The following is a 57538-nucleotide window of genomic DNA, read 5'->3' on the forward strand; positions in this document are numbered from 1 at the left end:
TCAAATTCATCGATCTCTTCTGTCATTGCGATCGCCCGCAGTCTCTATTACTTCATACTACCAGGTATCGCTTTTTATTGACACAGTAAGACTAGCAGCTTGTTGAAAAACTTCGTGCCACCGTCATTCGAGCACGAGCGGTGAGGGGGACATCATGCGTTCGGTACTGTCGTGACTTGCAGTCATTTCTGAGCGTCATACCCTCCGATTTTCGGCGATCTTCGCGAAGGTATCGAATGACTGAAACTGGGCCGCGTGCTGCCTAATGCATGAGGTATCGTTTCCGTGCCGCGCAATGCGGCGACCGACAGCGGGCGACGGCAGATTCAACCGCCGTTCAGACTACCTTCTTCGAAACGACTGTTTTCAAGCAGCAACTGCGGCTCGTCCCAGATTGATATGCGCGATCAAAGGTCGTGCGTGCTCGGGATGACAACCGCTTGGCCGTGCAGTTGACCGTTCGTGTCGAGAAGCTGCCACAGCGTGGCTTCCTCGATCATGAAGCGCTGGCCCGACTTGGTGATACGCACACCCTTGTAGCCCGCCTCGTAGCCGAGCCGCTGTACGCGTGCGAGAAATTGCTGCCGCTCCTCGCGATTCGGAGCCTCGGCCGAGAGTCGGGACGGCAGTCGGGTGATTTCATCCCAGCTATATCCAAAGCGGCGTTGCGCGGCCTTGTTGCCGTATATAAAGAGCGGGTCGGGATCGGTGTTGTGCGCGAGTACCGCGAACGGGGCATGCTCATAGAGCCATTCGGTAGCTTCGGCCAGGGGCATGGCCTGTTGCACCAGGGGCCGACCAAGTAGCCGGGCATAGCTGTCGGCAAGGAGCTGATAGAAAGCTAGATCGCGGTGGAGTGGGATCATCTGGGGCATTTCGACGGAGATCGTGGGGTCTGTGCGACGGCGGTGGCGCTCACGATACAGCATTGGCGGCGAAGGTTTCCAGCTTCCCGGCGTACTGCGGCGGCATAGGGCGGTGATTGATCAATCGCCGGAAAATTGTGACGGACACTCCACGGTCCGATGCGCGCGCGACCGAGGATCGCTGCTGGCCGCGTCTGCCTAACGCATGAGGCATCGTTTCCCGTGGTGCGCGATGCAGCGACCGGCAGCACGCGACCGAGGGTGTGTGGAAACTCGATTTTCGCGGCTGAGGGCGAGGTTCGCGGTCGGGTCAATCAAGTTAGATACGTCGAGCTTGCGCTATTCGAGCAATGCGAGCGCAAGAAGCCCTTCAGGGCCTCAGCTTCCAGCCATCCTCATTGCCTTCATTGTCCTCGCAACCCCAAGTATATTCATGACTCGCTTGAGGTTGTATGCCAGTACCTGAAGGCTCATTTCGGTGCTCACCCGCCCGAGCGTCCGGGTCTGGAAGTGTGTGGCACCCATCCAGTGCTTGAGCGTGCCGAAGACGTGTTCAACGATGCTTCTTCGGATGGTCATCGCATCAGGCTTCCGGTCAAGCCGACGCTGCAACTGCTTCAACTCGAACGGACTAGCGTGCCATGACAGGCCACCCCGTGTGGCCGGTCACGCTGGAATATTTGTTCCTGCCAGCCGTTTACTGCGCACGGACGATCCCATTCCGTTATGCCTGAACCAGGCCTCGATTGCCACGCACCCGCCGGCAAGGGTCTGCGCTTGCCTGTTTGCAGGATTCGCCCCGCCGTTGCCGACGCTGCGCGACGCGCGTTCGAGTTGCAGGACAGCGGTGCTGGTTGCCGTCTCGTGGGCACGGGCGAAATTCGCTAGCGGCGGCCGGCACGCACTGCGCGCAGCGACAACAACGCGCCCGCCCCGCGGCCTTCTTGGAGATGCCAGTCATGAACCCCGTCATAAACGGCTTCAATCCGACAATCGACCAGCAACCCTGCCAGCGCGGTGTCCGTGCAAAAGACCGCACGCTGAAACACCTGCTGCTGGCTGCCCTATACGGCGCCAGTCTCGCGCTTTCGGCAGCGGGCTCCGCCCTCGCCGACGAGCTCACGCCGCTGCTCCCGCCGTCGTTCGTCACCTCGACGACGATACCGGCCAACGGTGATGTCAATCCGTACGGCGTCGCCTTCGTGCCCGACGGATTTCCCCGCTTCGGCACCATCGCCGCAGGCGACCTGCTGATCTCGAACTTCAACAACGCGCAGAACGCCCAGGGCACTGGCACGACGATCGTCAAGATCGTGCCGAACAACCAGCCGGCCACGACGTTCTTCCAGGGCGCCCCGGGGCTTGGCCTGAGCACCGCGCTCGGTGTTCTCAAGGGCGGCTTCGTGCTGGTCGGCAGCGTACCGACCACGGATGGCACCTTCAATACGATCCAGCCCGGCGTGCTGCTGGTGCTGAACCGAACCGGCAACATCGTCGCGCAATGGACGCCTGCGATGGCGAAGATCGACGGACCCTGGGATCTGACGATCTTCGATCAAGGCGACCGTGCAAAGGTGTTCGTATCGAACGTGCTCAACGGGACGGTTGTGCGCCTCGATGTGAGCGTCGACGACAACGGCGTTCATCTCAACCACGCGACGCAGATCGCCTCGGTTTACCCGCATCGCAGCGATTCCGCGGCACTGGTCGTAGGCCCGACCGGACTCGCCTACGACCCACAGCGCGACGTACTCTATGTCGCGTCCACCGTCGATAACGCGATCTTCGCGGTATTCGATGCGGGCAAATCGCAGCACGACGGTGGCAAAGGCGTGGTGATCTATGCGGACAACGCACATCTCCACGGCCCGCTCGGGCTAACCCTCGGACCGGACGGCCATCTGTTCGTCGCGAACGGCGATGCGATCAATAGCGATCCGAAGCAGCCGAGCGAAATCGTCGAATTTACGCCGCAAGGCCGCTTCGTCGCGCAGCTTGCCGTCGACCCGGCCCAAGCCGGTGCCTTCGGACTGGCGTTCTCGCAGCCGCGTCATGAGTTCGTGCGCTTTGCGGCGGTCGACGACAACACAAACAGCGTGACGGTCTGGAACGTGCCTTTCGAGAATGGTGGGCAATAACGGGCGTTGGAATGACGTGCAAAGCGCTCGGAAGCGACTTCATGAAATCAGGTCTTTCGCCGGTGGCTGGCATGCGACTGCCAGCCACTGCGCGCCTCGGCGCGTCGATTCCATTACCCGCAATCCGACGCCGGCCGACGCTTAAAAAAAATAATTTGTAAAGTACGCTACACACATGTAGTTTACTTTACATGACTACCTTGACCACGTGGGCCGTACTGGTCCTGACCTTTCCGACTGAGAACGCTACCGCGCGGATGCGGGCATGGCGGGCGCTGAAAGCGAAGGGGGGCGCCGTCCTGCGTGACGGCATCTACCTGTTGCCGCACACCGCGGAGCGCGAAGACATGCTGCGCGAACTCACCGGCAGCATTGACGAAGCCGGTGGCACTGCGCATCTGCTGCGGGCGCAAAGTCTGGACTCGTCGCAGGAAGCGGACTTTCGCGCACTGTTCGACCGGAACGACGATTACAGGACCTTTGTCGCGTCACTGGGCGCCGCGCGGAAGACGCTCGGAGGCCAGGCACCAGCGGAAGTCACCCGCCTGATGCGTCGCCTGCGCAAGGACTATGACGCGATCCGGACGGTCGACTATTTCCCGGGCGCCGCTTTGACCGACGCTGAAATCGCCTGGGAAGACTTTGTAGCGCTCGCGGATACGGTCCTGTCGCCAGGTGAGCCGCATGCGGCCGAGCGGGCCATCCGGCGGTTACGGCGCGACGAGTACCAGGCCCGCACGTGGGCAACCCGGCAACGGCTATGGGTCGATCGCGTCGCGAGCGCATGGCTGATCCGTCGCTTCATCGATCCGCAGGCACGCTTCCTTTGGCTCGTGTCGCCGGAAGCCTGCCCGTCGGATGCACTCGGCTTCGACTTCGACGGCGCGGCCTTCACACACGTGGGCGAGCGCGTGACGTTTGAGGTGTTGGTTGTGAGTTTCGGCCTCGACGAAGACGCGGCGCTTCTTCGGCTCGGTGAACTGGTGCATGCGCTCGACGTGGGCGGCGCACCGGTACCAGAAGCAATCGGCTTCGAAGCGGTGATGGCCGGCGCGCGGCTACGCGCATTGGACGACGATCAACTGCTCGACGAGATGAGTCGCGTGCTGGATTCGATCTACGCGCACTTCACGGCAAGCACAAAAAACACCGACGCAGGGGGCCGGTCATGAACACCACGGCGGCGACCGCGCCGGGCTACACCCTCTGGCAGTTGCTCTTTTACATGCTTCGCCTCGGCACCTTCGGTTTTGGCGGGCCGGTGGCGCTGGTCGGCTACATGCACCGTGACCTGGTCGAACGTCGGTGCTGGATCAGCGAGCAGGACTACAAGGAGGGGTTGGCGCTGGCTCAAATGATGCCAGGCCCTCTTGCGGCACAACTCGGCATTTATCTCGGATACGTGCATTACCGGGTCCTCGGTGCAACGGTGGCCGGTATCGCTTTCGTCCTGCCTTCGTTCCTGATGGTTGTGGCGCTCGGCTGGGCCTACGCTCAGTATGGCGGCCTCTCCTGGATGCAGGCAGTCTTCTACGGCGTGGGGGCCGCCGTGGTCGGAATCATCGCGATGAGCGCGTACAAGCTGACCAGGAAGACCATCGGCAAAGACAGACTGCTGTGGGCGATATTCCTGACGCTCGCGGTCGTCACCGTGGTCACCCAATCCGAGATCGCATGGCTGTTTATCGCGGGTGGCCTGATCAACTGGTTCTGGCGTGCGCCGCCGAAGTGGTTTGGCAAAGGCGGACTGAATGCGCTTGCCGTTGCGCAGGCGCCCGGTATGAGCGGCGTCCTCAGTGGTCTTGATCTGCCACTGCTCGGCCAGATCGGCCTTTTCTTCGCCAAGGCCGGTGCGTTCGTGTTCGGCTCGGGACTCGCAATCGTGCCTTTCCTCTACGGCGGCGTCGTGACCGAACATCACTGGCTCAACGACAAGCAGTTTGTCGATGCGGTGGCCGTCGCAATGATCACGCCGGGGCCGGTCGTCATCACGGTCGGTTTCATCGGTTATCTCGTCGCCGGATTTTCGGGCGCCTGCGTCGCCGCACTCGGGACTTTCCTGCCTTGCTATCTGTTCACGGTGCTGCCGGCGCCGTACTTCAAGAAATACGGCAAGTTACCGGCCGTCAAGGCGTTCGTCGATGGCATTACTGCGGCGGCCGTGGGCGCAATCACGGGCTCAGTCATTGTCATCGCGCGGCGCTCGATCGTTGACTGGCCGACTGTCATGCTTGCTCTTGTGACGCTCGTGTTGCTCTGGCGATTCAAGAAGCTGCAGGAGCCGGTAATTGTCGTTGCGGCTGCCCTGTTTGGCCTCGCTGTCTATCCGCTTATCCATTCGCACGCCATCTGATCGCCCGCGCGTGCGCGCATTCTACGAGGATCGTATTCATGGCCACACGTCGTACCTTCCTGCAAGACACCGCCGCGGTCGGCGCTGGAATCATGCTGGCCCAGGCACAATCGGCACGTGCCGCAGAAGAGCTCGGTTACACCGACAAGCTCACAGACGCGGACGGCAAGTATGCCGCTGCACCGCTGCCATTCGCCTACGATGCGCTTGAACCGGTTATCGATGCGCGCACCGTCGAACTGCACTACAACTTTCACCACAAGCCCGCGGTGGCTGCCGCGAACAAGGCTGAAGACAGCTTGGCGAAAGCCCGGGACTCAAACGACTTCGCGCTGGTGAAGTTCTATGAGAAAGAACTGGCCTTCCAGCTATCGAGTCACATCCTGCACACCATTTACTGGACCAGCATCTCGGGTACAGGCGGTGAACCGAAGGGCGATCTGGCAAAAGCAATCGACAGGAATTTCGGCTCCTATGCGAAGTTCAAGGCGCAACTGCTTGCCGCGACGATTGCTGTAGAAGCATCCGGCTGGGGGGTTGTTGGCTACCATCCCGCGACGGGCAAGCTCATGATCCTCCAGTGCGAGAACCATCAGAAGCTGACCGCCTGGGGTATCCAGCCCATCCTCATCCTCGACGTTTTCGAGCACGCGTACTACCTGAAGTACCAGAACCGGCGTAACGAATACGTCAACCAGCTGTTTAGCCTCATCAACTGGGACAACGCCGCCATGCGGATGCAGGCAACGTTGCCTGGGCGGAGGCTGACGTGAACTGGATGATGCGTGAGGCTGGCGAAGACGACGATTGAACGAGCGCCGCTTGCGGATCGTCGTTGCACGGTGAACACACTGATGAAACTCGCATCATGAATGCACTTTGGACTCGGCCTGCTGCTCGTTGGCTGCTTTCTGCCGCGTGCGCTATTGTTGCCGCGTTGGGGGTCGTGATGTTCTCCGCGTCAGGTGCGGATGACGGTCTTGAAATGGGCGACCTGCCGTTGAAACAGATCGCCGACATTCCGCTGGGCGGACGACCGACCCGACTCGATTACGCAAGCCTTGACCCGCACCGTCATCTGCTATTCATTGCCCATCTGGGCGAAGGCGAGGTGGTCGCGTTTGACACGCGCGCAGCGCGCGTAATCGCCCGGATTCCAGACGTGGCCTCAGTGCATGGCGTGCTGGCGCTTCCGGAATTGTCACGCGTGTATGCGTCGGCCACCGGTTCAAATGAGATCGTCGCGATTGACGAAGCCACACTAAAGATCACCGCGCGCATGCCGGGCGGCAGGTACCCGGACGGAATTGCCTACGCGCCCGATGCGCACAAGCTCTATGTGTCCGACGAAACGGGCGAAACCGAGACTGTGATCGACGTTCGCTCGAACACGCGGATTGCAACGATCCCGCTCGACGGTGAAGTCGGCAATACCCAGTACGATCCGGTCTCCCGGCACATCTTTGTGAATGTGCAATCCCGGCAGCAACTGGTCGAAATCGACCCGGCCAACGACCGGATCGTAGCGCGCATCGATCTGCCGGGCGCGCGGGGCAATCACGGACTGCTGATCGAACCGCAGCAACGGCTTGCTTTCATCGCGTGCGAAGGCAATGACAAACTGCTGGCGCTCGACATGCGGACGATGCGCGTCAAGTCGTCCTTCGATGTCGGTCGGGATCCGGATGTCCTGGCCTTCGATCGGCAACTGCATCTGCTCTACGTCGCCGGTGAGACTGGCATCGTCTCGATGTTCAAAGCCGACGCGGGCAACGTGTCGAAGATTGGTGACGGCCGCATTGGCCCCAATGCGCACGTCGTCGCGGTGGATGACTCGACGCATCGCGCTTACTTCCCGCTCAGGAACGTTCAGGGGCAGGCGACGTTGCGCATCATGGCGCCTCAAGGCTGAGGCCGTGGCGAGTGCGGAGGATGAGATGAGTCAAACTGAACCGGCCAAGGTGGCCGTACTGTGGCGCGGCGATCATGAGGCGCGTAAAAGTGCGACACCGGCGAATAATCGCTTTTATCGCATCTTCGAAGAACTGACGGCGATCGGCATCGCGGCTCAACCCGCCGTCTATTCCGACGAGATGGTGGACGAAGTGCGTGAACAACTCCTGAATGTCGATGGCGTACTGGTATGGGTCGACCCGATTCACGATGGGCAGACCCGAGTCGCTCTCGACGCGATGTTGCGGGAGGTGGCGTCGCGCGGACCCTGGGTCAGCGCCCACCCTGACGTTATCTTGAAGATGGGCGTCAAGGAGGTTCTACATCGCACCAGGCATCTCGGCTGGGGCACGGATACCCATGTCTATCGCAACAAACCTGCGTTCCAGTCCGAGTTCCCGTCCCGGCTTGAATCGGCAGGACCGCGCGTGCTCAAACAAAATAGGGGCAATGGAGGTCAGGGGGTCTGGAAGGTCGAGCAAATCTCGCCGCCGGGCAGCGATACCGTATTGGTTCGAGTTCTGCATGCACGCCGAGGGAGTGTGCCGCAAGAGATAGCGCTTCACGAATTCATGGCGCGTTGCGAGGCATACCTCAGGCCCGACGGCTGCATTGTCGACCAACCCTTTCAGTCACGCCTGCCCGACGGCATGATTCGCTGCTACATGGGAAGAGAGAAGGTTGTTGGATTTGGACACCAGTTGATCAAGGCGCTGATACCGCCACCACCGGAAGGACCCGACTCTGACGCTGCGCAGCCCGGGCCACGTATCATGCACCCCGCCTCGGCTGAGCCGTTCCAGGCCTTGAGAGCGAAAATGGAACTCGAATGGACGCCGCAAATGATGAACGTCCTGAACATCGACAGCGCTTCGCTGCCGATTATCTGGGATGCTGACTTTCTTTATGGGCCGCGCACCGAATCGGGCAAGGATACCTACGTACTCTGCGAGATCAACGTCAGCTCGGTTTTCGCCATACCAGACCAGGCACCGGCAGCCATTGCTCGCCTGGTGAACGAACGTCTGCGAAAAAAATAGACCTCGATCTGAGGTTCCGGCGAAGTACGAGCAGCATGATTTGCATTGCGTCGGGCGGAGGTGGGATCGGTTAGCGACCGACACGAAAATAGTTCTCGGACACGGGAATAAGCCCGCGGCGCCGGCCGTTTTATTTCTGTAGTGTTGATACGCGCGGTATTCGTAGAGGAAAACGTCATGTTCTCAAGCTCACGCACCGCAGTCTTCCTTGGCGTGGCCGCACTCGGCCTCGTTTGCAGCCCCAGTTACGCAGAGCAGACCATAAAAGCCACGCTGCTCACGAACACGATCCAGCTCAATGCAAGTGACGTTAAGGCAGGCAAAGTCACGTTCGAGGTAAGCAACGCGCCGGACACCGGTATGACGCATGAGTTCGTCGTTCTTAAAACAGACCTGGCCGCCGATAGGCTGCCAGTTAAAAATGGACAGGTGTCGGAGAGTCAGTTCAAAAAAATGGGAGAGGTGGAGGACATCGACCCCGGCAAGAGCAAGCGTTTGACGCTCAAGTTGGCACCCGGCCGCTACGTAGTAATCTGCAACCGGCCAGGCCACTACTCGATGGGCCTGCATACGTCTTTGCTCGTCACGCCCTGACCGGCTTGGGTCATGCGTTTTTTGACGCACCACGTTTCACTGACCCAGATGAGCTTGGCGACCTCGTTTTGTCACGCGCGGTAACGAATTTCCGCTGCACGCTCCCCGGACAAGCGTGCCTCGCCGTGGTCTAAATCTTTAGCGGAGTCGTTCCGCCACATTAGATGAGGTCTTACCGTGCAGCACATGATTTTGCCCCATTTGACAGGGGTATTTGCAGCCGCATTGCTGGGCGGCTGTGCCGTGGCGCCTTACGACACATCGATGAATTCCTGTGATCAGGAGTACATGATGACCAATCCTGCGGGCGCTGAATATTACTGCGGTCCCGCCTATGGGTACCCCCTGTACGAACGAGGTTTTTTCGGCTTTGTCGATATTGACAACTTTCATCGTCACCACCACGACCACGACCACGACCACGACCACGACTTCGATTTTCATCGCGGCCATGACCATGATCGTGACTTTCATCACGGCGGCGCAATGGTTGGCCGCGGCCACGGCGAAGCGCACGCCGAAGGCCACGGCGGCGGGCACGGCGGCGGGCACGACTCAAGTGGTTTCGGCAGCGACTTTCAGCCGTCGGGAGCGAGCGGATCGCACGGGGGTGGTCCGCGTAAGTAACCGGAATCACGCAACGGACCGCACCTCCACAATCTTCCGCTCGAACGACTCCGATCCCGGTCTACGTTTTGTCGGACCACCGCTTTTTAGCGGCACGCTCTGGTCTTTCTAGAGATCTCGCGTGGGTGGATCGCAGTAATACCAGGAGGCGCTGTACTGGCCCGGGCCGGCTGAGGGCTACCCTTGTTCGACGTAGTTCGCCGGCGCGGCGTGAGCGGTCACGTTGGACGATCCCATATGAGCGTTGCGAGAGGCGCACATAGGAAAAGTTGGACTAGCGCCGATGCATTCCGCCGGACCCATTCATACCGCCGAATCCATGCATTCCGCCGGACCCATGCATGCCGCCGGACCCATGCATGCCGCCGAATCCCCTCGTACCACCGAAGTTATGCATACCACCGCCCGGGAACGGGCCGCGGTGAAAACCCGTTCCGTTTGGTGCAAAGCGAACGTGACCCATCTGATGAAAGTGGTCAAAGTGATGGAAGTGATGGAAACGGTCGACAAAGATAAAGCTCACGCCCGCGCCAATGAATACGGGCGGCCCCCACCACCAGGGGTCGGAATAGGGATAGGCCGCGGCGGGGTACCACAGCACGCTGCCATCCTGGCTTTGAACAATCTGCCAGGTCCCATCACTTTGCAGGCACGCACGTCCGACGACCTGCTGCATCGTCCCATCGATTTCCGCCTGCCCGACAACAGCTCGGCAATTCGTGCTGTCCATGCTGTCGGCCGGCACCGGTTGCTCGTCATACGTTTGCGCGAGTGCAGGCGCAGCGAAGCCGAGACAGACGAGCAATGTCCCGAAACGAAGCAGTTTGTTCATGATGTATGGCCACATGAATCCCCGACGTTTTCGACGTCGTGTCGTCGGCGTCACCCAGCACATCGGTGTGCTTGCGCAAATTCACGTCGCAGGCATGGCCGCGATAGGGGCCTGCCGCTCGGGACGTGGTTGCCTGACGAGTAAACGATGGAACATGCCGGCTTATTCCAGCAATACTTGTTCTCTGGCGCTTTTGAATTCCGTCATTCGAGTGCGCAGCCAGGGCAATGGTGACGATCTGCCGGATGGATCTAACAATCGCGCGTGTGGTGAATACGATGTGAGGAATCGCTGGCAGCAGCCGACTTATCAGTCAATTGCATCGATGGCTAACCATCGGAAGACGGCTGCCGCTCCGCTCCCGTCGCGCTTTCAATCATGGTCGTCATTTGACCGCCTGTCCGACGAACTCTTCAGCTCTTTATCCCCTGATTTCTTCGTTCGATGCAGCGAGTTTCCGATCTGTCCGGTGACATCCTGGATAGATGAGCGCATGTACCAAGGCCACCAGGCCAGATGCCAGAACCACAGGCATGCTCCGCGGTATCCCCGGAGCAACACACGGTTTATGCCAGTCGCAGGAAAGCTTTCAAGGCTGCGATGGCCGAGCGCCATCACACCAATCGTCATCCAGACAACCGCGATGACGAGGGTCGGAAGCGACAGAACGCATGCGGCGACAAATATCGCAAGCGGCAAACAGATAGTGAGTGGCGAGCGGGTTTTCATTTTGCTTTCGCCCCTATATAACGGATCTTATTATTCTAGATTAGTGTATTTCGGAGGTATTAACCGCCAGGGTTTTGTACCATCGCTGAACCCTAACGCCGACCGTCAAATCGCAGAATAGTCTGCGGTTTGAACACCCAAAGTGTGATTCATAGTCAGGCTCTAACCCACGAAGTGCCAATGCTTACGTGGAAAGCATGAAGTTTTGCATGCACGAAAATCGCCCCGAAACGCCGCCGGCGGTCATAGCCAAGCTAAAGACATGTGAAAACATGACACCGATTTATGTTGAAGCGACGAGCTAACCGCAATGAACAATGATGTGCTCGCTGCCTTTGCCACGGGCGAATTATGCAATGTGAATCACAGTGAAAGTAATTCGTTGGCAAATTCACATGCCAGCGACTTTTTTTTGTCCCCGTATTGTCATTCCCTCCCTATAATTTCTTCCCGTCGTAACGCTTTGTAATGGAGGCAGCGTCCCCACGCAGGGAGCTGCCCGTCGTCGCCACACGCCACATTACCGCTTGCTCGTCCGAGTAACGTCATGGAGGCGTTCGTGAAAAAAATTGCCAATGTAATTAGTACACCAATATTTAAAAACGGCTTGCTTTGCGGCGCCGTTTCCGTCGCGCTTGCCGCGGCTATCTGGCCGACCGTCGCGCAAAGCCAGCAGCAGGCCGCGATAGCGGCTGCGACAGTGAACACCGCGTCGCCGATCAAGCATGTCATCGTGGTGGTCGGCGAGAACCGCACGTTCGATCACGTATTCGGTGCTTACACGCCACGCCAGGGGCAGACAGTGGCGAACCTGCTGTCGAAGGGCATCATCACGGCCGACGGCCGCCCGGGTCCGAACTTCGCGCTGGCCGCGCAATACACGGCTAGTGCCACGGACCCGAAGCGCTTCGAGATGGCGCCTGGCGGCAAGCAGCCGTATACAGTGCTGCCGGCGCCGAATACCGGCTCTACGGCAAGCACGCCGAGCGATACCAGTCCGCCGCCGTTCGCCACGCTCACCGCGGCGCAGACCGCCGAAGGCGCGATGATGGAGCCTTGGGATGTCGTGCATTTGACCACCGGCGCGAGCGGCTTGCCGACGCATAGCGTCGATACGCGCTTCGGCTCGAACACGTATAACCTGCCGAACGGACCGTATCAGATCTCGCGCGTCGGTCCCGACTATGACCAGTACATCAACAGCCCGGTGCACCGCTTCTACCAGAATTGGCAAGAGGCCGATTGCAGTCTCGATCACGCCACGCTCGATAATCCGAGCGGTTGTCAGATGGATCTGTTTGCGTGGGTGGAGACATCGGTGGGCGCCGGTTCGAACGGCAAGCCGCGGCCCGCGAACTTCAACGATGAGACGACCGGCGAAGGAGCGACCGCGCTCGGCTATTACAACGTGAATACCGGCGACATGCCGTACTTCACGCATCTCGCGCGCCAATTCACGATCAGCGACAACTATCACCAGCCGGTGATGGGCGGCACGGGCGCTAACAGCATCATGATCGGCACCGCCGATGCGCTCTACTACACGGACGGCAACGGCAATGCCACGAAGCCGCCGGCGGATCAGATCGAGAATCCGCTACCGCAGGCAAACACCAACAACTATTACACGCAGGACGGCTATTCGGGCGGCACGTACAGCAACTGCTCGGACAGTCATCAGCCCGGCGCCGGCGCGCTGCGGCAGTACCTGAACCGCCTGCCGTACAAGCCGGACGCGAAGTGCGCGCCGAACACGTATTACCTGCTGAACAACTACAACCCAGGCTACAACGGGGACGGCACGGTCAATACGAGTACGTTCACGATCCCGCCGTCGCCGGTGCGGACGATCGCCGATACGCTGATCGAAAAGAACATCTCGTGGAAGTACTACGGCGAAGGCTGGAATACGTTTGTGACGACGCCGGCCACGAGTGTCTACTGCAATATCTGCAACCCGTTCCTGTATGAAACCGCGATCATGACGAACCCCGCGCTCGTCAAAGCGCACCTGCAGGACACGACCGATCTGTACGCGGACATCGCGAACGGCACGCTGCCCGCGGTTTCGTTCGTGAAGCCGGGCGGTCTGCTCGACGGGCATCCGGAGTCGTCGAAGTTCGGACTCTTTGAATCGTTCGTGCACAAGCTGGTCGACACGGTGCAGCGTGACCCGAGCCTGTGGGCTTCGACAGCGATTCTTGTCACGACCGACGAAGGCGGCGGCTACTACGACTCAGGCTACATCCAGCCGCTCGACTTCTTTGGCGACGGCCCGCGCATTCCGATGATCGTCGTGTCGCCATACTCTCGCGGTGGCCGCGTCGTGCACCAGTACGGTGATCACGCGTCGATCGTGAAGTTCATCGACCGCAACTGGCATTTGAAGCCGATCACGGAAAGAAGCCGTGACAATCTGCCGAATCCGATCCAGTTGCAGACGCATCCGTATGTGCCGGTCAATGCGCCTGCAATCGACGACCTGTTCGACGCGTTCGAGTTTCCGCGCACGCCGTAACGGTGTGACATGGACGGCAGAGCCGGACCGGCTCTGCCGATCTCAAGGATCGAGTCTTTCTGACACCCTCAAAAAATCCGAGAAAATAGTTTTCTCGGATTAAACAGAAATCGCCCTTTATAAAGTCAAATTAAACACGAAACAAAAATCCGACTTTAGAAAAACTAAACACGGAACTCAAATCAAATCGTTTGTGTGTCACCCCCACCGACGCTACTCTGCCCTGCAATGATCTCCGGCAAACATCACGCTTTGAAGCGGATTTTGCCTCCCACTTCATTTCATGCATTCGGCAGAGGAAATTCAGAATGAGTCTGGCGCACATCGAATCTCGACCCAGCAAGATATCCGAAGTTCAGCTCGGGGAATCCGATATTTCAATCGAGCAATTCATTGCCGTAGCCCGACATGGCGCACAGATAAAGTTTTCGCCCGTCTATCGCGAGCGCGTGTTGAACTCGCGCCGCCTGGTCGATCTCTTTCTGAGCCAGAACCGGCTTGTCTATGGGGTGACGTCTGGCTTTGGCGCAAATTCGACACGCGTCATCAGCCCGGACGACGCCGAGCAGCTTCAGCGAAATATCGTGCGCTCCCATGCCGTCTCGGTCGGCGAACCGCTGCCGCGTGAAGTGGTCCGAGCCACCCTTTTGATGATGCTGATCAGCCTCGGCAAGGGTTATTCCGGCGTAAGCCTCGAATTGCTGCAGCAAATCGCCGGACTGCTGAACAACGACATCACGCCGTTCGCGCCGGGCGACGGATCGGTCGGTTATCTCGCGCCCGAGGCACATATGGCGCTTGTGCTGATCGGCGAAGGAGAAGCTTTCTATCGCGGTGAACGCGTGAGTGGCGCCGAAGCATTGGAGCGAGCGGGGCTGAAGCCGCACTCGTTGCGCTGCAAGGAGGGGCTTTCGCTCACCAACGGCACTACCTCAGTGACCGCGATCGGGATGCTCGCGCTTTACAACGCGCTCGAGCTTTCGAAGGTTGCGGACATCGCCGCATCAATGTCCCTGCAGCCGCTCAAGGCCACCACGCGCTCGCTGGATGCCCGGTATCACTCCGTCAAGAAACACGTCGATCAGAGGAACACGGCCGACAACATCCGGCGGCTCCTCGCCGGAAGTGCGCTATGCGATCGCTTTACCGATTACCGGCTGCAGGACGCCTACAGCCTTCGCGGCATTGCTCAGGTACATGGAGCGTCCAAGCGGGCGATCAAGAACGCGTACGACGCGATTCTCGATGAAGTGGGGTCGTGCGGCGACAACCCCGTCATCCATCCCGACGCCGAGGATGGTACCGCGATATCCGGTGCCAACTTCGATGGTACGTTCGTCGGCATCGCGTGCGATCTCCTTTGCATCTCCATGACCACGCTCGCGAAGATCTCGGAGCGCAGGACGGACCGTCTCGTCAACCCGTACTTCAGCGAACTGCCTGCGTTCCTCGCGAAGGATCCCGGGCTGAACAGCGGTTACATGATCATTCAGTACACGGCGGCCGGCTTGCTGGGCGAGATGCGCACCCTTGCTCAACCAGCAAGCGTCGACAGCGTGCCGACGAGCGGCAACCAGGAAGACCCCGTGAGCTTCGCTTATCACGCGGCACGAAAAGCCTACACAACTTCGCAGAAGTTGCAGCACGTGCTGGCGATCGAACTGCTCACCGCCGCCCAGGCGCTGGACTTCTTCGATCCAGCCGACGCCTCACCGGCAACCGCGGCGGTGTATGCGCGAATTCGACAGGTTGCCCCGACAGCAGAAGGCGATCGGTTTTTCTATCCGGACATGATGGGCGTCCACCGGCTCGTCGAACAGGGCGACTTGCTGAGCATCGTGGAAAACATCGCCGGCACCTTGCACAACTGAAGCCGGTAGCGCCAGCAATGCCGCGAACTGTGGCGATCCGAGTATTTTCAATCCAAGCACAACCTTGATTCGACACTATAGAGGTGTAATGCGAATGCGATTTCAACAAGAGTCCTGAAGACTTCTCTCGTCACCTTTCTCGGCGTGCTGGCACTGGCAGGAAACGGCGCTCAAGCAAAGGAATGGAAGACCGTGAAGGTCGCCCTGGAAGGCAGTTATGCTCCATGGAATCTGACCTTGCCGAATGGCAAAATCTCGGGATTCGAACCGGAATTACTCGACAATCTTTGCAAGCGGGTCAACCTGCAATGCGAGCCGGTCGCCCAGGACTTTGACGGTCTCATTACCGGCCTGCAGGCCGGCAAATTCGATGCTGTGATGGATGCCCTTGCAATCACACCCGAACGTCAGCAGGTCATTGCCTTCTCCAAGCCCTACGCTGCAACGCCGGCCGCGTTCGCGACAGTAGATGGGCACGGATTGGCGAACACGACAGGAAAAACCTCTTCGCTCAAGCTGACTGGCGACCCCAAAACCGACAGCCCCATGATCGCCCCGCTGCGCGATCAGCTGAAAGGGAAATCGATCGGCATTCAATCCGGCACGGTGTACACCAAGTTCATCAACGACAACTTCAAGGACATCACTTCCGTACGCCTCTACAAGACCTCGGCCGAACGTGACCTCGACCTGGTCAACGGACGCGTCGACATAGCCTTCGACGACGTCACCTACTACGCCGGAATCGCCGACAATAAAGACACCTCCCGAATCCGGATCGCCGGACCAACCATCGGCGGCGCGGTTTGGGGGCCGGGAGAAGGTCTTGGGTTTCGCAAACAGGATACGGATCTGAAAGCAAAGTTTGACGCAGCCATCACGGCAGCACTAGCGGACGGTACCGTGACGCGCTTGTCGGAAAAGTGGTTCAAGACCGATGTGAAGCCGTAAGCGTGCGGCATTGCATGACGCCGTTGCGCGTCGAGGCGGAGATCAGTCTTTGCTAGACTGGCTTCACGATGGCATTTGCCAGGTCAACGACATGAACCGCCTTCCTCCTCTTCGAGCCTTGCAGATATTCGATGCCGTCATTCGTTACGGAGGCGTCGTAGCCGCCGCCGAGGCGCTTCACGTGACGCCCGGTGCGATTAGTCAGCAGATTCGCGTCCTTGAAGACTTTCTCGGGGTCGCGCTTTTCGAGCGGGAGAACACGGGCCTGCGACCGACCCCGCTCTGCGAGCTGTACCACTCGCATATCTCCCGGGGGTTCGAGTGCTTTCATAGCGCCCAGGCGGCGCTCAAGGCGCAGACGGGCCGTCGGCTCACCCTGATGACATTTCCGTCCGTGGCGACCCATTGGCTTGCCTCCAGATTGGACACGTGGCACACCATCTGCCCTCACGTGCAGGTCCATGTCGAGGTCGTCGACCACGAAACCAGTATCGCCGCGCGAAGTGCCGACGTCCGGTTAACGTATGGGGCACTCCCGACTGACGGAACGCCCTATCACGTCGTCTTTACGGACAGGGTTGCACCCGTGTTCGCACCCTCGCTGCTGCAGGCGGAAAAACCAATCTCGCAACCGGCGGATATCTTGCGATACCCGCTGATTCACGTCGAGTGGGGATGGGCAAACATGTCACCCCCAACGTGGGGACACTGGTTGCATGCGGTTGGCGTGGCTCTGCCCGATGGCTTGGCGCCACTCACTTACTCCGTTTCCGGCATGGCAATCGATGCGGCAATTCGGGGAAGAGGCATTTCGTTGGGACAGGGCTTTTTTGCCATTGATAGCATCAAGCGACACGAACTCGTCGCGCCGTTCAAGGTCGCCCTACCCATGCCGTTCCCCTACTTCATTTGCTGGAAGCGAACTGCGGCAGACTCCCCTGCAACCAGGCAATTTCTCGACTGGCTAATTGCCGAAGCCGAGCAGACGGGACGCGACATTAAAGCCATGTTTGGTGAGTGAATCGTCGATCCTCACCGAACAACGCCGGTACCGCTCCGGGCTATGGCGAATGCCATAGCGCCCGTCGCAAGTAACACTCAGCCAACCGGCGATGAGTCGCGACTCATAACCAGAACGAGCGACTCGGAGAGAATCGATTTCGCCAGTCTGTCGTCGTCAACGGCGCGCGCAAGCGTAATGGCCCCCACGATGGTCGCGACGATACCCAGGCCAGCCTCTTTGCTATCACTGGGTATAGCGTGCGCTATTCGTGACGCCAGTTTGCGCACGTAACCCGTGAGCTGTTCCCTGACATCCGGATTTGCATGGCGCGCTTCCCCGGCGAGCGCACACAGCGCACATCCATTGCCGGGATTCTTCACGTGACGCTCATTGAGGAAGGCCTCGGCAATAGCCTGCAGAGGCGTTTCCCCACGCTTTGCCGCACCGCTTGCGATAGAAGCCATGCGCTTCTCGCTCTGACTCACCGCGTGCTCGAGCGCCTCCAGGATCAACGCATCACGCGACGAAAAATGGCCATAAAACGCACCGTGCGTCAGCCCCGCGCTGCGCATGCACTCGGCGACGCCGAGCGCCTCGATGCCGTGTTCGCGAATCTGTCGTGACGCGTTCTCCAGAACCCGCTGCCTGCTCTCAGCCTTTTGTGCCTGCGAATAACCCATTTTTCCGCCTCATCACGCTTGACAAACTGCATGATGAGCATAATACTGAATTTCTGCATGATAATCAACATACAGAATGAGATGTTGACAACGTTCATGCCAGCTTGGATGCAGCGGCTGTCCTGCGCTGCTTAACAGAGATTTTTTCGAGGTTTTTGCGCCGTCAGCAGATGCGGCTTGGGACGTGATCTCGCGGCGTAATACACAGGAGAAGGAAATGCGTTTTACCGGAAAGACAGCGCTCGTCACTGGCGGCAACAGCGGCATTGGCTTTACTACAGCGAAGCTTTTGATCGCCGAAGGCGCCCGTGTTGCGATTACCGGCCGCGATCGCGCAAAACTGGATCAGGCAGTATCCGAGCTCGGCGAAAACGCGCTTGGCATTCAGGCCGATCTCGATGATGAAACCGCGATCGAGTCGACGTTCAAGCAGATCCAGGCAGCATTCGGGTCCCTGGACATCGTCTTCGCCAACGCCGGAATCTCCGGTCCGACGCCGCTCGGCGGCACGACCGCTGCTGCATTTGAGGCGATTCTTCGCACCAATCTCACCGGTGTGTTTCTCACGGTTCAATCGGCCCTGCCGTTGATGAGCGCCGGAGGCTCGATCGTATTGAACGGTTCCGTGATGCGCGAGCTGGGCTCGCCCGGGTCGGCCGCTTATTCCGCAACGAAGGCGGGCGTCACCGGCATGGCAAAGGTGTTTGCGTCGGAACTCGTGCAGCGTGGCATTCGTGTCAACACCGTGATTCCCGGCGGCACACGCACACCGATCTGGACGCGCGGCGCACGGGCCGGCGCAACGCTCGACGCGACCGAAGAAGCGTTGGCACCGCGCGTTCCGATGGCTCGCCTCGCTGCACCTGAAGAAGTTGCCAAGGCCGTGCTTTTCCTCGCGTCCGACGATGCTTCGGGAATTACTGCGGCGGAAATCGTCGTCGACGGCGGCACGATCGGTGCGCCGTGGGGAGCGCCTATGTTCCGCAAGGGGTGAGGGCACTCGACTTTCCGCCAGCGGAGTCGACCAGCCTAGGACCGTGACGCGCAGTCCTAGGCTGCCGGCTAGTTTGCTACCGCCAGATCGAAGGCTCGTTCCCGCGGACCTCCTGTGGGCGCCCCTTTCCGACGGCTACACGGACGGACGAGCGCCCTCCCAGGCACGCTGTAGCAGTGCTCTAAGCGGCCCCTCCTCAATCGGTCGCGGATTCCAGTATGGATTCGACAATGCCACCTTGCATGCGTGATCCAGGTCGGCCTCGCCCAACCCAATCTCGCGAAGCCCTCGCGGAACGCCAAGTTCTTCATTGAGTTGGTAAAGGCCGTCTGGCGCTGAATCTACGTTCAACGCCCTGGCGATTCGGCCCATCGCCTCATCCGCAACGGTACTGTTATAAGCGAGAGAATGAGGCAGAACGATTGCGTGAGTCTCAGCATGAGGGAGGTTAAATGTTCCACCCAAGGTGTGGCACAGCTTGTGATGAAGAGCCATGCCAACATTGCCGAGCACCATTCCGCACAGCCACGCACCATACAGGCACTCGCTACGCGCCGCTTTATCCTTGCTGTTCTTCTTCAAGCCACGCAGGCCGTTGGCGAGTGAGCGAATGCCTTCCTCCGCCATAAGCGACATGACGGGATTTCCGTCCTGTGCGTACAGTCCCTCGGCAGCATGAGCGATAGCGTTGAGACCGCTGACAATCGAGAGGCGAACCGGGAGCCCGATGGTCAACTCCGGGTCGTACAGGACGGTCTTGGGAATGACCTTGGCATCGCGACCGGTTTTCTTCAGCCCGTTTTCAGTTATCCCGTAGATAGGAGTCATCTCCGAGCCAGCATACGTCGTAGGTATCGCGATAATCGGCAACGAAGATTCGAGCGCAATCGCCTTGCCGAGTCCAATCGTCGAACCCCCACCAATAGCCACAGCACAGTCTGCGTCGACCGACTTCGCGTGTTCGCGCGCGCGGCGAGCGTTCTCGATAGGTACGTGCATCTGGGCGCCGTCGAAGACGCCTGCGCTCGCAGGTCCAAGAAGAGACGAAACCACTTCAGCCTGAGCCTTTTGCTCGGGCGTGCAAAGAACCAGCGCCCGGCGAGCACCCAACGTCTCCACTTCCTGTTGAATCAGCTTCATGCTTCCAGCACCGAATACGACTCTCGACGCCTGCGTGGTATAGGTAAACTCATACATGAGATTAGCTCCCTGTGTGGTCAAACGGTACAGCTCGCTTAGATGTAGTCGACCTGGTGGCGAGCGATACGAACGTCACCCACGATCTGCTTCACTCGCAGATGCTCAGGGTGCGACGCATACGCGTCGAGCGACTCCTGGCTTTCGAACTCTGTGTACAAGACTACGTCGCAGGCATAATCCACGGCGCTTACATCCAGCCCGACCTCCAGCCTGGTAAGTCCGGGAATCTTTCCGCTCAGACTCTCGAACGCAGTCTTTACGAGCACAGCGGATTCCTTCTTTTGCTCGGGAGTCTCACCGCGAACGTTCCACATCACGATATGCTTGACCATATTCGATTCCATTAGTGTTGCTTATTACCAGGCCAAATGTTCGAGATGCAATCTCATGACTCAAGTATGCATGTCAGTTGGGCCTCGCCACGCACCAAGCCCCGCTGAGTTCTAAATCCGGTCTGCCATAGGAAAGTAGTTACGCTTTGTTCTTGTTGTACACGTCGACGAACACGGCCGCGAGCAGAACGATGCCTTTGATCACCTGCTGATAATCCACGCCGATGCCCATAATGGACATGCCGTTGTTCATCACGCCCATGATGAAGGCGCCGACGACCGCTCCGACCACCTTTCCGACACCACCGGAGGCGGAAGCGCCGCCGATGAAACACGCTGCGATGACGTCGAGCTCGAATCCCGTGCCAGCCTTCGGCGTTCCACTATTCAGACGTGCGGCGAAGATCAGACCTGCCAGCGCAGCAAGGACACCCATGTTCACAAAGGTCAGGAAGCTCACTGCCGGAACGCTGACACCCGACAATCTCGCTGCCTTTGCATTGCCGCCAACCGCGTAGATACGTCGACCGATCGTGGTGCGATTCATGATGAACGTGTACACACCAATCAGCACAGCCATGATGACGAGCACGGTAGGCAGGCCACGATAGGATGCAAGCAGGTAGCAGAAGAACACTATCAGTGCCGTAAGGACGAGATTCTTCGCCACGAACATCGAGAACGAGCCACTCTCGACGCCATGTTTCGCCGCGCCGGCGCGATGCCGAAGCTCAATCGCGAAAAAAAGCGCGCCGACAAACGCGCCAAGGACTATCGAAGTGATGTGAAGTGCCTGTCCGTGAAAAAGGTCCGGGATAAAACCCGAACTCACGGCGCCGAATGCATCAGGGAACGGGCCGATGGACTGACCTTGCAGAACGAGGTTTGTCATGCCGCGGAAAACCAGCATGCCGGCCAGCGTCACGATGAACGAAGGCATCCGCCAGAACGCAATCCAGTAGCCTTGCACAGCGCCGATCAGCGCGCCGGCCGCAATACAGATGATGGTTGCCCAGATATAGTTGACCTCGAACTGCACCATCAATACTGCCGCCAACGCGCCCACCAAACCGGCCGTTGAACCGACGGACAGGTCGATGTGGCCTGAAACAATCACCATCAGCATGCCAAGGGCCATGATGACGATGTAGCTGTTCTGAAGCACCAGATTGGTCAGATTGAGCGGTTGCATCAATACGCCGCTCGTCGAGACCTGAAAGAAGACCATGATGATGACGAGCGAAATGAGCAGTCCATACTCGCTGCCAATACGCTTCACCACACCCAAAACTTCGCTTTTCTTAACCTCGGCGCCTTCGGCGACCACTGGAGAGAGTGCCTTACGCATTTTCGATGCCTCCATTTCGCATAATCGCCCGCATAATCTTTTCCTGCGAGACTTCTTCTGCGGTGAATTCGCCGACAAACCGGCCTTCGTTCATGACGTACACGCGGTCGCACATACCAAGCAGTTCGGGCATTTCCGAGGAAATCATGACCACACACTTACCTGCTGCAACCACCTGATTGATGATGTTGTAAATCTCGTACTTCGCTCCCACATCGATACCTCGGGTGGGCTCGTCGAGAATCAGTACCTCGGGTTCAGAGAACAGCCACTTGCTCAACACCACCTTCTGCTGGTTTCCACCCGACAGGTTGCCAACCACGTGGGTAACGCCTTGAGCGCGGATCCGGAGCTTCTTTAGAAAATCGGTCGCAACCTTTATCTCCTCGTGCTCGTCGACGACGCCAAATCTGGAGACCCCGATCAGGTTCGCCAGCGTGATGTTTCGCTTGATGTTGTCGTCAAGGAGCAGACCGTTGCCTTTCCGGTCTTCTGTCACGTAGGCGATGCCCGCCTTGATGGCCTTCTGTACCGACGAAACGTCGACCTGTTTTCCGTGCATCAGCACCTGGCCCGTGATGTCCTGACCATACGTGCCGCCGAAGACGCTCATGGCGAGCTCCGTACGCCCAGAACCCATCAGCCCTGCGATGCCAACGATTTCGCCCTTGCGCGCTTCCAGATTGACGCCTTTGATGACGGCACGGTCCCTCTGCGTGGGATGCTGGACACGCCAATCCTTCACTTCAAAAATGACTTCGCCGATGTTTGGCGTACGTGGCGGGTACCGGTCAGACATCTCGCGGCCGACCATCGCCTTGATGATTCGGTCTTCGCTCACGCTCTCGGCTTTGCAGTCGAGGGCGTCGACCGTCGAGCCGTCACGGATAACGGTGATTCCATCCGCAACGCGCGAAATCTCATTCAGCTTGTGCGAAATGATGATTGACGTCACACCGCGCGACTTGAGTTCGAGCAGAAGACTAAGCAGTGTGTCGCTGTCTTTTTCATTCAGGCTTGCGGTGGGCTCGTCGAGAATCAACAGGCGAACCTCTTTAGACAATGCCTTTGCAATCTCGATGAGTTGCTGCTTGCCAATCCCAAGCGTGCCGACCGGTGAATCTGGCGAGTCTGAGAGGCCGACCTTCGCCAGCAACGCCTTTGCCTTCGCACGCGACACCTGCCAATCGATGACGCCGCGCTTCGACTGCTCGTTACCCAGATAGATGTTCTCGGTAATCGAGAGCATCGGTACGAGGGCCAACTCCTGGTGAATGATGATGATTCCGACTGCCTCGCTATCGGAAATATCGGCGAATGCCCGCTCCTGACCGTCGTAAAGGACGTCGCCAGAATAAGAGCCGTGCGGATAGACCCCACTGAGGATCTTCATCAGGGTCGATTTTCCAGCGCCGTTTTCTCCGCAAATGGCGTGAATCTCGCCCTGACGGACCCTCAGATTGACGTTATTCAGGGCTTTGACAGCGCCAAAGCTTTTCTGAATTCCGCGCATCTCCAGAATGGTATCCATGGTCAAATTCCTCTGATTGGTCACGCTCGCGAGCGTGTCTGCGTGAAGCGAGGCGCTGGTGGGCACCCCGCCACGCGGACGTTCAGATGCCTTACTTGATTTGGGCCTGCGTGTAGTAACCGCTGGTCACCAACTCCGACTGGTAATTGGCCTTGTCGACAAGGATTGGCTTCACGAGATAAGTCGGAACGATCTTCGTTCCGTTGTTGTAGCTCTTCGTGTCGTTGACAGGCACCTGCTTGCCGCTCAGCGCGTTGTCGACCATCTCGGCGGTCACGCCAGCAAGCTTGCGAGTGTCCTTGAACACGGTCGAGGTCTGGTCGCCCCGAACAATGTTCTTGACGTTCTGGATGTCTGCGTCCTGGCCCGTGACAACGGGCATGGTTTGCTGGGCCGAACCGTATCCGATGCCCTTAAGCGATGAGATAACGCCAACTGCAATTGCGTCATTGGGCGTCCAGACCGCGTCGAGGTGGTCCTTGCCGTAGAAAGCGCTCAGCAGGTTGTCCATTCGAGCTTGAGCCGTCGCGCCATCCCAGTTGCGCGTCGCGACTTTATCGAAGGCAACCTGTTTGCTCCGAACCACGAACTTGCCGCTGTCGATGTACGGTTTGAGGACCGACATGCCGCCCGCGTAGACCATATGGGCGTTGTTATCGTCCGATGAACCACCGAACACTTCGATATTGAACGGGGTTTTGCTGCCGGCCTTCTGCCATGCGCTGACGATGCTCTGTCCTTGAAGAACCCCGACGCCATAGTTGTCGAAGGTTGCGTAGTAGTCGACATCCTTGGTCTGGCTAATCAGACGGTCGTATGAGATGACCTTGATGCCTTTCTTCTGGGCGAGCGCCAAAGCGTCGGAAAAAGTCTTTCCGTCGATCGGTGCGATGACCAGTGCTTTGACACCCTTCGCAAGCATGTTCTCGACCTGGTTCACCTGCGTCGGAACGTCGTAGTTTGCGTACTGGAGGTCGGCCGAGTAGCCTTTCGCCTTCAGTGCATCAACCATGCTTTTGCCGTCGGTAATCCAGCGGGATTCAGTCTTGTCGGGCAGTGAAATGCCAATAACACCCTTATCCTGGGCGAAAGCAGCGCCAGACATTGCCGAGAAAGCTGCCGAAGCAGCCAGGATGAGCGCGACATTTTTCAGAATTTTCATGACTTCGTCTCCTATTTAGGAATGCGTATTTGTGTTGCCGGTTTATGAAGTACAGAATCCTCGTCCGACGCCCGAAGGCGTCAGCCATTCAAATGCTTAACCGATCAAGACCTCTGCACCCGCTTCTTTGGAAGAAGCGAACATGGCCTCGATGACACGGCTAATGTTGTACGCCTGCGTAGCCGGCACAACCGACTGCGTGCCGTTGCGCAAAGCGTCGAAGAACGCGTTCGATTCCCGATCGAAGTACACCGGGTTGCCGATTTCGGCGATATCGGGCGAATACTCCGTCTTTTTTGTTGCCCATATTTCCGGGAAGCTGGTCTCCTGCCACCCGGTCCAGCCCTCCGGATGGTCGCCTTTGCCCGCGTCATAAATCTTGTAGCTCGCGGGCAGCGAGCGGGAAGACATGATGCCTTCCGTTCCGTAGGCGGTGATGTCCCAGCTCTCGGTCCACGGCAGGACGTCCCACGACATGAAGTCGACCGTGACAATCTTGTCTTCGTAGTTCAGCACCGCGCCTGCTGCATCTTCACGCGATTCGTCACCGTGGAAGTTCGGAAACTTCGTGATACGCGCGTTGACAGAGCGGGGCAAGCCGAAGTGCAGAAGGATGCGGTCCACCAGATGACATCCGATGACGAATACCGCGCCGCCAATATCACCAGGTTGGGTCATGTGCGGAGTACCTGCCTCATCGTGCGAGCAACCGCCGTGGGCGCGCACCTGAACAACTTTGCCGAGACGTCCGCTCTTGAGTGCCGCCTGCATGGCGTCTACCGATGGTGCGAAACGCCAGCAATAGCCGACTTGCACGAGTCCGCCGGTACGCTCCACAGCTTCCACGATGCGCTTGGCGTCAACGGAACTGCGGCCAGCGGGCTTCTCGCACAACACTGCCTTGCCCGCTTCGAGCGCTTCAATGGTCAGATCGGCCATCTTCTCGCTCTTGGAGTGGACGAGCACGACATGAACATTCTCATCCGCCAGAATATCTTCCTTCGAGCGCGCCTCGAGACCGAGCGCGTCGACGAACGGTGTGAGCAGCGGGCTTTTGTCCCACGCACCAAGCATCTTTGCGTCGGTGCGACGCTGGATTGCCTTGACCCGCCCCGACGTATGGGGATGAGTGATGCCAAGACATGCTACGCCGAGCGTTTCGTTGGGACCGATCTTTCGCGTCATGACTTATCTCCTCCAGATTTCCCGTTACACCTTGACGGCTTTGCCCGACAACGCCGACTCGAGCGCGCAGTCCGCCAGACGCAGCGCCTTCAGCCCGTCCTGAACGGAGGTCGGCAAAGGCGAGTTGGCGTTCAGTGCGTCGACGAAGGCTTCGAGTTCGGCCTTGTATGCAGCCTCGTAGCGCTCGAGGAAGAAGTTGAGCAGCGGCTCGCGGACGTCGGTCGCTTCCTTGGACCAGCGTCGAATCGTCGAAGGACGCAGGTTTTCTTGCAGGAGCATTCCCTTCGAACCCGACACTTCCATGCGCTGGTCGTAGCCGTACACGGCTTCGCGACAGCAGTTGATGTGGCATTGCTTGCCCGAAGCTGTCCGTAACTGCACCATCACCGTATCGAAGTCAGTCAGCTTCTCAAGCGACTCGTCGACGAGACGGCTGGCCATGGCCATTACCTCGACCGGCTCTTCGCCGAGCAGCCAGCGAGCCATGTCCAGATCGTGGATCACCATGTCGCGGAAGATGCCGCCCGAGTGTTCGACATAGTCACGCGGAGGCATGCCCGGGTCACGGCTCGAAATAATGACCTGGCGCACTTCGCCGACGTCGCCCGCGTCGATCGCTTTGCGGAAGGCTTGCGATGTCGGGTCGAAACGTCGATTGAACGCGAGCATGACGCGACCGCCCAGTCGCTCGACTTCGTTTGCCGCGGCCAGCGACTTCTCCATGTCGAGGTCGATAGGCTTCTCGCACAGAACAGCCTTGCCGCGCTTGACGGCTTCGAGCATGAACGTGATGTGCGTATCCGTCGGCGTACCGATGACCACTGCGTCGATGTCGTTGCGCTCGAGGACGGCTGCCGCGTCCGTCGAGGCCTCGCAGCCCAGACGGCTAGCTAGCGACTTAGCCGCACTTTCAACGGGGTCTGCCACCACGACCAGTTTTGCGTTCGGGCTCGCGGCGACGTTGCCAGCGTGAATGCGACCAATGCGGCCGGCACCGAGTACGGCGATTCGAATCATGTGAGTCTCCAGAAATACGTTGTCGGTTAAGGTCGAAAGCTTCAGGCAGAAGTCGCGGTTTTTGCCGAGAACTGCGCGATGGTGGTGTCGTAAGCGCGCTTTGCCATCTCGTCGAGCGGAAATTTCCGGTGCACCTCGGAGATGAGTTCCACGCCGTAGTACGGCAGCGTGCAGCCTGCTTGCTCAAGGGCGTCGACGAAGGCCGGGCAGTCACCTGCACCTTCGCCACAAAGCTGGCGGTTAAAGGTCGAGTCGTCGAACAACGACCCCTTAACCTGTGCGCCGACGTCATCCATCTCTACGCCCTTGATGAAGCGCGCGGGGATCTGGGCGACTTCGCTATAGGGGCTGCCACCGCGTGCTACGTGCCAGTGGTCAACCATCAGGCCACCATTGGGTTGGTTGGCGCCTTGAGCAACCTGCAGCGCTTCTGCGATGTTTCGAATGGGAGAGAAAGGCATGAACTCGATTGCAACCGTGGCGCCAACCGCCGCCACGTCCTGGCAAAGCTTCCCGAATTCGTCGGTCATGCGGGGAAAGTCGGCCGGATTCTTGTCGAAGGGGCTCGCACCGATTTTCAGATTGCGCATGCCCAGTTCGCGACCCAGTTCGATGAAACGGCGCCGGCAATCGTCCGACTTGGCACGCGCCTCGCCGTCGAAGTACCAGTCCATGAGGATCTCGAGCTCGAAGTACTTCATGCCCGTGTCGTCCAGAATCTTCTTGACGCCGGACACGCCGTACTTCCCGATGCTGTACTCGAGGTCATCGAGAATGAGGCCGATACCACTCCAGCCGGCACGCGAAGCTGCTTCGCAGCGATCGCGCAGCGGAAACGGGCTGATTTCGTTCGGTGCACACGGATAGACGTCGCCAGCGAGTGTCCAGTACGCAGCCAGCAATTCTTTCTTCGCGCTCATATGTAGTACTCCTGTATCTCGCAATGTCATCAGTTTTTTCGGCGGCGCGCTCCCGCGCACCAAACGATTACGGGATTGCCCGCGTGGGCTTCGTGGACGTCGCGAGGGTGAAGTCCCACGACACAGACCAAAACGGTGACAAGACCCCGACGCGCTCACCAGCTTGCGGGTCGTCAATCTTGTTGAATTCAGCGATGAGTTCACGCTTGACGCCGAAGACCGCGTCTTCGGGGAGATACGGACAGTCGGGCGTAAAAATGTGAGTGATGACCGGGTCAAAGCCAGGCGCGGTTACGATGAAGTGCAGATGAGCAGCTCGGTTCGGATGTCGGCCTATTGCGGCGAGGAGCTTGCCGACCGGACCGTCCGAAGGAATCGGATAGTGACGCGGCTTGACAGACTTGAACCAGTAGCGGCCCTCAGCATCCGACGTAAAAACGCCGCGAAGATTTGAGTCAGGCTGAATGCCTTTCTGCTGCACGTCATAGAAGCCGTCGTCGTTGGTCTGCCAGACCTCGAGCTTCGCGTCAGGAATCGGGTTTCCCTTGATATCGGCAACCCGGCCTTCAACAACCATGGGCTCGCCCTTTCCGTCCAGGCAGATGTTCGCGCCGTTCGGATATTCAGGTGCGTTGGCGATGTAGAAGGGACCCAGAATCGTGTTCGGCGTAGCACCACTCGGACGACGATGATTGATTGCATCAACGAGCATCGAAACGCCCAGGACGTCCGAGAGCAGGATGTACTCTTGCCGCCAGTCCGTGCACATTTGACCCGTCTCGGTCAGGAAGCGAATGGCGGTGAACCACTCTTCATGCGTCGGCTCAATTTCCTTGACCGCAGCATGAAGATGCTTGACCAGAACCGACATCACCTGACTCAGGCGAGCGTCGGCATCTTCGCTCATACGGGCATTGACGACTTCGGCCGAGCGAGCCTCATCGAAATAAGGCGATGCGGACGGAACTGCAGAGGTTGCGCTTTGCATTGCGTGTCTCCATCAATCTCTTCTGTAGCTTTGAGACGAGTCTATATTCGTCGTGACTGGCAAAACAGAGCTAGAAAGGGAAAGTCTTTCGCGCTGAGTGGGAAGAAACCCCAAATGCGGTGAGCGCAGACTCACGCTGTCCAATGCCGTTCGTATTCGTTCTGATGGAACCGATCCACGAGTGCGTCAATGAACAGTCGCACCTTTACAGGCAGGTGTGAGCGAGTCTGAAACGCGATGTTCATGGTCAGCCGGGGAAGGTCCCAGTCGTCGAGCACCGGGACAAGACGGCCTGCCTTGAGGTCGTCGTAGATGATGTATTTAGGCTGCACCAGAATGCCCATGCCGTCTAGCGCGGCGATACGCAATATCTGGCCGTCATTCGATTCCACCAACGGCTTCACTCTGACAACGACGTTCTCACCACCACGTGTGAATGAAAGCTCGCGTGGATTGTCGGCGAGTTGATAGTTCAGCAGCCTGTGCTTCGCGAGCTCCGCCGGAAAGCGGGGGCGCCCGTTCGCCTCGATGTAGCCGGGCGATGCGGCCAATATGCGGCGTGTCGAAGCCAATCTTCTAATGGTTATGTTGCTATCTGGCTCAAGGACTTTCGTACGAATCGCGACGTCGATGCCGTTCTCGATGATGTCGCAGTAACGGTTAGCCGCTACCACGTCCACTGTAATGTCGGGGTAGCGCGCCGTGAAATCAGGAAGCATCGGGGCGATATGAAGCATGCAGAACGATAACGAGGCGGTGACGCGAAGGACACCGCTTGGACGCACGACCGCTTCCTTGGTGACAGCCTCTGCTTCGCCAAGATCGGCGAGGATGGATTTGCAGCGTCGGTGAAACTCAGCGCCAGCCTCAGTCAGGTAAAGGTTGCGAGTCGTCCTGCGCACCAGTTGGACGCCAAGTCTCGCCTCCAACGAAATCAAATATCGACTTGCGGCCGAGATGGAAAGCTCGACAGCTTCCGCAGCCCGGCTGATGCTGCCCGTCTCGGCCACCTCGACGAATAGTTGTAGTTCCTTGAACTGATCCATGCCCTTGCACCATTGCGCCTCGTTCGCCCACGTCCAATCCGGATGCGGGAGCACGCGCGACTTTGCTGAGTCATTTCGTGTGTCGCGTCGGCATCATGATAGTGCCGTGGCTCTATCTTTTAGTCACAAAAACACATCAATAATCTATCAGTTCAGTGGATTCGCCATTCCCTTGACGCCAGGCATGCTTCGCGAGGGCTCGCGCAAACTCGGACGGCTCCCAGTCCTCCCGAAGCGCTCTGAGCATCATCTGGCCTTGGCTCTCCGGCGCGAGTCCCCCGGCGGGCGGATCCCTGTCAAGGTTTGTCGGGAACGCATAGCCTTCGGCGCACGAGGCAATCACCGACAGCGCCTCGAGCCCGGTTATCTTGCCGGTCTTAAACCTGTCCCGAAGGACTGGGTAGAGAGTCTCTGACATGCGTGTTCGATCCACCGCTTCCATCGCCCGACCGTAAGCCGACGAGATTTGAAGCAGGTTTGCCATGCGCTGAACCTGGCTCGTTCGATTCGGCCCGGCTGCGTGAAATAGCGCCGGATTGAAGAAGATGGCATCGCCCTTGGCAAGCGGCACCTGAACGAAGTTGTTCTCGAAATACTCGCGGAAATCAGGTCTACGCCAAGCCAGATAGCCTTGAGCGTATCGCTGCGAGTAAGGCAGGAGTTTGGTCGGACCGCTCTCAACAGGCATGTCGCTGTGCGCAACGGCCCCTTGCAGCGTGAGAAAAGGCGACATCCTATGGACGTGCGCTGGAAAGGACGCAGCCACCTCGGCCGTCTGGAAGCCCAGATGGTAGTCACGATGGGCTTGCTGCGCCTCTCCGCCGGGTCTGACAACATTGACCTGGGACGTAACCTGAAAGCACGGGCCAAGCCATGCCTCGGCGGCCGCCGGCAGCCAAGGGTTCGAAAAGTATCTGGCGAAGACCTCCGGTGCCGCAAGGCAGAGTTTTTCCTGCGCGTTCCAGATACGATCGTTTGCGCCTGCTTTCGCGAAATGGTCAGCCTTCGAGCCCGATTTCTTCTCGGCTTCAATAATCGATTCGAAGATGGCCGTCGCCTCATCCACGCACCCTGTGTCGGCAAAAGCGTGCTTGAGCACAAAGACGCCCGCTCCATCTCGCAGGACCCCGGCCCACTCCGACAGTAGCTGAAGCCTTTCCGTTTCAGACGAGCGCACTTCTTCCAGCTCGCGGCATTCGTATACAGGAATCGCTTGAACCGACTTTGCCGCGTAGCGTAGCCCACGCTCCGCCGCCGCGTTGAGCGCCGTCACGAAATCACCCAAGCTGCAGTCGCTTTCGCGATACCAATTAGTTCGCTCAGCGAGATAGTCTTCGCGTCGGTCGTCCATACGTGCCTCCCATTTTCGATGTAGGATAGCTCGCAAAGCACAGATCGAATTATCAGAAATACATCAAAAAACTATCAACAATGGAGGGTCGGATTGGCTCACCGCTTCTTGATCAAGGAAATTGCCCTTCAGGCAGGGCTTGGAGTGGCAACTGTTGATAGGGTTCTGAACGGACGCGCAAACGTCCGGGAGCACACTCGCAATCGGGTTGAGCAGGCGATAAAAGAACTTGAGAAACAGGAGCTAAACCTGGCGAACACGGGGCGCAAGCTCATGGTCGACGTGGTAGTAGAAGCGCCGGCGCGGTTCAGCGACGAGATAAAAAATGCGCTCGAGGCGGAACTCGCATTGATGCACCCGGCGGTTGTTCGTCCGCGCTTCCTGTTGCGGGAGACGATGACGACGCCCGAAGTCGTGGATGCCCTTCGGTCTATCGCCCGAAGAGGCAGCCATGGTGTTTTTCTGAAGGCCCGCGACGTTCCCGAGATTGCCGAGGTGGTCCGCGAACTCCAGCATCACGGCATTCCTGTCGTCACAGTCTTCACCGACATACCGCTGTCGGGCCGCATCGCCTACGCCGGACTCGACAATCGCGTCGCTGGAGCCACGGCGGCGTACCTTCTGGGCCTATTGCTGGGCCCCCAGCCGGCTAACGTGTTGATAACGATGAGCGACGAGCATTTTCGGGGCGAAGAAGAGCGCGAGATAAGCTTTCGTCGAGCACTGCGCAAGCACCACCCCCGACTCAGACTGATTGATGCAAGCGGCGGACATGGCCTTGATTTGCCAACTGAAGAGCGAGTCCGAAGCGTTCTCAACGATGGCACTGACATCGCTGCCGTGTACTCCATGGGAGGAGGCAACGTCGCGATTCTTCGCGCGCTGGAAGCGCAGCAGCAAGCTCCGGTCTGCTTCATCGGTCACGACCTGGACAAGGATAACGTGCAGCTTCTACGCGCTGGACGGATTCAGGCAATCTTGCATCATGATCTCCGACAGGACATGCGCTCCGCATGTCATCATGTCATGCACTTTCACAAGCTCCTGCCAGCATCATCCGTCGCATCATCTTCTTCGGTCGTAGTCGTGACACCAGAAAACATTCCGGACCACATCGCCAGTCGTTTCCGCGATTGAATCGACCGCTCATCAGCGCAGACGCAGCGCCTGATAGATCCGAGAGAAAATCGTCACCCGGACCTATCGACAGCATCAGAACGTCGTCGCCAACCCTGCAATAACGCCAAACTGGCTTTTGCCATAGTTGGGGTTGGTGCTCGAGGTGCTTCCGTTGACCGGGTCGTTGTTGATATTCGCGCCATACAGACCACTGTCGAGGCCAATGTTAGAGGACGAACTGTTTCTAACGTACGCCAGTTCCGTGTACAGGAGCGTTCGCTTGGACAGCGAATAGTTCGCCCCCAACGTGTAGAGGGTTGCGTTCCCGTTCCCGTTGTTTGCATTCGCGTGATAGACGGCGCCGGTGATAGCAAGTGCGGGCGTCGTCTGCCAGATCGCACCAATCCACTCATGATTAACGGCTGTCGGGAGGCTCGTTCCTGCCGGCAACGCTGACGGGGTCGCCGTGCCAAAATAGCCCGCATTCGATGCGTTCGGAGCGCTCAGATGCTGGTAGCCAATGTATCCAGTCACAGGACCGAATGCGTACGTCAAGCCCGTGAGAATCGAGCGGGAAGCAAGGTACACGTTGCTGAATTGGCCGTTTCCGTCGCGAACCTCGTCATAGGTCGCCTGCCAGAAAAGGCCCTTGTTCGCGTAAGAGAGTTTGATACCATCCGAGCGGCCCTGCGAGCTTCCGAGTCCGCTGGAAGTACCGAGTTGACCCGGTGCGCTTCCAGGATTTCCCGCATTCCACGTCGACGAATTCGTCAAATCATACTGGCCTTGCAGGGTAAAGCCGCCAATCGTCGGCGACAGGTACTCCGCGCCGTTCCCTGCCTGTGAGAAGATGCGGCCGCGTACCAGCGTTCCAATCGCATACTTCTTTGTTTGCTGTGGGTCGACGTCGCCCGAGTATTGACTTATTTCAGCCGATCCCATGTTGCCGAACTTGATTTGGCCCCAGGTGTCATTCTGCAGGCCTACGGTCGCCTGTCCCTCGAAGAAACTTCCGTTCGCGAAAGCCCCGGTCATGGTATTCAGTCGGGACTCGAGCGTGAAAATTGCATGGGTGCCGCCGCCGAGGTCCTCACTGCCTTTGAGACCAAATCTCGATTGCGCCCAGCCTCCACTTTGCGCACCGAATACATGCCCCTTCGGCAGATTGGTCTCGTATGCGATACCGTTGTCCACGATGCCGTATAACGTGACGCTGCTCTGAGCCATCGCGGTTGCCGTCGCAGACAATGCGAACACGCCGAACAGAAGTTTCTTCATCGCTATCTCCATTAATATAGTTATACTACGTACTTCCCCTGCAATCGAAAGTGCTCACACCTTTCCCAGCGTCCGTCTATCTTTGATCAAATGCGACACGGCTGAAGGACGTGGAGTCTCAGAGACGCTCGCAGGGAAGGAAATGAGAAGAAAGAAAAAACAAGCACTGGAGTGAGGCTTATGCGGAGGGTAATAATTTCCGTGGGCACGTCTCCTGAACTGCGCTTGTATTTTTGCCCGAGTGTATATTCCCCATCCACTCGAACAAAGAGCAGAAAGGGGAATCTCTTTCGTGAAATCAGGGAAAATGCGCGTTAAAGCAAGTGTGCAAGAGCCTTTCAGCGTTATGCCTCGTCACCTCCTCGCGGTTAACCCCTGTATCCCTGTCGACGTCTCATCGATTACGGTTCGAGCGTTCCCCATGCGAAGAGACACGTTCTTCTCAGGAACCAACCCAAATGGTCCGTGAGCAGTCTCACGCCGCCTAACGCACCCATACGGAGATACGTATGAAGTTCAAGCAACTGTCTGTTTTTGTTGTTTCAGCAGGTATGGCTTTGAGTCTCCTCTCACTTCCGACGTTGCAAGCTCATGCAGCGACAACCGATGCCGGCGCCTCCGATAGTGCGATGTCGAAGCAAGAGATGAAGGCGCAAAAGAAGGCCGACCGCAAGGCGCGCCGTGCGAAGAAAAACGCCGAACTCAGCAAGCTGGAAAAGAACGGGTACAGTCCGGCGGGGAATCAAACGAACTATCCGCAGAATCTGCAGAATGCCGAGCAGAAGGCGAATGGTCAAAAGCCTACCAACGCACCTGCGGTCGCACCTTGACGCTTTACGCGTACTGAATCGCACGCGTGGTCAAGCTGATGATGGCTCGAGTCGCGCGGGCGATCGAACAGGATCGTGGGTTGGCTGCCGTCGTGTGACGGCCTCCACCTCTGCCCACAAAAAGAAGGCTACGTAAGCGCCATCCCTCCTTCAGCCTCACTCCACCTCGCAACCCATCCGGGCAACTCCGGCGACGGCTGCGTAATCGCCGACAGTTCCAGCAACTCGGCGGTCGTCACAACGCCGCCACTTCGCTTCAGGAACCGTGCTCGCACGACGGCCAATGCGACCTGCACATCATCACGCACGAAACCTTGCTCGATGAAAATATGCTTCTCATCCCAACCGATAACGCGAGTCTGGACGTTATAACGGTCGCCAAGCTCGAGCGACCGATGAAAACGCATCGTTTCCAGTGTGACGACTGGATACCAGCCTTGTGCCTTCAATTGCCGCCACAGACCACTGCGCATCATCAGATCTACGCGCGCCAAATCGAGGATCGTGAAGTAACGGCCGTTGTTCATATGAAGCAAGACGTCGAGGTCGTTGAGCCAGACTCGAAAAGGCGTGACACACGTGTCGAGCACGTGCAGCCGACTCCGACGACCACTGGTGATTAACAAAAGCAGCAAACGAATTAGTAGACTCATGCGAAAACTCGGTGATAGGAACGCGCCGTGCGCGGCATAGAACCGTGAATGGTAGTCGCGCAGACAAGATCCGGGACGCAGAAGGCGGGGCAAATCTGTAGAACACTCCCTCGAAAAGACGCGACATGCCGTGGCGAATCACGACATAGACATATGTTGTCCGCGCACGCCTTTCGACAATTGCCAGGCTAATATCGCTCTGGCACGCTAATCAAGGGCAATCCAAGATGACAAAGCCTTCAATCGCAAAACGCCGTAGCGGTGGTGTGTTCTGAACATCTGTTGCTGACGCGCGAACTGTATCACGCGACAATCGTCCGGATTCCAACGTCACCGGCTGTTGTGCAGTGCTTTCTGGATCAGCATCTGGACGTGGCTGCAGGTGTCAAGCAGCAGCTCGAAAAAGACGCCGCTAAAGCGGGCGGATTGCGGATACTGGATCAGCGCTTCGTGGTGATCCGTCAGGCGATGGGGGTGCCAAAGACCAGGGGCGCCTTCGAGGCGCACCACCTCTCACCCTATTCGTTCGCGACATCCGGCATGACCTGGCCCATCTCCATCGCCTGACTGGCCGGCACGTCCTGAATACCGACAACAATCTGGTCATCGGGCGCTCCCGTCGCGGTCTGAAACAGTTTCCAAAGACGCTGTATCAATTCCCGCTTATATTCAGGCAGCCCACGTAACCGGGCCCCTTGCTAACGCATAGGGTCGCCCAAACGATCATTCGACGTAGTTCTTCAGAATGCGCAGGTCGGTCACGGAGTACGCCATGCCAAGCCGATAACCCCGCCCGACGCGTACGGGCGCAATCAGGTTTATGTCCTCACCGGCGACCTCAGGAATCTTCAGCTCCGCCGACCCGGTCCAGACGTCCACGATCGCGAGATTGTCGGTAAGCGACATGGTCAGTTCATCAACCGGTGGCTTCTCCTGAAGTCCCGCTGCGAGTTGAGGAAAGTAACGGCGCATCGTTGTTGGCCGGTTGAACACGGTCGTCGGGTCAGCGACCGGTTCCTCAAGCTGGATACGGGCAGTCGCCAGCCGCTCTCCGTGCGCGGACACACTCGCACCGAAGCGACTGCCTTTGGCAAGCGGCGCGGCTGCGAGACTGGGCGCGGAGAAACTGCGAGTCTGGTAGACGCTGGCGAGCTTCTTTGGAAACCCCTGCGCCCATCCGCGGGCAATGGCGGCATCGTTATCGACAAAGATGTATGGGCAGTAGTTGACCGGAACACCTTCGAAGATCGCCTCGACCAGAACGAAGGCTTCGCGGTATTGATAGCGGGCCGGGTCCGTCAATTCGTCATTGGAACCCGTGAACTGCCAATCCAGAAACCAGAAGAAGGACCGGCCGCCGGATTTCTCGTCCACCGTGAGGCCTGGCGGGAGGAGCGCCGCGATCGCTTTCTGGTCGGCCCAGTATTCGATGGCGAGACAGTCACTGGAATAGTGCCACGGCGGCAGCGTCGCCAGTGCGGACTGTCCTTGCGGAGTAATAGGGACCGAAAACGCTTTGGGCATTTCGTTTCTCCTTCATCGGGACGATAGGAAGTCGCTGCACATAGTGCCGTGCCTCGCCTGCTACCGCTTTCGAAATCGCACGACCAAGCTGCAGATCTGCGACCCTGCATCGCGGCAACCCATCCTTGCGAACCGGTGTGGAGGTTTCGCCGGATACGGCCTCAGTGGAAACCGTATTCAGGATTACGTCGATCGAAAATCGATTCGCTCCAGTGGTGAGGCACAACGTCTTCGAAATGGATCATCTCCAGCAGGTCGCCGCGCTCGTTCCACGCGGCTTCGCCACTAGGCCAGGGGTGCTGAAGATCGAACAGCAGTCTCACACGCTGCGCATAGTGCGCTGGAGGCCCTGAGGGAGCAGTCCATGTCCATGCCAGCAAGCGCGCGCCGTGCACGTTCATGAGTTCAATGCGGGTCGGCTTTTCAGTCAGGCCCTCTTCACGAAAGCTGCGGGCATCATGCTCGATGGTGCGCGCGATGTACTGCAGGCCGAGATCGCGGACGCTATGGCGGGACTGGGTGTGTGCGAACGGGCCGTCGATGGCGATCTTGCCTGTCACGATGCGCAGCACTCCGCCCAGATGACCGACAACGCTATCAGGGTCCCTTGTTTCGTCGTAGAGAATCTCCTGTCCCGCATGGGCACCATCAGGAAGCCATTTTGCGTAGACTTTTCGAGGGGTGTCCTGGTAGCGGATAACCATGTGATCGGGCCGGTCGGACCATCTTCCGGATATCCGCTCCTGCCGGAACATCCTGTATTCGCAGGCGTCGTCGGGAACCATGTCGGACCTCGCGTACTCGACGAAGGCGTCCGGCTTCATCGCGTCCATCAGAGAGAGGATCTGAGCGTCGGTGAGAGACAGAAGCGAGCGGTTTTCAATCCACGTTCGCAACGAAGCCGCCTGTTCGCGGGCCGTGAGACACCGGAACCGGTTGACGTCCACACTCACGGTATCCGACGTGGCGACATCGGCGCATCCCACCGATGTGCCGGATGAAGCCGGCGTAATCGGGTTGGTCGATTGGGCGTGAGCGCCCGTTGAGACAAACAGGTACGTCAACGCGAACGCGCGCAGCAACGTCCGCGCGGTTGCCTGCCAACCTGCGGAAGGCTGCGTGCTCCGGCTTGCTGGATGATCGGAAATGCGAACTCCGCAAAGCATCATGGGTTCAAACCGCCGCTGGTTCCCCGGCTTCTGAACGGCCGCCCGAGCATGCTGCATGCGTCGATCGCCATGGATCGCAATTGCACCTCTGGGACGAGGCCAGTCAGCGCGCATCCCGTCCCCTGACTCTCCCAGTAGAACGTGCTGCGATTACCGTCACGAAACAGGCGGAATGCCGTCGCGTCCTTTGGAACCACTGCAACGTACATCGTGAGCCGGGCGCCGGCCGTGTTCTGATACATGAACTGCGCGGCAGGGCCGGACTCGCCGGGCAGGAGGCGACCGCCAATCAGTGAATAGCCATATTCCCGAAGCGAAGGCACCGACAACCGCTGACCGAGGCGCCGTGACAGCCAGTCGACCAGATGATCGCGTTGCGGCGCCGCTACCTCCACGGGGTGGCGTTGCTCAGGCGTGTACACCGCGTAAGCGATGTCGGCGCGCTCCGCGAACACGGGTGGATCGGCCGTGAAATTCGCCGACATCCAACCGGGTGCCGAGCCGAGCGCCATGCCCATCGCCATCCAGGATGCCGCCACGCCGGCCTGCTGCCACCACGGCGCGCGGTGGCGCACGACGATACAACGCGCACCGTGTAGCGGGTCTCCGAACAGTGCTGTCAGCGCGAATTTTTGCGCGCGATAGTCCGCCACGCGCTCAGCCGCCCAAGGGTTGGTCGTCAGCCGAACGAGCATGATCGCGTGCTCCGTGGCGGACAATTCATCGTCGGCAAACGCCGACAGCGGCCGCAAATCCTGGTCGCCCAAGCCTCGTCTCGTTCGGTCTCCATGGTCGTTCATGGCTCGTTTCAAACTTCCTCCAACCGGGTGCCGCGTGATGATGGAATGTCGCGCATGGCGCAATGCATCATTTCTTGCGTCTACGCCCCCAATAAACGTATGACGGGGCCGCTATATTCCAATCGAGTGAAGTGAAGGTTTACTGTGGCGGAGCCGGGAAACCTTCCGGCACTCAGCCGCCACCTCGCGCGGTGTCAGGCAGTTTGCAATGCCTTCGCAGCATCAAGGGTTGAGCGAAAGATGGAATAGACGCCCCCGCGAAATCGTTTAGACGACATACGAACCACCGGCAGACTTCGATGAGCACTCGACAACAGCACGTCATCCGTTCTGTCAGCGCGGGGCTGCTAATTGCGTCCGTTGCGTTGTTCGCTGGCTGCGGCGGCGGAGGCGGTAGTAGCGCAAGCAGCATGTCGACGGTTTCGATCGCCGGTACCGCGGCAACCGGCAAGGCACTCGCAAACGCGACGATCAGCATCAACTGCGAGCGGGGCTCGATGTCGGTCGCAGCAGATGCGAACGGAAACTACCACGCGGCATTCGGCGCAGTGATGCCGTGCATGATCACTGCGACTTCGGGCGGGACGACGCTGCACTCCGCCGCGTTCGCTAGCGGCACGTACAACGTCACGCCGGAGACTGACCTGTTGTTGTCGTATCTGGCGGCGCAACTCGGTACAAATGAAAGCGGGCTGATCGCCGGCTTCGCGACGAACACGCAGTTTCAGCAGGCGCTGCAGAATCAGACCAACGTTCTGACGGCGCAGGCCGCTGTCGTCCAGAATCTACAGCAAAAGTACAGTGTTACGCTTTCCACCCCCAATTTTCTGACCACCGCATTCACTGTCGGACAGCCGGGCGAGGACAACGATCTCGAAGCGCTCCTCACTCTTGGCGCAATCGACGCCAATGGCGAACCGGACGCAGCCGCCGTCGCACTGATGGCCACGATGGGGGCCGCACATCCGATTGCGATATCGCCAGGTACCGGCACAAGCGGGACCGGTGGAACCGGGGTGGGCGGCACTGGAAGCATGGGCGGCATGATGTGAAACGACACGACACACCGTCCTCATGGCGCTTCGTGAGATCGCGATGCAGCAGAGGTGACCGATACGCGTTCAACCGACAGCACTCGCGTATGGGTCAGAGCGGCTCCATGGTGAAGTCGCCCGCAGAATGGCTGCGGGTGGAACCAGCAGAATGTGCACGAAATAGCGCCGTAAACTCCTCCGCAGGCAGAGGTCGTGAAAAAAGATAGCCCTGTCCAGTTTGGCAGGACCATTCTCGAAGGAGCCTTGCCTGCTCACTCGTTTCAATTCCCTCAGCCGTGACGGACAGTCCAAGAGACTGCGCCATGGAGATGACGGCGCGAACGATCGCATCGTCCTCAGCGCTCGTGCCAATACCCTGAACAAAGGATCGGTCGATTTTCAGCACATCCAGCGGCAGCCTGCGAAGATAACTAAGCGATGAATAGCCCGTGCCGAAGTCGTCGATTGCGATTGTGACGCCAAAGTCTTTCAGCCTCTGGAGCGTCTCGATACTCCTTTCGGTATCCCGCATGATCAGGCCCTCCGTGACCTCCAATTTCAGCGAGCCTGCGCCGATGTGAGCACTGGACAGCGCCGCAGCCACGTCGGCAACGAGGTTGGGATCATCGAACTGCCGAGGCGAGAGATTGACGCTAATCTGCAATGGCGGCTCGGTCGGGAACTCCCGCTGCCAGCGGGCGACTTGCTGGCAAGCCTCTTCCAGTACGTATCGTCCGAGTGGAATGATCAGGCCGCTTTCTTCTGCAATCGCAATGAATTCGGCGGGCGGCAACAAACCTCGCGTGGGGTGCTGCCACCGCACGAGCGCTTCCATTTCCCGGAACCCTGCCTCCTGAAGCTGCATGATGGGCTGGAAATACACCCGTAGGTCGCGATGCTCGATCGCGTAACGCAGGTCCGTTTCAATCTCCAGCTTTTTGACCGCTTCCGCGTGCATGTTCTCTTCGAAAACCACGTAGCGGCCCTTTCCACCGTTCTTGGCCCGGTACATCGCGACGTCGGCGTCCCGCAACAACGTATCAGCATCGCCGCGGCCGCGCCCAGCGTGCGCGAATGCCAGCCCAACGCTCGCGCTGACGATGTACTGTTTGTTGTCGAGATCGAACGGTTGACTGAATTGCGCCAGGATGTTGTCCGCAACCAGGGTGCCTTCGCTCGTCGCCTCACTCCCGAGGTGTTCCAGCAGGATGACGAACTCGTCTCCGCCCAACCGCGCGACGGTGTCGGTCGGGCGAATGCACCCTTCGAGGCGTTTGGCCGCTGCGATCAGCAGCCGGTCTCCCACGTGGTGTCCGAGACTGTCGTTCACCCGCTTGAAGTTGTCCAGGTCGACGAAGACAACGCCGATCATCGCATTACGCTCACGCGCACGAGCTTCGGCCTGGCTAATACGATCGAGCAGCAGTGCTCGGTTCGGTAACGAGGTGAGCGTATCGTAGAACGCCCTTCGCGCGAGCTGCTCCTCGAAGTTCTTTCTTTCGGTGGTGTCGCTCGCGGTCGCCACGATTGCGCCGACAGCCGGTTCATCGAGCAGATTCGTCAAGGTAAGCTGAATATAGCGCCACGCATCGCCCTCACCTCGAGTACGGATCTCGATGGATTTCGTGGATCGAGCCGTCGACGACACGGTCTCCAACAGGCCCTGCAGCGTGGGGCGGTCAATGGGATGAATCGGATCGAGCAGACTGGTGCCGACGAGCTGGCCCATGTTCTTCAAGGGGTCCGGTCTTCGCGTCGGCGCCTCGTAAGTCACAGTCCCGTTGACGTCGGAAACGAGTATCGCATCCGACGTGTTCGCGACAAGCGCCTGCAGCCTCTGTTCGCTGCTGCGCAGCGCGTCCTGGGCCGCCGCATCCACGTTCTTGCGAATGCGCCGCAGCATCTGAAGAAACAGCAGCGAGAGCCCCACGCCGATCGCGAGTACCACGGGGGTCGATATCAGGACGATCCGTTGCACGGCAACGAGCCGGTCGAGTTGCATCGTCGCATCGTCGCGGTGCTGTGCCGCTGCCGCGAGAACCTTTTGCTCGATATCGTCGAAGAGTGGATCGGCCGAATCCTCGTCGATCTCATTGGCTCTCGCGATGTCGTGATCATCGACGGCCTTGAACATCGGTTTGGCGAACGCTCGATACTTCGCGTGCTTCTCCAGCAGGCCGCGCAGCATTGCGCTGCTGCCAGGCTCAAGTGCCACTGCCTTCTTCAGCGCTGCGTCAAGTGCTTCACCGGCCTCGCGGTGCTCGCGTAGAACCTCCGGACGCGGGTCCAGAAAGTACTTGCGTTCGGCCGATTCCTCCCACGCAACGCTATAGCGAGCTTCCTCGAAAGCCTTATCCGCCTCGTTGGCAGCTTGCGCGGCGAAACCGGCACTCAAGCTTTCATACGCTCCCCAGAAGGCCAGGAGCGGCACGCTCAATAGAACGAGGACGAGACCAAATACGGCGGTGCGCCGCGCGGGGGGCACATTCGACGACGTCTGCTCAACTCGGTCTTCTGCTGCGTTGCGTCGCCACAGATATCGACGCCTTTGGGTGCCTTTCTGTCTGGTCACGATTGCTCCGATGTGGAACGGCACGTCGACGAGGCGCCCTGTTCGAGCAGGTTGGGCGGAAGGAAACTGAAAGTGTCAGTCTTCCCGTAGACGGCGTGCGTATCCGGAAGTCGTGATCCGAAGCATCGCTCAGTTCTTTCGTTGACTTCGAACCGAGTAAACGACGGACGACTCCGATCCCGGTCCACGTTTTGTCGGACCACCGCATATTAACGGCACGCTCGGGTTTTTTCTAAAGGTCTCGCGTTGGTGGAGTGCGGTGCGCGCGTCAGCCGCGAACTAGAACAGCGGATGCGCTTGCGGGTACAGCGCGGTCCTGAGGGCGAGGCCACCGAGGACAACGAAGATAATGGCGGCCAGAATGTGGACCGCCTTTGTTGGCAGGCGGTCGGCGAATTTGTGTCCCAGGTAGATGACGGGCACATTGGCCAGCATCATGCCGAGTGTCGTACCCGCAACGACGCCGAAGAACTCATGAAAGCGTGCCGCCAGGGCAATCGTGACGATTTGGGTTTTGTCGCCCATCTCGGCGAGAAAGAATGTGAGCGCGGTTGTGCCGAACACACCCATCGAGTTTTTCGTCAAAACCGCATCGGCGTCGTCCAGCTTGTCCGGAACGAGAATCCACACGGCCATCACGGCGAATGACGCGACAACCGCCCAATTCAGAATGCCCGGACTCAGAACGCTCGCGAGCCACGCGCCGAGTGCGCCGGATGCACCATGGTTGATGAGGGTAGCGGCAAAAACACCGAGGATGATGGGAATGGGCTTGCGATATCGCGCTGCCAATACCAGGGACAGAAGTTGAGTCTTGTCGCCGATTTCAGCAAGGCCGACCACACTGGTCGAAATGAGGAAGGATTGCATGGGGTTGTTGTACCCGGGCCGCGCAGAAAGAACGCGATGACACGCATTCCGGCGACCCGGTTAGGTCGGAATGCGAGTCATCGGTCTTGCCAGGCATTTAGCTGCGCACGCCATAGCGGGTCTCTCGACTCGCCAAGTATGTTGACGTGCGCCCTCGAACATCGCGTTCGAGGCGGCTACTCCCCAATGAGCAGGCGCGATTTTATCGCGCCATGCGTTGCAGAAGCAAGTCGCCACTATAGCGCTTTGCGCGGTTGAGCATTGCTGCGAGCGCCGATTATTACGAATGCCTTTCGGGTTCGATGTGCTCGCCCCTGTCTTTGGGGAATAACCGGCTTCTACCCAGAAGCACCTGCGTCAACTATTCGACGGCAGCAGCGATCGGAATCGGCACTACCATACTTGCTGAACACCATGAGATCTTCAGCTAAACGTCGATCGTGCGCCCCTAATCAGAGGCGACTGCGCAGTCCCGCTCAGTCTTGCCGGGGTCTTGGGGCGTCACACGTCGAGCGGCACGTGTCTTTCATGTGCGCCGCAATGGCGGATGCCGTGAGCGCACACAGCAGCCCAATGGCGCTGCCGACTGCCACGTTCAGCAGGCGTTCGCCTCCAAAAATCCACGGCTTTCCCGCTAATACAAAGGCTATTGCCGCACAGGCGCACCGGACACCGAATGCGAGCGTGTACGGACGAATGCAGATGAGCGTCAGCATTGCGGCGAACACAACGAGCACACGCATAAATAACGCATGAGGGATCATCAATCCGACAACCACTCCGAAGGAAACGCCGACAACGGCCCCGGTGAGCCGGCTGCGAAACTTCTGCCGGGCGCTTGCTGCATTTCCGGTAACGACGCTGGCGGCCGACCAGATCATCCACTGACCATGATCGACGTGCCGCCATTCGACAAGTACGGCAGCGCAAGCGACCGCGAGCGCGACGGTGATCATCAGCTCGATATATGCGTTGCGCTCGCTGTTTGGGGAGAGGCGAGTCCACTTTGCGAAATGCGCAAGAGTCGGCTGGCCGGTTTCACGCGAGCGGAAGTGCTCGACTGACGCTAGGAGCAGGATCGGCAACGCGGCTATCAACAGGAACGGCAGGACCTCAACGCTCCGGGTAATAAGCGCCTGCCGCGTGACGCCTTCCCCACTTTCGCAGGCAAGATACAGCGAGGGAATGAACGTGAAATTGCCGAGCGGGCGCAAGGCACTGCCGCCCGCGGTCACCAGCACGGATCCCATGCCCAGCAGGACTGTGGCTACGACAAAGAGCAGCGGGTGCGCGAGCGACGCCATCAGGATCATGAAGCCCGCGCTGATCGCCAATGCGTGCGCGAATACGCTGAGCGGCGCAAGCTGCGAGTGGTCGAGCGCGATGAGCATCGCGACCGGCACGATTGCAGCGGTAAGCCACTCGGATCTGCCCGATATGACTGCAAGGAGGAGCAGCGGGACGAGCGCAAACATGGCGCGACCCAACGCCCGCATGTCGAACACGGTTTCGACGCGGCGCAAGAGCGACGAAGCTCCCGTGTGACGTTCGCTGCTCATCGTCTCTCTCCGGCCACGCTGTGCTTGTCCATCGGGCGTCATCAGGCTGCGAGCGCCTCGAGTACGTCGACGGATCGCCGCACGAGACCGAGCCTCGGGAAGATGTAATTCAGCGACGCATGGTGATGCTCGGGCGCGCCGCAGCTCATTGCGTCCTCGACGAGCACCAGCGAGTACCCGTGCTCGTGCGCGGCGCGAGCCGTCGACTCGACGCCGATGTTCGTCGAAATCCCGCCCAGCACAATGGTTTCGACGCCGCGACGCCGCAATTGCAGGTCGAGCTCGGTGCCGTAAAAAGCGCTCCATTGGCGTTTCGTGATCTTGATGTCGCGCTCCTCCACCGCCAGTTCAACGGGAAAGTCCCACCAGTTCGAGGGCAGTCCGCCGGGGGGAAGCGCGATGGGCTGATCGATGGGCTGCTTCAGTGCATCGCCGAAGTCGGCGCTCCAGCCCACCCGGACCAGGACGACCGGCGCGTTCACTTCCCGGAAGCGCTTTGCGAGCGTTGCCGCGGTAGCCACCACGGCTGCGGCGGGTCGGGGCGCTTTCCCGAATCCGAGAATGCCCTCCTGAAGATCGATCAGAACGAGAGCGGTAGTCTTGGGGTCAAGGTTTTGCAACATGATGGCCTTCCATTGAAAGCGGCGAGCCGCTGGTGTATTGTGAGGGGGTGCTCACAAACAGTATATGAGAATGGCCTCACAAAAGTCAACGCCGAATACGGGCGAGGCGAAGGCGCCGCGCCGCGCCCGCGGACACGCGCGGGTGGCGTCGTTGCTGGAAGCCGCAAGCGCGGAATTCGCCGAAAGGGGGTACGAAGCAACGACGATGACAGCGATCGCCGCGCGCGCGGGGGCGTCGATCGGTTCGCTTTACCAGTTCTTTCCGACGAAAGAGCAGGTCGCAGGTACGCTGATCGAGCAATACGTGACCGAGCTTGAAGCAGCGTTCGACCGGCTGAGCGAGGAGGTGCCGTTGCTTGATGTATCGGTCGTTGCGGGCCGACTGACGACGTTTTTCGTGGCGTTTCGCACGACGTACCCCGCTTTCGTGGTGCTGGTCGACGCGCGTGATGTCGCATTGCCCGGCGCCACTGGGGTACGCGAAAGATTGCGCAAAGGAATCGCATCCGTGCTGGCTGCCCTCGCGCCACGATTGTCCGTGGAAGAAGCATTGTTCCGGTCCGTGGTCGTCCAGCATCTTATGAAGGCGGCCGTCACGCTGAGTTACGATGCGAGCGTGGTTGACCATCACGCGGCGATGCTGGAGTTCCAGCGCGTGGTAGAGCACTACCTTGAGGACGTGATGGAAGCCACGCGTGGTGGACAAACCGGCGCAGCGCATCGAGGCGCAACACCCAAGGAGCGTTCCGCTTCGGGCAAAGGCGTCGGTCCGAAGAGCAAGGGCAAGTCCGGCGTCTCGGCGTGAATGCTGTTGCTGCCCTGCGCCTCATCCCGTCGCCGCGCAACGAACACGTCCGGCGGCGTGCACCTGGACGCTTTCGCAACCGTTTGAATGTGGCGCGTCCCGGTTGAAACGGTCAACCTATCCACGCTGGCGAATTTTCGCGCGACGGCGTCGGCAGTCGCGCTGGTTCTACGAAGCAAGGCGCGCCGGGCTCACTGCCGCCGCCTGACATTGGTTTCAGGCATCCGTAGATAGACGAGCAACGAAATGGCGGCCCAGATTGTGACGTACCAGAAGAAGTACGGCTCGTGGCCGGACGCCTTGAACCGCAACGCGACAAATTCCGTCGTGCCGCCGAGGACCGCGGTTGTCAGCGCGTAGGGGAGCCCGACCGCAAGTGCCCTGATCCGCGCCGGAAAAAGTTCCGTCTTCACCAGCATGTGGATGGAAGTGAATCCGCTCAGCATGAGCAGCCCGGCGAAACAGAGCATGAACATCGTCACCGTGCTTTTCGTGCGGCTGAGGGCCTCGAAAAGCGGAACCGGGAACAGCGTGCAGCTCAAACCGAAAAAGATCAGAACGGGGCGGCGCCCGATCAGGTCCGACGCCAGACCGAACAACGGTTGCAGGGGCAGGTACAAAAGCAGCGCGCCGGTGGTGATGAGCGTCGAGGTCTGCTTGCTCAACCCGGCGGAGTTGACCAGGAACTTCTGCATGTAGACGGTGTACGTGTAGAAGGCGACCGTTCCACCTACCGTGATGCCGATCGCGAGCAGAATGTTGCGCCAATGCTGGATCAACTGACGAACGACGGGCGGTGACGATTTCCGGCGGCTCTCCTCGAAATCCTGCGTCTCTCCGACATATCGTCTCATGTACATGGCGAAGAGCGCGAGAAGACCACCTATGACGAATGGAAGACGCCAGCCCCAGCGCTCGATCTGGTCCGCCGTAAAAAGGAATCGTTGCATGAGCAGCATGAGGCCGAGGGCGAGCAACTGTCCGGCGACGACACTGACCTGCAGGAAGCCCATGTAGAAACCGCGGCGGTTAGCCGGTGCCACCTCGCTCAGATACGTGGCGCTGGTGCCGTATTCACCTCCCGCGCTGAGCCCCTGCAGAAGCCGGGCGGCAATGAGGAGCGCAGGGGCGAATACACCGATCGTTTGATATCCCGGGGTTACTGCGATAATAAGCGATCCGAAGCACATGGCGGCGACCGACCACGTCAGAGCCAACTTGCGGCCCTTACGGTCCGCATAGAGCCCAATCAGCACACTTCCAAGCGGTCGTGCGACGTACCCCACAGCAGCGATCACGGCTGTGTTCATCAGTTGCACTGTGGGGTTTTCGCTCGGAAAGAACGACTTGGCGAAATAGATCGAGAAGATGCTGTAAGCGAGAAAATCGTACCACTCGATCAAGTTGCCCACGAGCCCGCCGGCCAGCGAGCGGAGGCGAACGGATGCTCTGCGTTCCTCCTCCGCTCCTGAACCGGCGGTCGCCAGGTTCTGTTGCAAAGCGCAATCTGGATGGCCTGCCATGTCGGTGTCTCCTGCGTCTCTCGTTTTTTGGAAGGGGGTATTCGTCGCGGTCAATCGGCGTCCTTGTATCGTGCGTCGAGCTCGTCGTAGATCGGCTTATTGGCGAGTCGCTGGCGCTCGCCGAAGGGCGCGACGATCGCCGGATCCTCGTCGAGCACTCCGGGCACCAGCAATCCCTTGCACGCGGCAACCTGTTGGCGAAACGCCAATCTGCGAGAAGCGGCAGTGGAGTTCATAGGCTTTCCTCAATCGGTAGTGAATCGGTTGACGGCGCGTGCCGCGTCAATCGAAACGAAACAGCTCTCTAGCTGACAGGCCGAGAATCACCGCTCGGGTCGATTCCTCCGGAACCCAGGCCGCGAGCGCGCGAATGGACGCTGAATAGTCAATCACGTCCTGATGCTGGGTATGCGGCCAGTCGCTGCCCCAGACGAGGCGCTCGGCACTGAAAGCCTCCAGCAGCGGGCGAGTAAGCGCTTTTCCAAGGCCAAGCCCACCGTCGCCCCGCGAACTTCGATAAGCGGCCGACAGCTTTACCCACACCTTGCCGGTATCGGCAGTCGAGAGCAGATATCTGAACCCAGGATCCGATGCCCCGGCTTCCGCATCCGGCCTGCCGAAATGATCGACGACCACCGTGCATCGCTGCGCGAGCAGCTCGCCGACGATCACGGGCAGATCTCTCGCCTCACGATGCACCTCGACGTGCCACCGCAGGCTGTTGGCGCATGCGAGAAGACGCGGCCACGCGCCGTTTCGAAGGTCCGGCAGCGGCAAGCCCACGAGGTTCAGCCGCATGCCGACTACGCCCGCGTCGGCAAGTGACTCCAATTCTTTGTTCGACACTGCTGGGGCGACTACTGCGACACCGCGAAACCGCTGCGGATACTTTCGACATATCGCCGCAAAGAACGAGTTGTCGGTTCCGAGGAAACTGGGTTGCACAAGAACGGCGTGTGACACGCCATTCCCGGTGAGATACCGAACATACGAATCCAGCGTTGCATCGTAGTCCGGTGCGTGGCGCCGCTGCGGAGCGAGTGGCAACCCTCGCACGAACACGTGCGCATGTGAATCGACAGCGGTGACACGAGGTGTCGGGTCACGAAGCCACTCGGCCACGCCGGCCCCTGCGTCGGCAGCATGTATTGCCGCATCGCTCGTACTGAGGTCAAGAGCGCTCATGGGTCTTGGCTTTCCGATTGTTGAATACACGTCACTTGGGCGACGGCACCGGCGTTTCGGAGACGACGAGCGACGCAGGGCCGGCAGCGCGTTGCCTGTTTGTCTCGGGAAGCAGCAAGGCGGCGAGCACGACCATGCCATACGCGATTCCCGCGTCGATACCGAGCGCCGCGCCGAGCGGCATGGAGTTGCTCATGTGCCCGATCAGCACAGGGAAACTTGCAGACACGACGCGGCCGAAGTTGTAGCAGAATCCGACGCCGGTGCCCCTGATCCCCTGCGGATACAGTTCGTTGAAGAGCGCGCCAAGTGTGGCGGGGATGCCGGCCGCGAAGAGGCCGAGCGGAAAGCTCAGAATGAGCATGGCCGTGTCGCCGATCGGGAGGAATACGTACAGATTCACGGTCGCGGCGCAACAAAGCGCAAACAGAATGACGTTGCGGCGACGACCTATCCGGTCCTGAAGCCAGGCGCTCAGGAAACAGCCAAGAATGAACGCGACGATGACCACCGCCAGGTAGCCGCCGGTACCGAGTACGGATAGATGCCGCTCCGTCTTCAGGTAGGTCGGCAGCCAGGTCGTGATCGCATGGTACCCGCCATGGGCGCCCAGTCCGATCAGGGCGCCGACAACGGTCGTGCGAATGACGGATCGGTGAAAGATGCCCGCGGCGGTGTTGAAGACGCCCTGTTTGTCATGGGTGTGTTCGGTCCGACACGTGTCTCGTCCCGGTTCCACAACGTTGCGTCGCAGATAGATGACCAGCAGTGCGGGCAACGCCCCGGCGGCAAACAGGACGCGCCAAGCCCATTCGGGGGACGCCAGCGAGAAGACGACTGTATAAAGGATGACCGCTCCCGCCCAACCGAATCCCCACGCGCTTTGCACGATGCCCATGGCTTTGCCTCGATGCCTGGCATTGATGGTCTCGCTCAGAAGCACCGCTCCAGCCGTCCATTCGCCGCCGAAACCCAAGCCTTGGAGTACCTTCAGTACGAGTAGCTGGTCGAAGTTCTGCGCAAAAGCGCTCAGAAACGTGAAAAGCGAGAACCAGACGACCGTTATCTGCAACGTGCGGACCCGGCCGAATCGGTCGGAAAGCGTACCTGCGAGCAGTCCACCAAGCGCGCCAGCCACCAGCGTGGCGCCACCGATCAGGCCGGCCTCGCCCTTGCCGATGCCCCAGGTGGCCAGCAGCGTGGGAATGACAAGGCTAAAGAGCTGGGTATCCACGCCGTCCAGCCCCCAGCCCGCGAAGCAGCTCCACAGCGCTCTCTTCTCGGCTCGAGAGATTTGCGCGTACCAGCGCATAGTCTGTCTCCTTGTCGGGCGTTTTTCGCCTTGATGTGTCGATCGTTTCCGGGAGTCTAGGATGCGTGGATAATCGCGGGTACTATGGAAACGATCTTTATTCATAACGCGACAATATGGAATCTGCGCGAAACCTCAAGTACTTCCTGGCGGTCGCGGACGCGGGAAGCGTGACGGGCGCCGCTCAGGCGCTGGGCATTGCGCAGCCGGCCCTGAGCCAGGCTATTACCCGCATCGAGCGCGAACTCGGTGTCAAACTATTCGAGCGCACGCGGCGTGGCGCCGCGCTGACCACCGCTGGCGCGGCGATCGTGGACGACATTCGCCTCGGCGTTTCGCGTATCGACGCCGCAGAAAAGCGGGCCCGGGACATTGGTGCCAAGCTCGGCGGCAGGCTGACGGTCGGGTTCGCTTCCACGGCGTTGTTCGACGTGTTGCCGAGGTCGATAGCAGAGCTGCGGGCCCAGGTGCCCGGCGTCGAGCTGGTGTTGAAAGAAATGAGCAACGCCGAGCAGGCCGCCGCACTCGAGGAGGGGAGCATCGATCTGGGCCTGCTCCATACGCCGGTGGCTGTGGGAGGCAAGATGCGCGAGAAGCTGATCGTCCGGGAGCGGATGCTCGCGGTGATGCCGCTTGCACATCCGGTTTCGGAAGACGGCAAGGTGAGTCTGCGCGAGCTCGCCGACCTGGGGCTCGTCTGGTTTCCGCACGATCAGCTTCCCTTGATTCGAGCGGGGATCCTGAGCGCCTTCAGGAAGGCAGGATGCGAGGCGAACGTCGTCCAGCACGCAAACCGCTCGCTCACGGTGCTAGCCTGCGTCGCCGCCGGCTGCGGCGCGTCCTTGTTGCCGCAGTCCGTGCAGGCCATTCAGTTCGCTGGCGTCAGACTGTGCGAGGTCCGCGATGGCGCCGCGCTCCCGTTCTTCGAGCTGAGTGCCATCTGGCCGCACCGTTCGAAGCCGGCCCTCGCAGATAAGTTCGCATCGTTGCTTCGTCCGAATCTCTCGACCTGATGCCACTTCGGCGCGAATGAGCCGTTCGTCGCATGGAGGTGTGCGACCTGCGGTTCGACACCGAAATCGCGGTGGAGGAAGCTGGCGCGAAGCGAAGCATTCTCTGGCATCATCAGCGTGATGATTTCTTCGCGCTCGATTATGTGAAGTCCGAGGCAATGGTCTTTTTGAACTGCCTCTTCCCCCTGCTTTCGGTCTGCATTGTCCACTTTGGCGGACGTCACGAAAAGGAGCATGTCCAGGCATGCCGCTTCTATCGTCACCAATCAAACGACCGTAATCAGTGAGGAACGGACGCCCGAATGTCCGAGCGACGAGTCAGGCGAATGACGCTTCATGGCCGGTCGCTGCCTGTCATTGATCGGCGCCACGTTGCGCGAACCGCACTCAATCGTCGGTCGTTCCGGGCCTCGTCGCAGCAGCAGGCCACCCGCCGGAAAAGTCAATTACAGCGCCAGTCAGAAACCGGGACTGTGTCGATGCGAGAAAGCAGATCAGTTCGCCGATCTCTTCCGGCCGGCCTAGCCGACCCACTGGTACCGTAGTCCTGACGTAGTCACGGCCTTCCGGCTCGTCTACGAAGACAGCGCGTGGATAATAAGCCTCGCTATACAGGAAGTTCGGTGCCACCGCGTTGACGGCAATGTTAAGTGGCGCAAGTTCGACGGAAAACGATCGAGCCAATGCATTCGCGGCATCCCTCGCAGCATCAGGAATGGCGCCTCCATGCATCGGCAGTTTCGTCCTGCACGATGTCACTAATACGAGATTCCCGCCGCCCTGCTGTCTCATACGCGGGATGGCCGCCTTTACCAAAGCGAAAGGACCGACCACCAGCTTTTCTAGTGTCTGCCGCAGGTCATCCAGTGATGCATCTACAGTGGGCCGATGGATAGCGGGAAAGTGGTCGTTACTGACAATGGCATCAACCCGCCCAGTGACGGCCCATGCGGCTTCGACCAGCACCTCAACACTTTTGCCGCTCACACGCTCGACACTGCCATTCGCGTTCGAAAAGTGCTCCCACGCGATGTCGTCCACGAAGGAATCATCGTGGGCAAGCACGCGGAATCCCGCATCCAGCAGTGCTGCTACGGCAGGCGGGCCGGCATAGTCCGACGCATTCGTCACAAGTGCAACCTGTTGCTCTTTCTTCACAGCCGCTCCTCCTGGTGGTTCCGAAGCCGCGCGACCCGATGGACACCAGCGACCGCGCCTCCCTCGCGTCTGCTATGGCGAATCCCGACGTTCGGCTCAGCGTTCCATACTCGACGTCCGGCCCGTTTCGACATCGCCTTCAGCGAATCGCGTCACGAGTTTCCCCCTGTCCATGCGTTGAAACAGTTTAGGCGTTCAATGCGCGGCGCTCGCACCTTGAATCTGGCATTACCCTCTTCTCCCCGACCTATGCCTTATCCGTCACTGATTCCAAATCGATCACCAACGATCTAGGACGGTGCATCTAGCTTCTGGCCGAAGCTTGCCGATAGAGCGAGCAAACGGTGGTGGCCACGACCAGCAGACCCCGTCTACTTAGGAAGCGGACCGGTCCTGAATATCTTGACGCCCCTCCCCTGGTTCTGGTCCGGTTGGTCCCCTGGATCAGCATATTTTGTCAAGATGCTCACCGCCGCACTAAAGCGATTGTGGCGAAAACACACAACGCCAATTTTGCTCTGATTACTGCGCAAACGATTGCTTATACTCTCTGCACCTCTTTCTCCGAGGCGCATCGTATGCGGCAGGAATGGCTTGAATTTCTCCAGCGAGTCGACTGGAACACTCCGGTAACTTTGGCGCTGACATCAGCGGCAGTCGGTTCTGTCGTCGGTTCTGTCATAACGCTCGCCTGGATTTCAGCGAGGGATGCTAGGGAGCGCAAGCGTCAGCGACGCGATACCGCACTGGAACTAGCGTTATCGCTGGAAAGCTACGCCCGAACCTGTCGGACAATGATGCATAAGGCCACCTGGGCAGCAGCGGAGCCGGTCGGCCATTTGAACCGCGAAGCCAGTAAAGGCGTTTCCATTCCCGCCTTTGCCTACCTGGACAGGCTTCACTGGCATGTGTTGAGCCGCGAAGTTATCTCCGAGCTCCGTGAGTATCCGGCGACAGTGCACGCCGCTCGGGAATATGTGGAAGCGTTTCGCGAATTCGGCGAGCCAATCGACCTTTGTGGTCAGGTTGAATACGAATGTGCGAAGGCTGCGATGGCAGCGCTAGCACTTGCGCGGGCCACGCGCCGGCGGCACGGAGCCGCGAGGTGGAAGCCGGGTGCCAAAGACTCAGCCTTGGAGCGCGAACTGTCCGACTTCATCGCGAACGCTGAAGAAAAGCGCAAGGAGTCGCTCGAGCGTCGAATGGAGGCTACAGTCGATCGGCGAGTTGACTTGCAACGGTTCAAACAGGTGCTAAGCGCCTAAAACATCGTGAGCTCGGATCGCGCCTGCGCGGATAGTTTCCGTAACCGACCCGATATAGATAGTCCGTCCCGCTTTCATCGATACTGGTGGGACTGGCAGCGAGCTGCCAGTCGAGGCGGGACATGCACTCGTGGACTACGAATAAGTCGACCCAAACGCCGGGACGATTGCCGCTTTAGCTTCGACCCATCATTCGCCCTTCTCCTCGCAATCTGTCCCGAAAAAAAAGATTGAACGGAGATCTATGGTTTCGGAGGCCGGTGCCGATAAGACCGCTCATAAGTCCCCCGCCAGACGAGGCTTCCCAATGCCATTTGATTTTATCGCCAGCCGCCCGACCCGATTAAAACGTACTCTCGTAATCCTGGTTGGCTGTACAGGCGTACTTGCCAGCTTGTCGATTTGGGGCCGGGTGCCCGCCGATGTACTCGCTGACGCGGATAGAGAGGTCGCCCACTTCGGCCCCGCACTAGTGGGCACCGCGTGTCCGGTCGAAGGAGCAGTCGCAAGGGACGCCCGCGGTACCTTTCTCATGTGTTGGAAACAGGTCTGGAGCAAGCCGTAGACCCTACTCCATATCGCCCCGGCGTCTCTGGCGTAACGCATGGCGGACAACCGGGATTTTCTGATTGAAGGTCCGGCACGAGGCTAGACGCAACGGAAGAAGACCAGAGTGTCGTGTGCCTTGCGTCCGAACGCATGTGACCGAAGCTTCGGTTAGGGAGCGTACCCGAAGATGCGCCCGTCGCAATGCGCGCAATGCACTCGCTCGGCGAACCGGTCGATGTACCGACTCGCAACCCACAGTCGCCGTGCTCGCTCTCAACAAACTCTCCAAATGAAAGACACTTCCCGGGTCCGTAGATTCGCACAAGCGCTCGCCCACACGCTGACGAAAAAAAGCCGACAGGTCGTGTCGGCTTTTTTTCTGGCGCGGGGGTAAATGTCCTGGCGAATCGACCGGGAAGAGAGACGAGTCATGCCGGCCGGCGGACCCGTGTCGATGCTGTTGGTCTGACTTGTTCGTGGCAGCACGAGCGCACTGCAATGCACTGGGCAGGCGTATCGACGCTGGGCGCAGAGCGCCGGTCGAAGCCAGTCGCCCAGGGGGACGCAAGACCGGGCGGTGGGGCGATCCGGCCAACTGTTGAAGAGCTGGAGCCGACTCGTCGTCGGCGGCGACTGTCGGAATACCGGCCGCAGCTCGTCGATGGCGTCACCGAGCTGTTCAGTCTGAATGGCGAAATCTGGAAGGAGTCGTCGCTCCGCCCGCGCAGGGTTTGCGCTATTGGGCCGCTGTGAGTTTGGGGCCTGTCCTCAATGCCTGCCAGCCTGTCTGCGGCTCCTTCCGCTGATCGCTTACCTGCTCGATGCCGCTTTTCAACACCGCTTCACAAAAGGCCAGGCGAGCTCGGTAGTAATCTGCGTGCATCTGCGCGTCAAGGATCCGTTGTTCAGCCTGGAAGAGTTCCAGACGCAATTCCCGCAACGCTTTTTCGGCCTGCTTCTCCGGAGTAAGAGCGTTGCGTACAGCCCAGCTGGCTATCCACCGCAGCATGATGAACTCCTCTTATCGTCAGGTGACATTCCGCCGGCTTCAAATCGGACTTTTACGCCGGGGGCACAAAACGCCACTGTCCCGACCACTTCTTCATACAGCCACTGGTGAGTCAGCGCTATCAATAATCAGGGAGTACCTGTGCGTCACACTGCGCGGTAGATCACGTTGTTGCGAAAAAATTTCCCGCCGCCCATGCAACCGGCTTTTCCGCGTCTGCGGCGAGATCATATGGATACACCGTAACATGCACCTGGAGCAGCCACACATCACTTGTGCGTGGTGACGTCACTCCCTCGAGATGACGCGTGAGCAATCGACGAACGTATGCGCGCGCCCCTCTGCGTAACGCACTGCCTCGTCAGTGGACAAAAATTCAACCGACTCGGCAAAACGTGCAATCACGTTTGCCTGGATGAAGGGCTCCCGCTTATACACGTACCACGCGACTGCGTAACGCCGCTCGGTACCGTTGAACGACACGGATTGATTCTCCGTTACCTCGACGTAAACGCCGTGCCCCCGATACGGTTCGCAAGAATGGCCGTACATATTTCCTCCCCAGCGTCTGCGCACTGGACAGGTTAGGCTAAGCAACAAGCATTCCAGGACGTTCGTTCTTTACAGAATGCGCGCCTCGTGGTGCCCGCAACGAGGTGAGGTCTTACGCGCCATGATCGGTCGGATAAGGTACTTCAGTTTGCCGTGGTCGGACGGCGCCTGCGTGAACCACTTCATCGCGTCGATTCGTTCAGTACCGCGCCGATCGGCGGAATGCTCTGGCCTTGATTGGAGTTTGCAATCAGGTGCTGGGCAAAGAAAAAGCCGCTCGAAAGCGGCCCGTCGTGCCTCACCTCTTGTCGCCGTCGATCGTTATGCGTACGGGTTGCTGGGCACGCGATGGAATTCTTCGATCATGCGCTTTTTTGCGTCCGCGAGCTCCTGGTCCAGGCACGCCAGCGCACGCCGCGCCTTCATTGCGTTGACGCCCGCCGACCTCGCCGCGTCGATTCGCTCCTTTGCCCTAGCGACTTCGATGGTCAGCCCCCGACCCGAAGCCGACTCGGGCGACGAAGCGATAAACGCCCGCTTACCGTCGGAGGTCGGCCGCTCGCATTCGCCCTGGAGCGGATAGAGGGCGCATAAATCAGACGCATTGAAAAAATAGCGCCAGATACTATCCTTCAGGCTGGCATCGTAATCTCATACGTTCGACTCTGAGCATGCCGCATGTGGCGCGAAGCCTCCCTTACGGTCATTCACGACGGGACTTGCGAGATGATCAAGCGGCTGTCGCTTATTTCTGCTTCTGTCGCGCTGGGCTGCATAGTTACAGTTGCCCCCGTGCTGACCAGCATCTATATCGCCGACGAGGATGCAGAACGTCGCGAGCAGGAAGATTTGCAGCAGTTCGCCGCGAAAGCCGTGATGCGCACGGAGCTTGTCACCTACCAGGCATTCGCCGCTATTGCGGATATGGAGGCGGCCCCCGGCAGTCTTTGCTCTCCCGCCCAGATCGCACGGTTTGCCCGCGTGTCTTTTAATTACCGATACGTGCAGGACGGGGGGGCATACGGTGGCGGACGCTATCTGTGCTCACCGCTTTTAGGCGACGTTCGAGCGCAACAACTGACAATGCCTGCGCCCGATTGGCGGACCAAAGACGGCTATCTGGTCTGGTTCAGGCATAAGAACCCCCTCAGCGACGAGCGTGAGGATATCCAGATCGGCCTCAACGGACACTATGTCTCGATCGACCCGCAGTCCTACGTCGATCTTATCGACCCCACCCGACGACCGATCGCGGTGGTCAATGTCGAGACAAACACAATCCTTGCGTTGTCACCTGGTGCGAATGCCGACGACATGCTCAACGCATGGAAGCTGGCTGGGCATGTGAACAATGAACAATGGCACTACGCTGTCGCCCGTTCGACAAGCCGGCCCCTCGGGGTGATAGTCAAGTCTCCACGTAGCAGCCTGGTGGGTCAATGGCCTGGTTTGCTCGTGATGTGGCTTTCGATTGGTGTCGTTGTCGGAGGTGCGCTTGGCTGGATTGCGTTCAGGCGAATCTCGCGTCAACTCTCCTTCCCTGCGACGCTCGAATGGACCATAGCACGCAAGAGACTCGACGTGGTTTTCCAGCCAATCGTGCGCCTCACAAGCGGCGAATGCGTTGGCGTAGAAGCGCTCGTCAGGTGGAACCTGAACGGACGCAGCATCTCGCCGGAAATCTTTGTCGCGGTCGCGGAGCAAAACGGCCTTATTCAGCAGTTGACGGACCTCGTACTGGACAAGACGATTGACGAGCTATCGACGCTCTTGCGCTCGCGTCCTTCGTTCTACGTCTCAATCAACGTGAGCAGCGAGGATTTGCGGACGCGCCGTTTCCTGAACGTTCTTACGGCCCGGTTGCAGGAGACGGGTATTCGACCTGCTCAGGTCAGAATCGAAGCAAC

At 59.2% G+C, this 57538-nt stretch carries 52 protein-coding genes, 3 pseudogenes and 1 riboswitch (1 of these 56 cut by a window edge); of the genes and pseudogenes, 22 read left to right on the forward strand and 33 right to left on the reverse strand.

Going from position 1 to position 57538, the window contains the following annotated elements:
• Positions 1-407 precede the first annotated feature (407 nt).
• Positions 408-866, reverse strand: coding sequence for an MEKHLA domain-containing protein (locus P3T25_RS41995; protein ID WP_171928927.1), 459 nt, complete (start codon positions 864-866; stop codon positions 408-410).
• Between the two features lie 378 nt (positions 867-1244).
• Positions 1245-1487 (reverse strand): annotated as a pseudogene (locus tag P3T25_RS42000) (transposase); the annotation flags it as partial.
• A 338-nt stretch (positions 1488-1825) separates the two neighbouring features.
• Here P3T25_RS42000 and P3T25_RS42005 point away from each other — a divergent pair.
• The 8 genes from P3T25_RS42005 (at position 1826) to P3T25_RS42040 (ending at position 9571) form a co-directional block, all read left to right on the forward strand.
• The gene (locus P3T25_RS42005) at positions 1826-3004 is read left to right on the forward strand and encodes a hypothetical protein (protein ID WP_429363132.1); all 1179 of its coding nucleotides are present in this window, start codon (positions 1826-1828) and stop codon (positions 3002-3004) included.
• A gap of 191 nt (positions 3005-3195) precedes the next feature.
• Positions 3196-4176: a chromate resistance protein ChrB domain-containing protein gene (locus P3T25_RS42010; RefSeq protein ID WP_429363135.1), complete on the forward strand. Its 981-nt coding sequence runs from the start codon at positions 3196-3198 to the stop codon at positions 4174-4176.
• The gene (locus tag P3T25_RS42015) at positions 4173-5357 is read left to right on the forward strand and encodes a chromate transporter (protein ID WP_429363137.1); all 1185 of its coding nucleotides are present in this window, start codon (positions 4173-4175) and stop codon (positions 5355-5357) included. The genes P3T25_RS42010 and P3T25_RS42015 overlap by 4 nt, the downstream gene beginning before the upstream one ends.
• Positions 5358-5449: 92 nt before the next feature.
• Positions 5450-6130 (forward strand): superoxide dismutase, encoded by a 681-nt coding sequence (locus tag P3T25_RS42020; RefSeq protein WP_429363139.1) that lies wholly within the window; start codon positions 5450-5452, stop codon positions 6128-6130.
• A gap of 95 nt (positions 6131-6225) precedes the next feature.
• Positions 6226-7269, forward strand: coding sequence for a hypothetical protein (locus P3T25_RS42025; protein WP_429363141.1), 1044 nt, complete (start codon positions 6226-6228; stop codon positions 7267-7269).
• Positions 7270-7294: 25 nt separating this feature from the next.
• Entirely contained in the window at positions 7295-8350 is a 1056-nt protein-coding gene (locus P3T25_RS42030) for a Cj0069 family protein (RefSeq protein WP_429363143.1), read from the forward strand.
• A 177-nt stretch (positions 8351-8527) separates the two neighbouring features.
• The gene (locus tag P3T25_RS42035) at positions 8528-8944 is read left to right on the forward strand and encodes a cupredoxin domain-containing protein (RefSeq protein WP_154563889.1); all 417 of its coding nucleotides are present in this window, start codon (positions 8528-8530) and stop codon (positions 8942-8944) included.
• 177 nt (positions 8945-9121) lie between these two features.
• The gene (locus P3T25_RS42040) at positions 9122-9571 is read left to right on the forward strand and encodes a hypothetical protein (RefSeq protein ID WP_429363145.1); all 450 of its coding nucleotides are present in this window, start codon (positions 9122-9124) and stop codon (positions 9569-9571) included.
• A 274-nt stretch (positions 9572-9845) separates the two neighbouring features.
• Here the strand turns inward: P3T25_RS42040 and P3T25_RS42045 are convergent, their stop codons facing one another.
• Together P3T25_RS42045 and P3T25_RS42050 are read right to left on the reverse strand one after the other, a co-directional pair.
• A complete protein-coding gene (locus P3T25_RS42045; RefSeq protein ID WP_429363147.1) occupies positions 9846-10403 on the reverse strand; it encodes a hypothetical protein in 558 nt (185 codons plus the stop codon).
• Positions 10404-10775: 372 nt separating this feature from the next.
• Entirely contained in the window at positions 10776-11132 is a 357-nt protein-coding gene (locus tag P3T25_RS42050) for a hypothetical protein (RefSeq protein ID WP_429363149.1), read from the reverse strand.
• A gap of 547 nt (positions 11133-11679) precedes the next feature.
• Between P3T25_RS42050 and P3T25_RS42055 the strand changes: the two genes are divergently transcribed.
• The 4 genes from P3T25_RS42055 (at position 11680) to P3T25_RS42070 (ending at position 17493) form a co-directional block, all read left to right on the forward strand.
• The gene (locus P3T25_RS42055; protein WP_429363151.1) at positions 11680-13650 is read left to right on the forward strand and encodes an alkaline phosphatase family protein; all 1971 of its coding nucleotides are present in this window, start codon (positions 11680-11682) and stop codon (positions 13648-13650) included.
• 308 nt (positions 13651-13958) lie between these two features.
• Positions 13959-15521 carry an HAL/PAL/TAL family ammonia-lyase gene (locus P3T25_RS42060; RefSeq protein ID WP_429363153.1) on the forward strand — a complete coding sequence of 521 codons (1563 nt, stop codon included), beginning with the start codon at positions 13959-13961 and terminating at the stop codon, positions 15519-15521.
• A 114-nt stretch (positions 15522-15635) separates the two neighbouring features.
• Complete coding sequence (locus tag P3T25_RS42065; protein WP_429363207.1) at positions 15636-16472, forward strand: transporter substrate-binding domain-containing protein; 837 nt, start codon at positions 15636-15638, stop codon at positions 16470-16472.
• Positions 16473-16563: 91 nt separating this feature from the next.
• Complete coding sequence (locus tag P3T25_RS42070) at positions 16564-17493, forward strand: LysR substrate-binding domain-containing protein (RefSeq protein ID WP_429363155.1); 930 nt, start codon at positions 16564-16566, stop codon at positions 17491-17493.
• Positions 17494-17570: 77 nt separating this feature from the next.
• Here the strand turns inward: P3T25_RS42070 and P3T25_RS42075 are convergent, their stop codons facing one another.
• Entirely contained in the window at positions 17571-18155 is a 585-nt protein-coding gene (locus P3T25_RS42075; RefSeq protein WP_429363157.1) for a TetR/AcrR family transcriptional regulator, read from the reverse strand.
• Positions 18156-18372: 217 nt separating this feature from the next.
• On the opposite strand from P3T25_RS42075, the gene P3T25_RS42080 reads away from it, so the two are divergent.
• Positions 18373-19149, forward strand: a complete 777-nt coding sequence (locus tag P3T25_RS42080) for an SDR family NAD(P)-dependent oxidoreductase (RefSeq protein ID WP_154563871.1) — start codon at positions 18373-18375, stop codon at positions 19147-19149.
• Between the two features lie 135 nt (positions 19150-19284).
• On the opposite strand, the gene P3T25_RS42085 is transcribed toward P3T25_RS42080, so the two are convergent.
• The 11 genes from P3T25_RS42085 to P3T25_RS42135 form a co-directional block, all read right to left on the reverse strand.
• Positions 19285-20346: a maleylacetate reductase gene (locus P3T25_RS42085; protein ID WP_429363159.1), complete on the reverse strand. Its 1062-nt coding sequence runs from the start codon at positions 20344-20346 to the stop codon at positions 19285-19287.
• Between the two features lie 38 nt (positions 20347-20384).
• On the reverse strand, positions 20385-20681 hold the full coding sequence (locus P3T25_RS42090; protein ID WP_054033905.1) for a Dabb family protein: 297 nt from the start codon (positions 20679-20681) through the stop codon (positions 20385-20387).
• A 139-nt stretch (positions 20682-20820) separates the two neighbouring features.
• Positions 20821-22029 carry a multiple monosaccharide ABC transporter permease gene (gene mmsB, locus P3T25_RS42095; RefSeq protein WP_154563865.1) on the reverse strand — a complete coding sequence of 403 codons (1209 nt, stop codon included), beginning with the start codon at positions 22027-22029 and terminating at the stop codon, positions 20821-20823.
• Positions 22022-23560, reverse strand: coding sequence for a multiple monosaccharide ABC transporter ATP-binding protein (gene mmsA, locus P3T25_RS42100; protein ID WP_266260366.1), 1539 nt, complete (start codon positions 23558-23560; stop codon positions 22022-22024). The genes mmsB and mmsA overlap by 8 nt, the downstream gene beginning before the upstream one ends.
• Before the next feature lie 91 nt (positions 23561-23651).
• Positions 23652-24722 carry a multiple monosaccharide ABC transporter substrate-binding protein gene (gene chvE / locus P3T25_RS42105; RefSeq protein ID WP_154563861.1) on the reverse strand — a complete coding sequence of 357 codons (1071 nt, stop codon included), beginning with the start codon at positions 24720-24722 and terminating at the stop codon, positions 23652-23654.
• 96 nt (positions 24723-24818) lie between these two features.
• Positions 24819-25907, reverse strand: a complete 1089-nt coding sequence (locus tag P3T25_RS42110; protein ID WP_429363163.1) for a Gfo/Idh/MocA family protein — start codon at positions 25905-25907, stop codon at positions 24819-24821.
• A gap of 24 nt (positions 25908-25931) precedes the next feature.
• Positions 25932-26924, reverse strand: a complete 993-nt coding sequence (gene iolG, locus P3T25_RS42115; protein ID WP_200652989.1) for an inositol 2-dehydrogenase — start codon at positions 26922-26924, stop codon at positions 25932-25934.
• A gap of 41 nt (positions 26925-26965) precedes the next feature.
• A complete protein-coding gene (locus tag P3T25_RS42120) occupies positions 26966-27844 on the reverse strand; it encodes a sugar phosphate isomerase/epimerase family protein (protein WP_154563855.1) in 879 nt (292 codons plus the stop codon).
• A gap of 67 nt (positions 27845-27911) precedes the next feature.
• On the reverse strand, positions 27912-28832 hold the full coding sequence (locus P3T25_RS42125) for an intradiol ring-cleavage dioxygenase (RefSeq protein WP_429363166.1): 921 nt from the start codon (positions 28830-28832) through the stop codon (positions 27912-27914).
• 131 nt (positions 28833-28963) lie between these two features.
• Positions 28964-29878 (reverse strand): LysR family transcriptional regulator, encoded by a 915-nt coding sequence (locus P3T25_RS42130; protein WP_429363168.1) that lies wholly within the window; start codon positions 29876-29878, stop codon positions 28964-28966.
• A 136-nt stretch (positions 29879-30014) separates the two neighbouring features.
• On the reverse strand, positions 30015-31229 hold the full coding sequence (locus P3T25_RS42135) for a phytanoyl-CoA dioxygenase family protein (RefSeq protein WP_429363170.1): 1215 nt from the start codon (positions 31227-31229) through the stop codon (positions 30015-30017).
• A 93-nt stretch (positions 31230-31322) separates the two neighbouring features.
• Between P3T25_RS42135 and P3T25_RS42140 the strand changes: the two genes are divergently transcribed.
• The gene (locus P3T25_RS42140; protein ID WP_154563847.1) at positions 31323-32366 is read left to right on the forward strand and encodes a LacI family DNA-binding transcriptional regulator; all 1044 of its coding nucleotides are present in this window, start codon (positions 31323-31325) and stop codon (positions 32364-32366) included.
• 75 nt (positions 32367-32441) lie between these two features.
• Here P3T25_RS42140 and P3T25_RS42145 read toward each other — a convergent pair whose 3' ends face one another.
• A complete protein-coding gene (locus P3T25_RS42145) occupies positions 32442-33626 on the reverse strand; it encodes a porin (protein ID WP_429363172.1) in 1185 nt (394 codons plus the stop codon).
• A gap of 509 nt (positions 33627-34135) precedes the next feature.
• On the opposite strand from P3T25_RS42145, the gene P3T25_RS42150 reads away from it, so the two are divergent.
• Complete coding sequence (locus P3T25_RS42150) at positions 34136-34456, forward strand: hypothetical protein (protein WP_154563843.1); 321 nt, start codon at positions 34136-34138, stop codon at positions 34454-34456.
• A gap of 128 nt (positions 34457-34584) precedes the next feature.
• Here the strand turns inward: P3T25_RS42150 and P3T25_RS42155 are convergent, their stop codons facing one another.
• Positions 34585-35109 carry a thioesterase family protein gene (locus P3T25_RS42155; RefSeq protein ID WP_429363174.1) on the reverse strand — a complete coding sequence of 175 codons (525 nt, stop codon included), beginning with the start codon at positions 35107-35109 and terminating at the stop codon, positions 34585-34587.
• 279 nt (positions 35110-35388) lie between these two features.
• Between P3T25_RS42155 and P3T25_RS42160 the strand changes: the two are divergent.
• A pseudogene (locus tag P3T25_RS42160) lies at positions 35389-35676 on the forward strand (ABC transporter substrate-binding protein); the annotation flags it as partial.
• Here the strand turns inward: P3T25_RS42160 and P3T25_RS42165 are convergent.
• From P3T25_RS42165 to P3T25_RS42180, 4 genes are all read right to left on the reverse strand, one after another.
• Positions 35628-35786, reverse strand: a complete 159-nt coding sequence (locus tag P3T25_RS42165; RefSeq protein ID WP_154566698.1) for a tautomerase family protein — start codon at positions 35784-35786, stop codon at positions 35628-35630. The pseudogene P3T25_RS42160 and the gene P3T25_RS42165 sit on opposite strands and share 49 nt — an antisense overlap.
• Before the next feature lie 46 nt (positions 35787-35832).
• Positions 35833-36633 carry an acetoacetate decarboxylase family protein gene (locus P3T25_RS42170; protein WP_429363176.1) on the reverse strand — a complete coding sequence of 267 codons (801 nt, stop codon included), beginning with the start codon at positions 36631-36633 and terminating at the stop codon, positions 35833-35835.
• Between the two features lie 161 nt (positions 36634-36794).
• Positions 36795-37715 (reverse strand): DUF1571 domain-containing protein, encoded by a 921-nt coding sequence (locus P3T25_RS42175; RefSeq protein WP_429363178.1) that lies wholly within the window; start codon positions 37713-37715, stop codon positions 36795-36797.
• A gap of 83 nt (positions 37716-37798) precedes the next feature.
• Positions 37799-38602, reverse strand: coding sequence for an anti-sigma factor family protein (locus P3T25_RS42180; protein ID WP_429363180.1), 804 nt, complete (start codon positions 38600-38602; stop codon positions 37799-37801).
• A gap of 299 nt (positions 38603-38901) precedes the next feature.
• On the opposite strand from P3T25_RS42180, the gene P3T25_RS42185 reads away from it, so the two are divergent.
• A complete protein-coding gene (locus P3T25_RS42185; protein ID WP_429363182.1) occupies positions 38902-39654 on the forward strand; it encodes a hypothetical protein in 753 nt (250 codons plus the stop codon).
• A gap of 94 nt (positions 39655-39748) precedes the next feature.
• On the opposite strand, the gene P3T25_RS42190 is transcribed toward P3T25_RS42185, so the two are convergent.
• The 4 genes from P3T25_RS42190 to P3T25_RS42205 form a co-directional block, all read right to left on the reverse strand.
• On the reverse strand, positions 39749-41824 hold the full coding sequence (locus P3T25_RS42190) for a putative bifunctional diguanylate cyclase/phosphodiesterase (protein WP_429363184.1): 2076 nt from the start codon (positions 41822-41824) through the stop codon (positions 39749-39751).
• 663 nt (positions 41825-42487) lie between these two features.
• On the reverse strand, positions 42488-43078 hold the full coding sequence (locus P3T25_RS42195; RefSeq protein WP_093634427.1) for a TMEM165/GDT1 family protein: 591 nt from the start codon (positions 43076-43078) through the stop codon (positions 42488-42490).
• A 14-nt stretch (positions 43079-43092) separates the two neighbouring features.
• Positions 43093-43275: riboswitch (yybP-ykoY riboswitch) on the reverse strand.
• Positions 43276-43554: 279 nt separating this feature from the next.
• Positions 43555-44637: an FUSC family protein gene (locus P3T25_RS42200; RefSeq protein WP_429363187.1), complete on the reverse strand. Its 1083-nt coding sequence runs from the start codon at positions 44635-44637 to the stop codon at positions 43555-43557.
• A 41-nt stretch (positions 44638-44678) separates the two neighbouring features.
• Positions 44679-45260, reverse strand: a complete 582-nt coding sequence (locus tag P3T25_RS42205; RefSeq protein ID WP_429363189.1) for a hydrolase — start codon at positions 45258-45260, stop codon at positions 44679-44681.
• 70 nt (positions 45261-45330) lie between these two features.
• Here P3T25_RS42205 and P3T25_RS42210 point away from each other — a divergent pair, with 70 nt between their 5' ends.
• Entirely contained in the window at positions 45331-46065 is a 735-nt protein-coding gene (locus P3T25_RS42210) for a TetR/AcrR family transcriptional regulator (protein WP_429363191.1), read from the forward strand.
• A gap of 191 nt (positions 46066-46256) precedes the next feature.
• Here the strand turns inward: P3T25_RS42210 and P3T25_RS42215 are convergent, their stop codons facing one another.
• From P3T25_RS42215 to P3T25_RS42230, 4 genes and pseudogenes are all read right to left on the reverse strand, one after another.
• Positions 46257-47588 (reverse strand): MFS transporter, encoded by a 1332-nt coding sequence (locus tag P3T25_RS42215; RefSeq protein WP_266242616.1) that lies wholly within the window; start codon positions 47586-47588, stop codon positions 46257-46259.
• Between the two features lie 50 nt (positions 47589-47638).
• A pseudogene (locus tag P3T25_RS42220) lies at positions 47639-47749 on the reverse strand (carboxyvinyl-carboxyphosphonate phosphorylmutase); the annotation flags it as partial.
• A gap of 121 nt (positions 47750-47870) precedes the next feature.
• The gene (locus tag P3T25_RS42225; RefSeq protein WP_266242617.1) at positions 47871-48773 is read right to left on the reverse strand and encodes an amidohydrolase family protein; all 903 of its coding nucleotides are present in this window, start codon (positions 48771-48773) and stop codon (positions 47871-47873) included.
• Positions 48774-48804: 31 nt separating this feature from the next.
• Entirely contained in the window at positions 48805-50085 is a 1281-nt protein-coding gene (locus P3T25_RS42230; RefSeq protein ID WP_429363194.1) for an MFS transporter, read from the reverse strand.
• Between the two features lie 116 nt (positions 50086-50201).
• On the opposite strand from P3T25_RS42230, the gene P3T25_RS42235 reads away from it, so the two are divergent.
• Positions 50202-51098, forward strand: coding sequence for a LysR family transcriptional regulator (locus tag P3T25_RS42235; protein WP_429363196.1), 897 nt, complete (start codon positions 50202-50204; stop codon positions 51096-51098).
• Between the two features lie 32 nt (positions 51099-51130).
• Entirely contained in the window at positions 51131-51385 is a 255-nt protein-coding gene (locus tag P3T25_RS42240; protein ID WP_266242620.1) for a hypothetical protein, read from the forward strand.
• A gap of 100 nt (positions 51386-51485) precedes the next feature.
• Here the strand turns inward: P3T25_RS42240 and P3T25_RS42245 are convergent, their stop codons facing one another.
• A complete protein-coding gene (locus P3T25_RS42245) occupies positions 51486-52256 on the reverse strand; it encodes an SDR family oxidoreductase (protein WP_171929490.1) in 771 nt (256 codons plus the stop codon).
• 431 nt (positions 52257-52687) lie between these two features.
• On the opposite strand from P3T25_RS42245, the gene P3T25_RS42250 reads away from it, so the two are divergent.
• Positions 52688-53521, forward strand: a complete 834-nt coding sequence (locus P3T25_RS42250) for a hypothetical protein (protein WP_429363199.1) — start codon at positions 52688-52690, stop codon at positions 53519-53521.
• Between the two features lie 1285 nt (positions 53522-54806).
• Here P3T25_RS42250 and P3T25_RS42255 read toward each other — a convergent pair.
• Together P3T25_RS42255 and P3T25_RS42260 are read right to left on the reverse strand one after the other, a co-directional pair.
• Positions 54807-55079 carry a hypothetical protein gene (locus P3T25_RS42255; protein WP_154566695.1) on the reverse strand — a complete coding sequence of 91 codons (273 nt, stop codon included), beginning with the start codon at positions 55077-55079 and terminating at the stop codon, positions 54807-54809.
• A gap of 288 nt (positions 55080-55367) precedes the next feature.
• Complete coding sequence (locus P3T25_RS42260; protein ID WP_154566696.1) at positions 55368-55631, reverse strand: hypothetical protein; 264 nt, start codon at positions 55629-55631, stop codon at positions 55368-55370.
• 726 nt (positions 55632-56357) lie between these two features.
• Here P3T25_RS42260 and P3T25_RS42265 point away from each other — a divergent pair.
• Positions 56358-57538 carry the 5' portion of an EAL domain-containing protein gene (locus tag P3T25_RS42265; protein ID WP_429363202.1) on the forward strand. Its footprint extends 403 nt past the window's final position, so 1181 of the gene's 1584 nt are visible here — the first part of the coding sequence; its start codon is at positions 56358-56360; its stop codon lies beyond the right edge, outside the window.

Origin of the sequence: Paraburkholderia sp. GAS32 (genome assembly GCF_050434225.1) — a bacterium.
GTDB classification, from domain to species: domain Bacteria; phylum Pseudomonadota; class Gammaproteobacteria; order Burkholderiales; family Burkholderiaceae; genus Paraburkholderia; species Paraburkholderia madseniana.

Bases quoted from the DNA above. Each gene is read 5' to 3' on its own strand.
- P3T25_RS41995 (WP_171928927.1), bottom strand. From the start codon at position 866: ATGATCCCACTCCACCGCGATCTAGCTTTCTATCAGCTCCTTGCCGAC.
- P3T25_RS42005 (WP_429363132.1), top strand. From the start codon at position 1,826: ATGAACCCCGTCATAAACGGCTTCAATCCGACAATCGACCAGCAACCC.
- P3T25_RS42010 (WP_429363135.1), top strand. From the start codon at position 3,196: ATGACTACCTTGACCACGTGGGCCGTACTGGTCCTGACCTTTCCGACT.
- P3T25_RS42015 (WP_429363137.1), top strand. From the start codon at position 4,173: ATGAACACCACGGCGGCGACCGCGCCGGGCTACACCCTCTGGCAGTTG.
- P3T25_RS42020 (WP_429363139.1), top strand. From the start codon at position 5,450: ATGCTGGCCCAGGCACAATCGGCACGTGCCGCAGAAGAGCTCGGTTAC.
- P3T25_RS42025 (WP_429363141.1), top strand. From the start codon at position 6,226: ATGAATGCACTTTGGACTCGGCCTGCTGCTCGTTGGCTGCTTTCTGCC.
- P3T25_RS42030 (WP_429363143.1), top strand. From the start codon at position 7,295: ATGAGTCAAACTGAACCGGCCAAGGTGGCCGTACTGTGGCGCGGCGAT.
- P3T25_RS42035 (WP_154563889.1), top strand. From the start codon at position 8,528: ATGTTCTCAAGCTCACGCACCGCAGTCTTCCTTGGCGTGGCCGCACTC.
- P3T25_RS42045 (WP_429363147.1), bottom strand. From the start codon at position 10,403: ATGAACAAACTGCTTCGTTTCGGGACATTGCTCGTCTGTCTCGGCTTC.
- P3T25_RS42050 (WP_429363149.1), bottom strand. From the start codon at position 11,132: ATGAAAACCCGCTCGCCACTCACTATCTGTTTGCCGCTTGCGATATTT.
- P3T25_RS42055 (WP_429363151.1), top strand. From the start codon at position 11,680: ATGGAGGCGTTCGTGAAAAAAATTGCCAATGTAATTAGTACACCAATA.
- P3T25_RS42060 (WP_429363153.1), top strand. From the start codon at position 13,959: ATGAGTCTGGCGCACATCGAATCTCGACCCAGCAAGATATCCGAAGTT.
- P3T25_RS42070 (WP_429363155.1), top strand. From the start codon at position 16,564: ATGAACCGCCTTCCTCCTCTTCGAGCCTTGCAGATATTCGATGCCGTC.
- P3T25_RS42075 (WP_429363157.1), bottom strand. From the start codon at position 18,155: ATGGGTTATTCGCAGGCACAAAAGGCTGAGAGCAGGCAGCGGGTTCTG.
- P3T25_RS42080 (WP_154563871.1), top strand. From the start codon at position 18,373: ATGCGTTTTACCGGAAAGACAGCGCTCGTCACTGGCGGCAACAGCGGC.
- P3T25_RS42085 (WP_429363159.1), bottom strand. From the start codon at position 20,346: ATGTATGAGTTTACCTATACCACGCAGGCGTCGAGAGTCGTATTCGGT.
- P3T25_RS42090 (WP_054033905.1), bottom strand. From the start codon at position 20,681: ATGGTCAAGCATATCGTGATGTGGAACGTTCGCGGTGAGACTCCCGAG.
- mmsB (WP_154563865.1), bottom strand. From the start codon at position 22,029: ATGCGTAAGGCACTCTCTCCAGTGGTCGCCGAAGGCGCCGAGGTTAAG.
- mmsA (WP_266260366.1), bottom strand. From the start codon at position 23,560: ATGGATACCATTCTGGAGATGCGCGGAATTCAGAAAAGCTTTGGCGCT.
- chvE (WP_154563861.1), bottom strand. From the start codon at position 24,722: ATGAAAATTCTGAAAAATGTCGCGCTCATCCTGGCTGCTTCGGCAGCT.
- P3T25_RS42110 (WP_429363163.1), bottom strand. From the start codon at position 25,907: ATGACGCGAAAGATCGGTCCCAACGAAACGCTCGGCGTAGCATGTCTT.
- iolG (WP_200652989.1), bottom strand. From the start codon at position 26,924: ATGATTCGAATCGCCGTACTCGGTGCCGGCCGCATTGGTCGCATTCAC.
- P3T25_RS42120 (WP_154563855.1), bottom strand. From the start codon at position 27,844: ATGAGCGCGAAGAAAGAATTGCTGGCTGCGTACTGGACACTCGCTGGC.
- P3T25_RS42125 (WP_429363166.1), bottom strand. From the start codon at position 28,832: ATGCAAAGCGCAACCTCTGCAGTTCCGTCCGCATCGCCTTATTTCGAT.
- P3T25_RS42130 (WP_429363168.1), bottom strand. From the start codon at position 29,878: ATGGATCAGTTCAAGGAACTACAACTATTCGTCGAGGTGGCCGAGACG.
- P3T25_RS42135 (WP_429363170.1), bottom strand. From the start codon at position 31,229: ATGGACGACCGACGCGAAGACTATCTCGCTGAGCGAACTAATTGGTAT.
- P3T25_RS42145 (WP_429363172.1), bottom strand. From the start codon at position 33,626: ATGAAGAAACTTCTGTTCGGCGTGTTCGCATTGTCTGCGACGGCAACC.
- P3T25_RS42150 (WP_154563843.1), top strand. From the start codon at position 34,136: ATGAAGTTCAAGCAACTGTCTGTTTTTGTTGTTTCAGCAGGTATGGCT.
- P3T25_RS42155 (WP_429363174.1), bottom strand. From the start codon at position 35,109: ATGAGTCTACTAATTCGTTTGCTGCTTTTGTTAATCACCAGTGGTCGT.
- P3T25_RS42170 (WP_429363176.1), bottom strand. From the start codon at position 36,633: ATGCCCAAAGCGTTTTCGGTCCCTATTACTCCGCAAGGACAGTCCGCA.
- P3T25_RS42180 (WP_429363180.1), bottom strand. From the start codon at position 38,602: ATGAACGACCATGGAGACCGAACGAGACGAGGCTTGGGCGACCAGGAT.
- P3T25_RS42185 (WP_429363182.1), top strand. From the start codon at position 38,902: ATGAGCACTCGACAACAGCACGTCATCCGTTCTGTCAGCGCGGGGCTG.
- P3T25_RS42190 (WP_429363184.1), bottom strand. From the start codon at position 41,824: ATGCTGCGCGGCCTGCTGGAGAAGCACGCGAAGTATCGAGCGTTCGCC.
- P3T25_RS42195 (WP_093634427.1), bottom strand. From the start codon at position 43,078: ATGCAATCCTTCCTCATTTCGACCAGTGTGGTCGGCCTTGCTGAAATC.
- P3T25_RS42200 (WP_429363187.1), bottom strand. From the start codon at position 44,637: ATGAGCAGCGAACGTCACACGGGAGCTTCGTCGCTCTTGCGCCGCGTC.
- P3T25_RS42205 (WP_429363189.1), bottom strand. From the start codon at position 45,260: ATGTTGCAAAACCTTGACCCCAAGACTACCGCTCTCGTTCTGATCGAT.
- P3T25_RS42210 (WP_429363191.1), top strand. From the start codon at position 45,331: ATGGCCTCACAAAAGTCAACGCCGAATACGGGCGAGGCGAAGGCGCCG.
- P3T25_RS42215 (WP_266242616.1), bottom strand. From the start codon at position 47,588: ATGGCAGGCCATCCAGATTGCGCTTTGCAACAGAACCTGGCGACCGCC.
- P3T25_RS42225 (WP_266242617.1), bottom strand. From the start codon at position 48,773: ATGAGCGCTCTTGACCTCAGTACGAGCGATGCGGCAATACATGCTGCC.
- P3T25_RS42230 (WP_429363194.1), bottom strand. From the start codon at position 50,085: ATGCGCTGGTACGCGCAAATCTCTCGAGCCGAGAAGAGAGCGCTGTGG.
- P3T25_RS42235 (WP_429363196.1), top strand. From the start codon at position 50,202: ATGGAATCTGCGCGAAACCTCAAGTACTTCCTGGCGGTCGCGGACGCG.
- P3T25_RS42240 (WP_266242620.1), top strand. From the start codon at position 51,131: ATGGAGGTGTGCGACCTGCGGTTCGACACCGAAATCGCGGTGGAGGAA.
- P3T25_RS42255 (WP_154566695.1), bottom strand. From the start codon at position 55,079: ATGCTGCGGTGGATAGCCAGCTGGGCTGTACGCAACGCTCTTACTCCG.
- P3T25_RS42260 (WP_154566696.1), bottom strand. From the start codon at position 55,631: ATGTACGGCCATTCTTGCGAACCGTATCGGGGGCACGGCGTTTACGTC.